57 protein-coding genes and 1 pseudogene are annotated in these 56,621 nt (G+C 68.3%); 17 read left to right on the top strand and 41 right to left on the bottom strand.

Translation table 11 applies throughout. The features are described 5' to 3' along the window. Window positions 1-128: 128 nt before the first annotated feature. The 4 genes from M7H19_RS01925 to M7H19_RS01910 form a co-directional block, all read right to left on the bottom strand. Window positions 129-1,256, bottom strand: coding sequence for a potassium channel family protein (locus M7H19_RS01925; RefSeq protein ID WP_298176282.1), 1,128 nt, complete (start codon window positions 1,254-1,256; stop codon window positions 129-131). Window positions 1,257-1,319: 63 nt separating this feature from the next. Next, entirely contained in the window at window positions 1,320-4,547 is a 3,228-nt protein-coding gene (locus M7H19_RS01920; RefSeq protein ID WP_298176414.1) for an ATP-dependent DNA helicase, read from the bottom strand. 71 nt (window positions 4,548-4,618) lie between these two features. Continuing rightward, window positions 4,619-7,837, bottom strand: coding sequence for an ATP-dependent DNA helicase (locus M7H19_RS01915; protein ID WP_298176280.1), 3,219 nt, complete (start codon window positions 7,835-7,837; stop codon window positions 4,619-4,621). A 224-nt stretch (window positions 7,838-8,061) separates the two neighbouring features. Continuing rightward, a complete protein-coding gene (locus M7H19_RS01910; protein ID WP_298176278.1) occupies window positions 8,062-8,805 on the bottom strand; it encodes a glycerophosphodiester phosphodiesterase family protein in 744 nt (247 codons plus the stop codon). Between the two features lie 131 nt (window positions 8,806-8,936). Between M7H19_RS01910 and M7H19_RS01905 the strand changes: the two genes are divergently transcribed. Together M7H19_RS01905 and M7H19_RS01900 are read left to right on the top strand one after the other, a co-directional pair. Further along, on the top strand, window positions 8,937-9,227 hold the full coding sequence (locus tag M7H19_RS01905) for an MGMT family protein (protein WP_298176276.1): 291 nt from the start codon (window positions 8,937-8,939) through the stop codon (window positions 9,225-9,227). A gap of 37 nt (window positions 9,228-9,264) precedes the next feature. Continuing rightward, a complete protein-coding gene (locus tag M7H19_RS01900) occupies window positions 9,265-10,119 on the top strand; it encodes a siderophore-interacting protein (protein ID WP_298176273.1) in 855 nt (284 codons plus the stop codon). Window positions 10,120-10,296: 177 nt separating this feature from the next. On the opposite strand, the gene M7H19_RS01895 is transcribed toward M7H19_RS01900, so the two are convergent. The 5 genes from M7H19_RS01895 to M7H19_RS01875 form a co-directional block, all read right to left on the bottom strand. Next, a complete protein-coding gene (locus M7H19_RS01895) occupies window positions 10,297-11,235 on the bottom strand; it encodes an esterase family protein (RefSeq protein ID WP_298176270.1) in 939 nt (312 codons plus the stop codon). A 408-nt stretch (window positions 11,236-11,643) separates the two neighbouring features. Next, a complete protein-coding gene (locus M7H19_RS01890; RefSeq protein WP_298176267.1) occupies window positions 11,644-12,444 on the bottom strand; it encodes a TIGR02569 family protein in 801 nt (266 codons plus the stop codon). 110 nt (window positions 12,445-12,554) lie between these two features. Continuing rightward, window positions 12,555-13,751 carry an adenylyltransferase/sulfurtransferase MoeZ gene (gene moeZ, locus M7H19_RS01885; RefSeq protein WP_298176265.1) on the bottom strand — a complete coding sequence of 399 codons (1,197 nt, stop codon included), beginning with the start codon at window positions 13,749-13,751 and terminating at the stop codon, window positions 12,555-12,557. Between the two features lie 156 nt (window positions 13,752-13,907). After that, complete coding sequence (locus tag M7H19_RS01880; protein WP_298176263.1) at window positions 13,908-14,963, bottom strand: DUF3152 domain-containing protein; 1,056 nt, start codon at window positions 14,961-14,963, stop codon at window positions 13,908-13,910. A 140-nt stretch (window positions 14,964-15,103) separates the two neighbouring features. Continuing rightward, window positions 15,104-16,147, bottom strand: coding sequence for an alpha/beta fold hydrolase (locus M7H19_RS01875; RefSeq protein WP_298176260.1), 1,044 nt, complete (start codon window positions 16,145-16,147; stop codon window positions 15,104-15,106). Between the two features lie 87 nt (window positions 16,148-16,234). Here M7H19_RS01875 and M7H19_RS01870 point away from each other — a divergent pair, with 87 nt between their 5' ends. Beyond that, on the top strand, window positions 16,235-16,900 hold the full coding sequence (locus tag M7H19_RS01870) for a TetR/AcrR family transcriptional regulator (protein WP_298176257.1): 666 nt from the start codon (window positions 16,235-16,237) through the stop codon (window positions 16,898-16,900). A 114-nt stretch (window positions 16,901-17,014) separates the two neighbouring features. On the opposite strand, the pseudogene M7H19_RS01865 reads toward M7H19_RS01870, so the two are convergent. Continuing rightward, window positions 17,015-17,212, bottom strand: a pseudogene (locus tag M7H19_RS01865) (alpha/beta fold hydrolase); the annotation flags it as partial. A 29-nt stretch (window positions 17,213-17,241) separates the two neighbouring features. Then, window positions 17,242-18,147 carry a diiron oxygenase gene (locus M7H19_RS01860; RefSeq protein ID WP_298176254.1) on the bottom strand — a complete coding sequence of 302 codons (906 nt, stop codon included), beginning with the start codon at window positions 18,145-18,147 and terminating at the stop codon, window positions 17,242-17,244. Between the two features lie 57 nt (window positions 18,148-18,204). Between M7H19_RS01860 and M7H19_RS01855 the strand changes: the two genes are divergently transcribed. Together M7H19_RS01855 and M7H19_RS01850 are read left to right on the top strand one after the other, a co-directional pair. Next, on the top strand, window positions 18,205-18,981 hold the full coding sequence (locus M7H19_RS01855; RefSeq protein ID WP_298176252.1) for a TetR/AcrR family transcriptional regulator: 777 nt from the start codon (window positions 18,205-18,207) through the stop codon (window positions 18,979-18,981). Beyond that, window positions 18,978-19,310, top strand: coding sequence for a DUF4873 domain-containing protein (locus M7H19_RS01850; RefSeq protein WP_298176249.1), 333 nt, complete (start codon window positions 18,978-18,980; stop codon window positions 19,308-19,310). Before M7H19_RS01855 ends, M7H19_RS01850 begins: the two co-directional genes overlap by 4 nt. 101 nt (window positions 19,311-19,411) lie before the next feature. On the opposite strand, the gene M7H19_RS01845 is transcribed toward M7H19_RS01850, so the two are convergent. Both M7H19_RS01845 and M7H19_RS01840 read right to left on the bottom strand, forming a co-directional pair. After that, window positions 19,412-19,642, bottom strand: a complete 231-nt coding sequence (locus tag M7H19_RS01845; protein WP_298176246.1) for a DUF3107 domain-containing protein — start codon at window positions 19,640-19,642, stop codon at window positions 19,412-19,414. Between the two features lie 41 nt (window positions 19,643-19,683). Then, complete coding sequence (locus tag M7H19_RS01840; protein ID WP_298176243.1) at window positions 19,684-20,352, bottom strand: ferritin-like fold-containing protein; 669 nt, start codon at window positions 20,350-20,352, stop codon at window positions 19,684-19,686. Between the two features lie 373 nt (window positions 20,353-20,725). On the opposite strand from M7H19_RS01840, the gene M7H19_RS01835 reads away from it, so the two are divergent. Genes M7H19_RS01835 through M7H19_RS01825 form a run of 3 tightly spaced genes read left to right on the top strand, consistent with a single transcriptional unit; the run spans window position 20,726 to window position 24,674 of the window. After that, window positions 20,726-22,345 (top strand): DEAD/DEAH box helicase, encoded by a 1,620-nt coding sequence (locus M7H19_RS01835; RefSeq protein ID WP_298176411.1) that lies wholly within the window; start codon window positions 20,726-20,728, stop codon window positions 22,343-22,345. Window positions 22,346-22,350: 5 nt separating this feature from the next. After that, window positions 22,351-23,784: a PQQ-binding-like beta-propeller repeat protein gene (locus M7H19_RS01830; protein ID WP_298176241.1), complete on the top strand. Its 1,434-nt coding sequence runs from the start codon at window positions 22,351-22,353 to the stop codon at window positions 23,782-23,784. Further along, the gene (locus M7H19_RS01825) at window positions 23,781-24,674 is read left to right on the top strand and encodes an alpha/beta hydrolase (protein ID WP_298176238.1); all 894 of its coding nucleotides are present in this window, start codon (window positions 23,781-23,783) and stop codon (window positions 24,672-24,674) included. The genes M7H19_RS01830 and M7H19_RS01825 overlap by 4 nt, the downstream gene beginning before the upstream one ends. Window positions 24,675-24,710: 36 nt before the next feature. On the opposite strand, the gene M7H19_RS01820 is transcribed toward M7H19_RS01825, so the two are convergent. The 6 genes from M7H19_RS01820 to M7H19_RS01795 are packed head-to-tail and all read right to left on the bottom strand — an operon-like array spanning window position 24,711 to window position 28,215. Then, window positions 24,711-25,043: a hypothetical protein gene (locus M7H19_RS01820; protein WP_298176236.1), complete on the bottom strand. Its 333-nt coding sequence runs from the start codon at window positions 25,041-25,043 to the stop codon at window positions 24,711-24,713. Between the two features lie 22 nt (window positions 25,044-25,065). Continuing rightward, complete coding sequence (locus M7H19_RS01815; protein ID WP_298176233.1) at window positions 25,066-25,926, bottom strand: PD-(D/E)XK nuclease family protein; 861 nt, start codon at window positions 25,924-25,926, stop codon at window positions 25,066-25,068. 1 nt (window position 25,927) lies between these two features. Next, the gene (locus M7H19_RS01810; protein ID WP_298176230.1) at window positions 25,928-26,551 is read right to left on the bottom strand and encodes a MarC family protein; all 624 of its coding nucleotides are present in this window, start codon (window positions 26,549-26,551) and stop codon (window positions 25,928-25,930) included. Next, window positions 26,548-27,435 carry a PHP domain-containing protein gene (locus M7H19_RS01805; RefSeq protein WP_298176409.1) on the bottom strand — a complete coding sequence of 296 codons (888 nt, stop codon included), beginning with the start codon at window positions 27,433-27,435 and terminating at the stop codon, window positions 26,548-26,550. The genes M7H19_RS01810 and M7H19_RS01805 overlap by 4 nt, the downstream gene beginning before the upstream one ends. Before the next feature lie 25 nt (window positions 27,436-27,460). Then, window positions 27,461-28,024 carry a PH domain-containing protein gene (locus M7H19_RS01800; RefSeq protein ID WP_298176228.1) on the bottom strand — a complete coding sequence of 188 codons (564 nt, stop codon included), beginning with the start codon at window positions 28,022-28,024 and terminating at the stop codon, window positions 27,461-27,463. A gap of 20 nt (window positions 28,025-28,044) precedes the next feature. Next, window positions 28,045-28,215 (bottom strand): hypothetical protein, encoded by a 171-nt coding sequence (locus M7H19_RS01795; protein WP_298176425.1) that lies wholly within the window; start codon window positions 28,213-28,215, stop codon window positions 28,045-28,047. Between the two features lie 150 nt (window positions 28,216-28,365). Here M7H19_RS01795 and M7H19_RS01790 point away from each other — a divergent pair, with 150 nt between their 5' ends. Next, window positions 28,366-28,812, top strand: a complete 447-nt coding sequence (locus tag M7H19_RS01790) for an NUDIX domain-containing protein (RefSeq protein WP_298176225.1) — start codon at window positions 28,366-28,368, stop codon at window positions 28,810-28,812. Window positions 28,813-28,958: 146 nt separating this feature from the next. On the opposite strand, the gene M7H19_RS01785 is transcribed toward M7H19_RS01790, so the two are convergent. Continuing rightward, the gene (locus tag M7H19_RS01785) at window positions 28,959-30,068 is read right to left on the bottom strand and encodes a DUF2332 domain-containing protein (protein ID WP_298176222.1); all 1,110 of its coding nucleotides are present in this window, start codon (window positions 30,066-30,068) and stop codon (window positions 28,959-28,961) included. A 456-nt stretch (window positions 30,069-30,524) separates the two neighbouring features. On the opposite strand from M7H19_RS01785, the gene M7H19_RS01780 reads away from it, so the two are divergent. Then, window positions 30,525-31,616, top strand: a complete 1,092-nt coding sequence (locus tag M7H19_RS01780; protein ID WP_298176220.1) for a magnesium and cobalt transport protein CorA — start codon at window positions 30,525-30,527, stop codon at window positions 31,614-31,616. Window positions 31,617-31,835: 219 nt separating this feature from the next. Here M7H19_RS01780 and ugpC read toward each other — a convergent pair whose 3' ends face one another. The 5 genes from ugpC to M7H19_RS01755 form a co-directional block, all read right to left on the bottom strand. Next, window positions 31,836-33,017: a sn-glycerol-3-phosphate ABC transporter ATP-binding protein UgpC gene (ugpC, locus tag M7H19_RS01775; protein WP_298176219.1), complete on the bottom strand. Its 1,182-nt coding sequence runs from the start codon at window positions 33,015-33,017 to the stop codon at window positions 31,836-31,838. Window positions 33,018-33,020: 3 nt separating this feature from the next. Next, window positions 33,021-33,869, bottom strand: a complete 849-nt coding sequence (locus M7H19_RS01770; protein ID WP_298176217.1) for a carbohydrate ABC transporter permease — start codon at window positions 33,867-33,869, stop codon at window positions 33,021-33,023. Continuing rightward, window positions 33,869-34,834 carry a sugar ABC transporter permease gene (locus tag M7H19_RS01765; RefSeq protein WP_298176214.1) on the bottom strand — a complete coding sequence of 322 codons (966 nt, stop codon included), beginning with the start codon at window positions 34,832-34,834 and terminating at the stop codon, window positions 33,869-33,871. Before M7H19_RS01765 ends, M7H19_RS01770 begins: the two co-directional genes overlap by 1 nt. After that, the gene (locus M7H19_RS01760; protein ID WP_298176211.1) at window positions 34,831-36,156 is read right to left on the bottom strand and encodes an ABC transporter substrate-binding protein; all 1,326 of its coding nucleotides are present in this window, start codon (window positions 36,154-36,156) and stop codon (window positions 34,831-34,833) included. The genes M7H19_RS01765 and M7H19_RS01760 overlap by 4 nt, the downstream gene beginning before the upstream one ends. Before the next feature lie 177 nt (window positions 36,157-36,333). Then, window positions 36,334-36,855 (bottom strand): general stress protein, encoded by a 522-nt coding sequence (locus tag M7H19_RS01755; protein ID WP_298176406.1) that lies wholly within the window; start codon window positions 36,853-36,855, stop codon window positions 36,334-36,336. 425 nt (window positions 36,856-37,280) lie between these two features. Here M7H19_RS01755 and M7H19_RS01750 point away from each other — a divergent pair, with 425 nt between their 5' ends. After that, entirely contained in the window at window positions 37,281-38,426 is a 1,146-nt protein-coding gene (locus M7H19_RS01750) for an Mrp/NBP35 family ATP-binding protein (protein ID WP_298176403.1), read from the top strand. A gap of 20 nt (window positions 38,427-38,446) precedes the next feature. On the opposite strand, the gene tatB is transcribed toward M7H19_RS01750, so the two are convergent. The 4 genes from tatB to sigE all read right to left on the bottom strand — a co-directional run bounded on the left by tatB (window position 38,447) and on the right by sigE (window position 42,069). Next, entirely contained in the window at window positions 38,447-38,860 is a 414-nt protein-coding gene (gene tatB / locus M7H19_RS01745) for a Sec-independent protein translocase protein TatB (RefSeq protein WP_298176208.1), read from the bottom strand. 46 nt (window positions 38,861-38,906) lie between these two features. Beyond that, window positions 38,907-40,463 (bottom strand): trypsin-like peptidase domain-containing protein, encoded by a 1,557-nt coding sequence (locus M7H19_RS01740; RefSeq protein WP_298176206.1) that lies wholly within the window; start codon window positions 40,461-40,463, stop codon window positions 38,907-38,909. Between the two features lie 95 nt (window positions 40,464-40,558). Beyond that, entirely contained in the window at window positions 40,559-41,479 is a 921-nt protein-coding gene (locus M7H19_RS01735) for a zf-HC2 domain-containing protein (protein WP_298176204.1), read from the bottom strand. Beyond that, window positions 41,476-42,069 (bottom strand): RNA polymerase sigma factor SigE, encoded by a 594-nt coding sequence (gene sigE / locus M7H19_RS01730; RefSeq protein ID WP_298176202.1) that lies wholly within the window; start codon window positions 42,067-42,069, stop codon window positions 41,476-41,478. The genes M7H19_RS01735 and sigE overlap by 4 nt, the downstream gene beginning before the upstream one ends. Before the next feature lie 326 nt (window positions 42,070-42,395). Here sigE and M7H19_RS01725 point away from each other — a divergent pair, with 326 nt between their 5' ends. Then, window positions 42,396-43,055, top strand: coding sequence for an O-methyltransferase (locus M7H19_RS01725; protein ID WP_298176199.1), 660 nt, complete (start codon window positions 42,396-42,398; stop codon window positions 43,053-43,055). 192 nt (window positions 43,056-43,247) lie between these two features. On the opposite strand, the gene M7H19_RS01720 is transcribed toward M7H19_RS01725, so the two are convergent. Next, window positions 43,248-44,474 carry an MFS transporter gene (locus M7H19_RS01720; protein WP_298176197.1) on the bottom strand — a complete coding sequence of 409 codons (1,227 nt, stop codon included), beginning with the start codon at window positions 44,472-44,474 and terminating at the stop codon, window positions 43,248-43,250. Window positions 44,475-44,538: 64 nt separating this feature from the next. On the opposite strand from M7H19_RS01720, the gene M7H19_RS01715 reads away from it, so the two are divergent. Beyond that, window positions 44,539-45,456 carry a LysR family transcriptional regulator gene (locus tag M7H19_RS01715; protein ID WP_298176195.1) on the top strand — a complete coding sequence of 306 codons (918 nt, stop codon included), beginning with the start codon at window positions 44,539-44,541 and terminating at the stop codon, window positions 45,454-45,456. On the opposite strand, the gene M7H19_RS01710 is transcribed toward M7H19_RS01715, so the two are convergent. Together M7H19_RS01710 and M7H19_RS01705 are read right to left on the bottom strand one after the other, a co-directional pair. Continuing rightward, complete coding sequence (locus M7H19_RS01710; RefSeq protein ID WP_298176193.1) at window positions 45,447-46,913, bottom strand: leucyl aminopeptidase family protein; 1,467 nt, start codon at window positions 46,911-46,913, stop codon at window positions 45,447-45,449. The two genes, M7H19_RS01715 and M7H19_RS01710, sit on opposite strands and share 10 nt — an antisense overlap. A gap of 72 nt (window positions 46,914-46,985) precedes the next feature. Next, a complete protein-coding gene (locus M7H19_RS01705; protein ID WP_012796138.1) occupies window positions 46,986-47,153 on the bottom strand; it encodes a DUF3117 domain-containing protein in 168 nt (55 codons plus the stop codon). Window positions 47,154-47,340: 187 nt separating this feature from the next. Between M7H19_RS01705 and M7H19_RS01700 the strand changes: the two genes are divergently transcribed. Next, window positions 47,341-48,180 (top strand): enoyl-CoA hydratase-related protein, encoded by an 840-nt coding sequence (locus tag M7H19_RS01700; protein ID WP_298176181.1) that lies wholly within the window; start codon window positions 47,341-47,343, stop codon window positions 48,178-48,180. 1 nt (window position 48,181) lies between these two features. Here M7H19_RS01700 and M7H19_RS01695 read toward each other — a convergent pair whose 3' ends face one another. Genes M7H19_RS01695 through M7H19_RS01680 form a run of 4 tightly spaced genes read right to left on the bottom strand, consistent with a single transcriptional unit; the run spans window position 48,182 to window position 50,470 of the window. Further along, complete coding sequence (locus tag M7H19_RS01695) at window positions 48,182-48,766, bottom strand: DNA-3-methyladenine glycosylase I (RefSeq protein ID WP_298176179.1); 585 nt, start codon at window positions 48,764-48,766, stop codon at window positions 48,182-48,184. Beyond that, window positions 48,763-49,215, bottom strand: coding sequence for an SRPBCC family protein (locus M7H19_RS01690; protein WP_298176176.1), 453 nt, complete (start codon window positions 49,213-49,215; stop codon window positions 48,763-48,765). Before M7H19_RS01690 ends, M7H19_RS01695 begins: the two co-directional genes overlap by 4 nt. Continuing rightward, on the bottom strand, window positions 49,208-49,522 hold the full coding sequence (locus tag M7H19_RS01685; RefSeq protein ID WP_298176173.1) for a DivIVA domain-containing protein: 315 nt from the start codon (window positions 49,520-49,522) through the stop codon (window positions 49,208-49,210). The genes M7H19_RS01690 and M7H19_RS01685 overlap by 8 nt, the downstream gene beginning before the upstream one ends. Before the next feature lie 27 nt (window positions 49,523-49,549). Then, complete coding sequence (locus M7H19_RS01680; protein ID WP_298176170.1) at window positions 49,550-50,470, bottom strand: glucosyl-3-phosphoglycerate synthase; 921 nt, start codon at window positions 50,468-50,470, stop codon at window positions 49,550-49,552. A 47-nt stretch (window positions 50,471-50,517) separates the two neighbouring features. On the opposite strand from M7H19_RS01680, the gene M7H19_RS01675 reads away from it, so the two are divergent. After that, on the top strand, window positions 50,518-51,192 hold the full coding sequence (locus M7H19_RS01675; protein WP_298176168.1) for a lysophospholipid acyltransferase family protein: 675 nt from the start codon (window positions 50,518-50,520) through the stop codon (window positions 51,190-51,192). 13 nt (window positions 51,193-51,205) lie between these two features. Here M7H19_RS01675 and M7H19_RS01670 read toward each other — a convergent pair whose 3' ends face one another. The 3 genes from M7H19_RS01670 to dapE are packed head-to-tail and all read right to left on the bottom strand — an operon-like array spanning window position 51,206 to window position 53,652. Next, on the bottom strand, window positions 51,206-51,775 hold the full coding sequence (locus M7H19_RS01670) for a TIGR00730 family Rossman fold protein (RefSeq protein ID WP_298176165.1): 570 nt from the start codon (window positions 51,773-51,775) through the stop codon (window positions 51,206-51,208). A 1-nt stretch (window position 51,776) separates the two neighbouring features. Further along, complete coding sequence (locus M7H19_RS01665; RefSeq protein ID WP_298176163.1) at window positions 51,777-52,559, bottom strand: TIGR00730 family Rossman fold protein; 783 nt, start codon at window positions 52,557-52,559, stop codon at window positions 51,777-51,779. 16 nt (window positions 52,560-52,575) lie between these two features. Then, entirely contained in the window at window positions 52,576-53,652 is a 1,077-nt protein-coding gene (gene dapE / locus M7H19_RS01660; RefSeq protein ID WP_298176161.1) for a succinyl-diaminopimelate desuccinylase, read from the bottom strand. Window positions 53,653-53,688: 36 nt separating this feature from the next. Here dapE and M7H19_RS01655 point away from each other — a divergent pair, with 36 nt between their 5' ends. Together M7H19_RS01655 and dapD are read left to right on the top strand one after the other, a co-directional pair. After that, the gene (locus tag M7H19_RS01655; RefSeq protein WP_298176158.1) at window positions 53,689-54,120 is read left to right on the top strand and encodes a hypothetical protein; all 432 of its coding nucleotides are present in this window, start codon (window positions 53,689-53,691) and stop codon (window positions 54,118-54,120) included. Between the two features lie 21 nt (window positions 54,121-54,141). Continuing rightward, window positions 54,142-55,131: a 2,3,4,5-tetrahydropyridine-2,6-dicarboxylate N-succinyltransferase gene (gene dapD / locus M7H19_RS01650; protein WP_298176155.1), complete on the top strand. Its 990-nt coding sequence runs from the start codon at window positions 54,142-54,144 to the stop codon at window positions 55,129-55,131. 119 nt (window positions 55,132-55,250) lie between these two features. Here the strand turns inward: dapD and dapC are convergent, their stop codons facing one another. Together dapC and fdxA are read right to left on the bottom strand one after the other, a co-directional pair. Then, a complete protein-coding gene (dapC, locus tag M7H19_RS01645; RefSeq protein ID WP_298176152.1) occupies window positions 55,251-56,342 on the bottom strand; it encodes a succinyldiaminopimelate transaminase in 1,092 nt (363 codons plus the stop codon). Beyond that, on the bottom strand, window positions 56,339-56,621 hold a 283-nt coding region (gene fdxA / locus M7H19_RS01640), incomplete at its 5' end, for a ferredoxin (RefSeq protein ID WP_298176150.1). The genes dapC and fdxA, both read right to left, overlap by 4 nt.

Genomic DNA, 56,621 nt, shown 5'->3' with positions numbered 1-56,621 from the left:
GACCGTCTGTCTGGGTTTCCTGGCTGCGGCACAGCTCAATAGTTCCAGAACCTCAGACGGCTGCCCACCACACGGTGGCGGCGACGACCGTCGGCACTCGTCACACCCGTGTCCTGGCGTTCCGCGGCTCACGGTGTCCCCGAAGCGGTGTCCGCCGCGCCCTTCCCCCCGTCCTCGTCCGCGGGCTTGTGCTCTGTCGGCTTCCGCACGTACAGCAGTCGGTCACCGGGCCGCAGCACCTCCGTTCCGGTCTCCCCCATGCGGTGCAACCTGCCGTCCCGGACAAACCCGAGCACGATGTCGGACAGTTCTCGCGGGGACCTACCCTCCTCGGCCGGAACCACGGAACGCTCGTCGAGCACCAGTCCCGTCTCGGGTGTCAACAGGTCCTCGACCATGTCCACCACATGCGGGGCCACCGTCGCGATACCCAGCAACCTGCCCGCGGTCTCGCTCGACACCACCACCTGGTCGGCCCCGGACTGTTTGAGCAGCCGAACGTTCTCCATCTCGCGCAAGGCCACGAGGATGCGGGCCCGCGGCGCCAGCGCCCTCGCCGTGAGCGTCACCAGCACGGCGGTGTCGTCCCGATTCGGTGCGATCACCACCGCGCGTGCCCGCTGCACGCCCGCCACCCGCAGCACATCGGAACGCGTGGCGGAACCGTGCACCGTGACCAATCCCCGCGCATTGGCGGCATGGAGCGCCGCCTTGTCGGTGTCCACCACCACGATCTGATCCGGCTTGCCGCCCTTCTCGGCCAGGAAGGCGTCCACCGCCGAACGTCCCTTCGTCCCGAAGCCGACAACGATCAGGTGATCGTGCACTGTGCGCCTCCATCTGCGGATCCGGAACGCCTGCCGGGAACGCTCGGTCAACACCTCCAGGGTCGTCCCGATCAGCACGATCAGGAACAACACCCGCAGCGGGGTGACCAGGACGATGTTGACGAGCCGGGCCGTATCACTGGCCGGTGTGATGTCGCCGTAGCCGGTCGTGGACAACGACACGGTGGCGTAGTAGAAGCAGTCGAGCAGCGAGATACCGTCGCCGTTGGCGTCCCGGTAGCCCTCGCGGTCGACGTAGACCACGAACACCACGACCAGCAACGCCGCCAACGCGAACAGCACCCTGCGGCCGATGGCCCGCCCGGGTCCGATGGCGCGCGGGGGCATGCCGACCACGCCGACGAGTTCGTATCCCGGCCGGTCGGACAGCTGCTCGTCACCGGCGCCGAAGTTCCACGACCTCACCACGGCCACCTCACCACGGCCGCCTCAGCACGGCCGCCGCCGTGCGCAACCGGATGTCCGACGCTGTCACATCCGGTCGTTTTCCCGCATCGGCACCGTTCGAAGCAGCGCGCGTAACCCATCCGCGTCGGCGAGGTCGACCGGACGCACGGTGCGGTTCGCCCGCACGTAGTGGAACGCGGCCCGCACCTTCTCCAACGGCGCACCCGTCAGACTCGCCCACGCCAACCGGTAGGCGGCCAGCTGCACCGTCAACGCGGACATCCGATCGGCGTCGGGCAGCGCACCCGTCTTCCAGTCGACCACCGTCCAACCACCGTCCGGGTCGGCGAACACGGCGTCTATGCGACCGCGCACGGTGACCCCGTCGATGGCGGTGGAGAAGGGCACCTCGACGTCATGAGGCGTGCGCCGCGCCCACGGGCTGCGCTCGAACGCCTCCTTGAGCTCGTCCAGGTCGGTGGTGTCGGCGTCCTCGACATCGAGGTCGGCCGACCCTGGCAGATCGTCGAGGTCGAACAACTTGTCGCTCGCGAACCGGCGCTCCAACCAGCCGTGGAACTCGGTGCCCCGCCGCGCGTAGGCGTTGGGAGGAAACGGCAGTGGCCTGCGCAACCTGCGCGCGAGGTCCTCCGGCTGCCCCGCGAGGTCCACGAGCTGGCTCACGGACAGTTTGCCGGGCAATTCGATCTCGGCGTGCGGCTCCCGGGTACGCGCACGTTCGGCCAACAGGACGTCGGTGTCGCTCACCCAGTTGTCGGGATCGTCCTCCTCGCCCTCCGCGCCCTCGGCGCCCTCGGCGTCGGTTCCCGCTTCCAGCTCCTCCAGGGCTTCCAGAACCAGCCGTGCCCCCTCGTCCACCGCCGAACGTCGGGGACCCAGCGGGTCGATCGGCCATTCCGCCTCCCGGGCGACACCGGCCAACGGGTTGTCTCCCGGGTCGTCCTGCCAGTGCTCCACCACGCCGACGTCGGGATCGGCACGCACCTGCTCGACCACCTCGGTGAGGAACGGCGACGGCATCTTGGGTTCCGTGGCATTCGGGTCACCCCAGCGGTATCCGGAGACGAGCAGGCAGTGTTCGGAACGGGTCAGCGCCACGTAACACAGCCTGCGTTCCTCCTCGGCGTGCCGTTGCCTGAAGCTTTCCTCGTGGTCGGCCAACGCCTCCTCGACCTGCTTGCGGTCCTCACCACCGTGGAGAGCGAGCCGCGGCAGATCCTGTGCATCCCCCCGCAGCGCGGCGGGCAGCTCGGTGACCGTCTTCAACCACGACGACGTCTTGCGTTCGTTGGGGAACGTCTTGTCCACCAGGTGCGGCACGGCCACGATGCGCCACTCCAGGCCCTTGGCGGAGTGCACGGTGAGCACCTGCACCCGGTCGGGGACGACCTCCACCTCGCCGGGTTCGAGTCCGTCCTCGGCCCGAGTAGCGGCAGCAAGGTAGTCGACGAACGACAGCAGCGTGGCCGTCGGGGAGTTCTCGGCGTAGTCGTTGACCACGTCGGCGAACGCGTCGAGGTGCGCTCGCCCCACCGCGCCCGGCCTGGCCAGCGCCTCCACATCCAGCAACATGGTGCGCTCGACGTCGGCGACCAGCTCGGGCAACGGCTGATCCATCCGGCGGCGCAGCGTCCCGAGTTCCTGGCTCAACCGCCGGATGCGGGCGTAGCCCTCCTCGGAGTAGCGGGAGGGGTCACCGGGGTCGTCGAGCGCGTCCACGAGCCCGGCCTGCTCGGCGCGTTCGGCCACCATGACGTCGTCGGCGGCCGACAGTTCTCCCGCCCGGCGCCACAACGCACCCAGATCGGCGGCGCCCAACCGCCAACGCGCACCCGTCAGCAACCGCGCCGCGGCCGTGCCCGACAGCGGTTCGGCCAGCACCCGCAGAGTGGCCACGAGATCGGCGACCTCCGGCTCGTCGAGCAGTCCGCCGAGCCCCACGACCTCCACCGGCAACCCGCGTTCCCGGAGCGCGGCGGCGATGGGTGCCATGTCAGCCCGCCTGCGCACGAGCACGGCGGCGGTCGGCGCGGTTCCGGTGGCGTCCCGCTCGGCGAACCAGCGTTCGGCGATGCGGTCGGCGACCCATTCACGCTCACTCGCCACATCCGGCAACAGAGCCACGCGGATGTCGGCGGGACCGGCGTCGTCGCGCGCCCGGAGCTCTCGCACGCCGAGCCCTTTCGCGCGCAGCGGCTCGGCGACGACGTTGGCGAGGGTGAGCACCTCGGGCGGGTTGCGGAAACTCGTCAACATGCCGTACTCACGCGCCGGTACCGGCCGGCCGGTGTCCGCGTCGACGCGCGGGAAGTCGGTGGTGAACCTCGGCAGATTGGCCGCACTCGCGCCACGCCAGCCGTAGATCGCCTGAGCCGAGTCCCCCACCGCGGTGACCGGCACGGGATCGGCACCGCCGAACAGGGCCCGCAGCAGCACCCGCTGGGCGTGCCCGGTGTCCTGGTACTCGTCCAACAACACGGCGCCGTAGCGGGCCCGTTCGGCGGCCACCACATCGGGCTGGGTCTCGGCGAGCCGCGCCGCCAGGGACATCTGGTCGGCGAAGTCCAGCGCTCCCTCGGCCCGCTTCCGCTGTTCGTAGGCCCTCACCAGCGGCAACAGCTGCAGTCGCAGACGTTGCGCGGCCACGGTGTCGAGCAGTTCCTTCTTCGGTTTGGCCCGCTGGCCCTTCGCCCGCGGCGCGTTCTCCACCAGCCCGCAGAACCACTCCGTGTACTCGTGCAGCTGCTCCGGCGTCACCAGGTGCTCACCCAGCTCGCCCGCCAACGCCAGGACGTGTTCGGTGACCGTCATGGGTGCCTTGTCGGTGTCGAGGTCGGCGTCCCACGACGACACCACTCGATACGCGAGCTGCCACGACGCGGTCTCGGACAGGATGCGCGCCCCCGGCTGCACCGGCAACCGCAGCCCGTGCTCGGACAACAACCGCCCCGCGTAAGCGTGGTAGGTGAGCACGGTCGGTTCGCCCGAGGCGACCGCGAGCCTGCGTTGCCCGCTCGAGTCCACATCGTCCAACAGCCCGGACCCCGCCAACCTGCGCAGACGTGCGCGCACCCGATCGGCGAGCTGGCGCGCGGCCTTGCGGGTGAAAGTCAACCCGAGCACACGTTCGGGCGTGACCAGCCCGTTGGCCACCAACCACACCACACGCGCGGCCATCGTCTCGGTCTTACCCGCGCCCGCTCCCGCGACCACGAGCGCGGGTTCCGGTGGAGCGGCCACCACAGCGGCTTGCTCGGGTGTGGGCGTGGGCAGCCCCAACGCCTCGGCGATGTCTGCCGGGGAGACCGTCCTCGCCGTACTCGCAGCACTCGCCGCCGTACTCGCCGACTCCTGAACCCCGGTCACGGTCCCGTCACCTGCCTGCCCTCGGGGCGCAGCGGACACGCCGACCGACAGGGGCACCGGGAACAGTCCACGTTCTCCCGCACCGGGTACGTCGGCCCGGCCGTGTCGACTGCGGCCTTGCGCACCTCGTTCAGCCACCGCCGTGCCGCCTCGTCGTCCAATGCGGGCTGTTCCCGCACGGTGGCGCCGGTCTTGGTGTTGGGCTTGCCGACGTACAGCAGCCGCGCCCCACCGGTTCGTCCCTCGTGACCGGCGAGAGCGCCGAGCAGGGTGGCGAGTTGGTAGGCCGCCAGTTGCGGGTGCTCCGCCGCGACGTCCTTGCTGACGGGACTCTTGCCCGTCTTCAGGTCGATGACCACGGGCCTGCCCTCCGCGTCGAGTTCCAGGCGGTCGATTCGGCCCGTCAACGCCACGGTCGGCTCCCCCTCGGCGGCGGGCAGGACCACGCGCATGTCCTGCTCCACGGCGTACTGGGTGAGCTCGGACCGGCTCTGCCGCAGCCACGTCAGGAAGCTGCGCACCATGCCCTCCACCCGAGTGCGTTCCTTACGGGAGAACCACGGCGCTCCGGCGTCCACTTTGGCCCATGCCTCGTCGAGTTCCTTCCACAGGGTCTGTTCGTCGGCTCCCTCGGCCGCGGCCTGGGCCAGGGCGTGCACCAACGTCCCAGTGACGGCCGAGAGCTGCGCGGGATCGGTTCCGCCGTGTCGTTCCAGAAGCCACCGCAGAGGACATTTCACCAGCGTGTCCACAACAGACGGTGAGACGCGAATGGTCTCGTCGGCCTCCCGCAGCGGTCGATCGCTGGAGCTGCCCACGAGCCCGTACCACTGGGCCGGATGCGCGCCCGGCACGCCGTCTTTCGCCAACCGCGCGAGCTGCCGCGCGGCGAGCCCCCGACGACGCGGGTCCAGCTCGGCGTCCGTGACCGCGGCGCGGAGCTCACCCACCAGCTCCGCCAGCGTCAGACCTCGCTCCCTCGGAGCCGAACGCACCTCGGAACCGGCCTCACGCGCGCTCTCGACACCGTCGTCGACCAGGTCGTCGAAGAACCGCGAAGGCTGTTCGTCCTCCCCCTGGACCGCGCTGACCAGCAGCGTATGCCGGGCCCGACTCGCGGCGACGTAGAACAACCGCCGCTCCTCGGCCAACAGCGGTGCCGTGGCGGACACGGTCGACATGGCCTCCGAGTCCACACCGGACAGAAGGTCGACGAGGCGTTCGACACCGAGCACCGAACCCCGTAACCGCAGGTCGGGCCACATGCCCTCCTGCAACCCCAACACCGCCACCACCGACCACTCCCGGCCGGCGGCGGCATGGACGGTCAGCAGCGACACACCCGTACCCCGGATGGCGACCGGCGCGAGGCTGTCACCCGCGATGTGCTGGGACGACAGGTACTCGACGAAGCCGAGCACACTGGCCCTCGGCAACCTGTCGACGTAGCGGCGCGCCGCGTCGAACAACGCCACCACGGCATCGAGGTCCTGGTCGGCGCGGGCGCCCAGACTCCCGCCCCTGGCCGCCTGCGTCACGAGTCGCTCCTGCAACCCGCTGGCCTCCCACACCCGCCACAGCACGTCCTCGACCCCGGCACCGGAACGCACCGCCTCCCGGGCCGTGGCGAGCAGCCGACCCACCCTGCGCACGGGCGCCGCCTCCGCGTCGGCGAGGCCCGCCAGCACATCGCCGTCGCGCAACGCCTCCACCAACAACTCGTCACTCGATCGTTCTCCGCCCGCCACGAGCTCCAACCGGCGCAGCCCACGACGCAACCTGCGCAGGGCGAGCGGGTCGGCGCCCCCGAGCGGCGACGACAGCAGCATCTCCGCCGTCTCGGCGTCGAGCACTCCGGGATCAGCGGCCGCCCACAACACCGTCAGCAGCGGCCGCACACCCGGCTGGCGCGCCAGCGGCAGCTCCTCGGTGACCGTGGCGACGGGAATCCCGGCCAGCATCAGCGCCCGCTGCAGCACCGGCAACGACTGCGACACCGACCGCATCAGCACAGCCATCTGCGACCACGGCACACCTTCGAGCAGGTGGGCGCGGCGCAATTGGTCGGCGATCCACGCCGCCTCGGCCGCCGGGGTCGGCGACAACCTCGTGCGCACCTTCCCCTCGCGTCCCCGGGCCGGGGCGGGCGCCGAGACACGGTGGGCGAACGTCCCGGGCAGGGTCGCCGCGATCCGTCCCACGGCCTCGTGCACGACGGGCCCGAGCCGGTGGGACCGAGACAGAACGACGGTGCGGTCTCCGTCCGGGTCGGCGTCGGCGAACAACCCTGGGTCGGCACCTCGGAAGGAGAACACGGCCTGGTCCGGATCGCCGGCGAGCACGGCGTCGGAGGCCGTGTCCGCCAACAGCCGCACCAGGCGGTACTGCAGCGGGTCGAGGTGTTGTGCGTCGTCCACGAACAGGTGCCGCACACGGCCTCGTTCCCCGGCGAGCAGCTCGGGGTCCCCCTCCAGTTCCACGAGCGCGCTGGCGACCAGCTCGGCGGCGTCGAGCGCGGGCGCTCCCGGCTCCCCGACCGCGTTCCCTCCCATGCCCTGCAACAGGGTGACTTCCTCGTACTGGCTCCAGAAACGGCCCGCGGCCACCCACTCGTCCCGGCCCTGTCGGTGCCCCAATTTGATGAGGTCCTCGGGACCGAGTCCCCGTTCGGCGGCACGTAACAGCAGGTCGCGGAGCTCCTCCGCGAATCCGGGGATAGCCAGCGCCGGTCGCAGTGGTTCGGGCCAATCCGGCGCACCGCGTTCGAGGTCGCCCGCGAGCAGTTCGCGCACCACGACGTCCTGTTCGGGCCCCGACAGCAGGCGCGGAGCGGGCCTGCCGTCGCGCGCGGCCTGCCGTCGCAGGACCGCGAAGGCGTAGGAGTGCACGGTACGGACGAGGGGTTCGCGCACCGTGCGGACCTCGCCCGCGCGCTTGCCGCCGTGGCCGGTGAGTCTTCTGGTGATGTCCGCGCGCAGGGCGTCCGCCGCCTGACGGGACGCCGTGAGCACGAGCACGCTCTCCTCCTCGGCGCCTTCGGCGATCCGAGCGGCGGCCGTGGCGGCGAGCAGCGTGGTCTTCCCCGTGCCCGGCGCGCCGAGCACACGCACGAATCCGCGTGGTTCAGCCAACAACCACCGGGCGCCGTCGTCCCACGTCTGTGGTGGAACCGGCTGCTCCGGGGTCCGCACGAGTCGTGCCTGAAGTCCGCTCACGATCCGATGGAATCATGCCGACCCGGCGGATCCGCGCAACCTGGCCGCGAGTGTTGCGCACCCCCGCAATCGTGTCCGCAGTCTGCGTAGCCGTGTCCGCAACCTGCGTAGTCGTGTCCGCAGTTCCCGTAGTCCTCAGGCCCGCCGAACGCCGTGAAGGCGCCGCGACGAGCCCTGAGCCGCCCGTCCGCGTGCCGGAAGTCACCCGAGACGAGGACCACGCCTTACACCGATACGCGTGGCCGCACGCCTTCGAAGATCACATTCGCGCCGTACCGGAGGGCGCTGTCACACTGCCGCTCCGTCCGCACTGTCCACAACAGTAGCGGGACCCCGAGCTTCCGACGCCACCACGACACGACGCCGCTCGGCATCGACTCGACGTCGAACGCCAGGAAGTGCGGCCGGGTGACGGCGTTGAGAACCATGCTGCGCAACAACACCTTCTGCGCCCACGGCATCTTCTGCTCTACAAAGGACTCAGCGATCTGGCCGCGCAACACGTGGGGTTGCTCCCGCCGGAACCATCCCACCACCCGCGGATCGAACGACTGCACCGCCACGGGCCCTGAGTAGTCACGCAACAACGCCGTCACGGCGAGGCCGACCCGTGCCGCGGGAGTGCCCGGCTTGATCTCGATCAGCACCGGTGCCCGCCCGGCCACGAGGTCGAGGACGTCGTCGAGCAAGGGAACGGTGGCATCGGTGCCGAGAAGTGGCAGGCGTGCCATCTCCCTCGCGGCCATCGTGGCGATACGACCATCCGTCCCGGTCATCCGCACGAGATCGGCGTCGTGCATGACGATCAATCTGCCGTCCGAGGACGTGTGGACGTCCAACTCGATGCCGTAACCAGCGTCCAGCGCCGCCTCGAACGCCGGCATGCTGTTCTCCGGACGGCGTTCGTCGTGTAGTCCTCGGTGCGCGATCGGGGTGGTCAGCAGCCAATCGCCGTTCGTTCCGTCCACTTGTCCGCCTTCCCGTGGTCCGGGCCAACATAACTAAAGGCCGAAACCTCGGACGGCGGCTGTCGGAGGGGCCGGAGGGGTCAGAGGGGTCGGAGGGTTACTGTCGTCGCGCTCACCCGAACGGGAAGGTCATGGACGAGGAACTGCACGAACGAATCCGCGACGTGGTGGCGTCGGTGCCGGAGGGCACTGTGGCGACCTACGGCGACGTGGCGGCGGTCGCCGGTGCGACCACGCCGAGGCTGGTGGGCAGGGTGTTGGCGGAGGACGGCCACGACCTGCCGTGGCATCGGGTTCTGCGGGCCGACGGCACGCCCGCGCCGCACCTGGCGAGGGAGCAGCTCGCGCGGCTGCGGGCCGAGGGGGTGCTTGCCGACGGGCGTCGGGTCGACCTCGGGAGATTCCGCTGGCGCCCTTCATAGGGTTTCGCTATTGGCCCCCATAGGTTAGCCTAGCCTAATGACCACCGAGGCGACTCGGCCACGCCTGGCCTACCTGAGCGCGCACGTGCGTCACGTGCGCAGGCTTACTCCCCGACTGGTGCGTGTCACGTTCGCGGGCGCCGATCTTCACGAGTTCGTGGACTCAGCCCCCGATCAGTACGTCAAGGTGTTCTTCCCCGTACCCGGCACACGTACACCGCAGCTTCCTCCGCCGCTGACGGACGACGGGATGTCCTGGTACCGGCAGTACCTGAACATGCCCGACGACGTGCGGCCCTCGATGCGGACGTACACGGTCCGGGCCAGCAGACCCCACGTGGGCGAGCTCGACATCGACTTCCTGCTGCACGACAACGCGGGCCCCGGGTCCCGTTGGGCCGCGTCGGCCGAGCCCGGCGACGAGGTCGCGCTGCTCGGCCCCTACGGGCTGTACGACGTGCCGGCCGGGACGTCGTGGCAGCTTCTCGTCGGCGACGAGTCGGCCGTGCCCGCCATCGCCGCGATCTGCGAACAACTACCCGCCTCCGCCGTCGTGACCGTCTTCGTGGAGGTCGCCGATTCCACCGACGAGATCCCGCTGAGGCGACCCGGCGGCGAACACGTCGACGTGCGGTGGGTGCATCGTGGCGACGCGCTCGTGGGTGAGGCCGTGTTGGCCGCCGTGCGGGAGGCGACGTTGCCCGAGGGCGAGCCGTACGCGTGGATCTCCGGCGAAGCCGACCTGGTCAAGCGCATCCGCCGCCATCTCGTGCGCGAACGCGGTGTCGACAAGCGCCACATCACGTTCACCGGCTATTGGCGTCGGGGACGCAGCGAAGAGGCCGCGGGCCGAGAGCAGCTACTCGAGTACGATCGCGCCACCGCGCGGTAGTGGGCACCGGCCGACGCACCCGTGTCCCTGGAGCCGGCCGGGTCTCGCAACGGTTGTCTCCGCGCCCACCGCGAACGGACCTCGCCCGTCGCCGTGCCGCTTTTGTCGGGCTCGTCTCGCCGGGCGGCTCCGGTCTTTACAAGCCACCCGGCGAACCGTCTTCTTCGGACCGCGCCCTCAGGCGGCTTTACGCAACCGCGCGATGACGCCGTTGATGTCCGCTTCGAGCAGGTGCGGTCGCACGAAGTGGCCGCCCGGCTCCTCGTGCGCTTCGTAGGGGATCCCGGCCGCGTCGAGACCGGCACGGAACTCGCGCTGGCCGACGAGCACCTGCCACTCGGTGACCATGTCGACGATGTTGAGGAACTCCGGGCTGTCACCCGCGGCCAGGAAAACCCGCTTGTGCCGGTAGCTTTCGATACGCTCCACCGGGTTGTCGGCGGTGACCTTGGCCTCGTCCCACAACGGTGCGCCGTACACCGTGCCGCCGCCGAGTTCGGCCACGGCGGCCGACGCGTTGATGTAGTGCCCCAAGAGGCCGCCCTCGCGCCGGAGGCTGGCCGGACCCGAATGCGAGCTGACCGACGCGAAATGGCCGTAGTACTTCGCCGCGTACTTGAGTGCGCCGAAGCCGCCCATGGAGAAGCCCGACACAGCGCGCCCGTCGTACTCGGCGTAGGTCCGGAAGTTGGCGTCGACCCACGGCAGCAGCTGGTGGATGTGGAATTTCTCCCAGTTACGCGGCCCCACATTGGTGGAGGCCGGGTTGGAGTACCACCCCGCCCCTCCGCCGTCCGGCATGACGACGATGAGTGGCTTGCCGGCGGTCATGGCGCGGATGCCGAGCCTGTCGAACTCGATGAAGTCCTGAAGGCCGCCATGAAGCAGGTACAACACCGGGTATCGGCGGCCGCTGGTGTGGTAGTCGTCGGGCAGCAGGACGTTGACACCGGGATTCCACCCGATCTCCGGGGTCTGAAACCGGTAGTACCACATGCGCGGGTCGTCGGTGTTCTGCTCGACGATCGTGAGGACCGCCGCGTGTGCCGCGGGCGCGGCGAAGGTCGCTCCCCCGAGCGCGACGGCGGCGGTGAGGCCACCGGCCGTTTTCAGCATGCTCCTTCGATTCAGACGACGATCACGCATGGGCGAGGCTCCTGGTTTATCCGCTATCGGGTTGTGTGTCCGGTGGGAATTTGCCACCACTCGCCCCGCTGCGGTAGTCCGTCGCCTGACTTCACCGTCTTTCGTATGTGGTCGAAGCCGCCGGATGGCCGATGAGGTTGCGCCGGCCGCATCCGGTAGAAAGTCTGGTCACGCGATCGCCCCGTGACGGGAGCACGAGAACTCGACCAGGACGGAAACAAGTACACAAAGGACCGTCGCTGGGTATGGACCGCATCGGCGCGGACTTCGACGCACTCCGATTCGGAAGAGTTCTCGGGAAGGATTCGAGCGACCAGGTCACGCTCGACCGCACTCGATGACACCGCCGCGCGTCACGGACGGTCGGCCTCGGTGGGCCTACAACAGTTCGGTGACCTCGCTCGCGGCTCGACGCAGGCCGTCGAGCGAGGTGACCCCGGCGTCCGGGTGCAACGCGTGCCAGGCGAGTCGGAACAAAGTGGCCCGCAACAGCAACTGCGGCCACACGGGCAGGTGCGACCAGCGGCGCAGCAGGGCGCCGTCGGCACCGCCCCACGCCACCGCGTCCACCGCGGCCACGGCCGCGCCCCATTCGGCGGGCCGGAAATGTGGAATGAACCCCACCAGTCCCGGCGGCTCATCACCGTCGAACAGCAACGTGCCGAACAATTCGGCGTGCACGAGCTGGTCCGGGGCCGAGATCGGGCGGCGCGAGAGCGCGAGGATCTCGAACAATCGGCCGCCCTTGACCTCGTCCAGGTCGTGGTGTTCCTCGCCCCACGCGAGCCGCTCGGCGACGGCGAAGGCGTCTCGACGGGCGTCCAGGAACTCCGGGCGAGGAAGGTGCGCGGTCGCCTGATGCAGCTTCACGGCCGTGAGCACGGTGTCGTCCGGTCGGTGTTCCACCGAACCGGAGACGTGGCGTCTGGCCCGCCATCCGGCGACCACCCACCGGCCGTCACTGGCCCCGATCGGCCGCGCTATCCGCAGGTCGGGAATGTCCAAAGCGGCCATCGTGCGACTCAGCCACGCAGCCTGCGCGCGATCGCGCACCGGCTCCAGCACCACGTCCCCGAAGCGCCAACCCGATCCGTCGGCGCTGGGTTCGACATCGTCGGTGTCGAAGGTGTTCAGCCCGAATGCCCGACGAACGTGTTCCGGCGGTGGTCCCTGGCTCACGTCGCGCACGGTACCTCACGCCGACCGTATTTGTAGCCCGCTTCGTGGCCCGCTCGGCCGTGTCCACGGTCTTCGCGGGGACTTCGCGCGGCTTCGCGGGCCCGGGGGCTTCAGTACGTCGGCAAGCTCGGGTCCATCTGCCGGGCCCAGGCGAGGACTCCGCCACCGAGGTGCGTGGCGTCACGGAAGCCCGCCTTGTGCAGTGCCGCCAACGCCTCGGCCGAACGCGCGCCGGACTTGCAGTGCAGCACGATGGGTTTGTCTTGCGGCAGTTCTGCCAACGCCTCGCCCGAGAGGATCCGGTCCTTCGGGATCAGCTTGGCGCCCTTGATGTTGACGATCTCGTACTCGTGCGGTTCGCGGACGTCGATGAGTTCGAAGTCCTCGCCCGCGTCGAACTTCGCCTTCAGCTCGTTCGGCGTGATCGTGTGATCGGACGCCGCCTGCTGCGCCTCGTCGGACACCACACCGCAGAACGCCTCGTAGTCGATCAGCTCGGTGATCTTCGGCGTCTCCGGGTCCTTGCGGATCTTGACCTCGCGATACTTCATCTCCAGCGCGTCGTACGTGACGAGCCTGCCCAGCAGCGGCTCGCCGATGCCGGTGATGAGCTTGACCGCCTCGGTCACCATGATCGAACCGATGGACGCGCACAGGATGCCGAGCACGCCGCCCTCGGCGCACGACGGCACCATCCCGGGTGGCGGCGGTTCGGGGTAGAGGTCCCGGTAGTTGAGGCCCTGACCGTTGGGCGCGTCCTCCCAGAACACGCTCACCTGGCCCTCGAACCGGAAGATCGAACCCCACACGTACGGCTTGCCGAGCAGCACGGCCGCGTCGTTCACAAGATAACGGGTGGCGAAGTTGTCGGTGCCGTCGAGGATCAGATCGTACCCGCGGAAGACGTCGAGTGCGTTGTCCCGCGTCAGTTGCTCTTGGTGGATGACGAAGTTGACGAGCGGGTTGATCTCGGCGACCGATTCCTTGGCCGACACGGCCTTGGGCTTGCCGAGGTCGGACACACCGTGGATCACTTGACGCTGCAGGTTCGATTCGTCGACCACGTCGAAGTCGATGACGCCGAGCGTGCCGACTCCGGCCGCGGCCAGGTACAACAGTGCGGGACTGCCGAGCCCTCCGGCGCCGATGACCAGGACCTTGGCGTTCTTCAGCCGCTTCTGCCCGTCCATGCCGACGTCGGGGATGATGAGGTGACGGCTGTAGCGCTCGACCTCTTCCTTGGTGAGTTCGGCGGCCGGCTCGACGAGCGGCGGCAGAGTGGCCTTCCCGCCCTCTGTACCTGACATCAGTCCTCCATCTCGCGCGTGTCGCGGTCTCACCATCTATAACCGCACGAGCTCCCCCGATCTTCCCGCGTCCACATCGTGGACGGGCGTGACAGGGATGAAGGTCCGCCGCTATCGGGTCGGTCGCCGTCGGGCACCGCCGGCCGCCGCAGGTCGTCAGTCGTCGCTGTCGGGCTGGGGGTTGGGCCAGGGATTGGGGCGACACACCTTGCCGTCGGCGGGCACGGTACCGACGTCACCGCCGTGGTCGTCGTTGAGCATCGCGACGTAGTCGTTGGCGACACCGAACGTCTGCTGCATCATCACGGGCGCGAGCGCACCGTCCTCCGGGCAGCCGACGTGGCCGCTGCCCAGCGCGTGTCCGACCTCGTGGTTGATGACGTACTGCCGGTAGCTGCCTAGGTCTCCGTTGAACGCCATGGCGCCGCGCACCCAGCGGGCCAGGTTGATGACGACGCGGGAACCGTCGGGTGTGGCCAATCGGCACGACGACTCGTACCCGATCGCGGTGCCACACAGCTTGCCCGAGGTCTCGGGCGAGGCGAGGCTGACTTGGAAGTCCGGATCGGGATGGGTCTCGTCCACCCGTTTGAGGGATACGTCACCGGTGCCGACCCAGCTGCGCTTGTCGGACAGGGTGCTTTCGACGGCAGCGGCGAAGCTGTCGTCACCGGCGTAACTGGCCGGGTCGAGCCCGTCCTCGACCTCGACGGTGTAGGTCCACAACGGTCCGGAGTCACCGGCCTGTTTGCCGCTTCCCTCCCCCAACGGCACCACATGCCAGGTGCCCTCTCCGGTTTGGGAGTAGTCACCGCCTTCGGGCAGTTTCGCGGTCGGGATGTCGAGGTCGACGGGTTCGGCCGGGACCTCGGTGGCCACCGGATCGGGTCGCTCGTCGGCACTGTCGCTCGGCGCGTCATCGGCTGCGATGTCGCTGTCGTCCGCACCGGATCCGCGCGTGGTGTCGAACACGACGAGCACGGTGACGACGAGCAGGATGGGCACGAGATAGGCGCGCCAACCGAAGGTCGCGGTGAGTTTCCTCAGACCGGTGGCCTTGGACTGACGCGCTTTCGTGTTCTCGGCGGGCCGCCAGGACGCCCGTAGAGGCTCGGCCGAGCGGCGTCTACGGTCGGCTCGGGACTCCTCCTCGTCGTCCGATAGCGGTTCGTTGTTCTCGCCACGGGCAGCAGCAGGGTCGAGACCGGACATCGCAACGTCCCGGTCTTCTTTTCGTGCTCCTTCTGTTACCCGATCCACGACTCTCAGAGTGCCACATCAGCTCGATCGGGTCCGCTTGTACCTCGACACATTCGACCTATCACGTGTCACCCGAACGGACTAGCAAACACTCACCAGCGTCCCTCCTCGACGCTCTCCCACATACCGAGCACGGCCTTGGCCACGGTCGTGGGTCGCTCCATCTGCGCCACGTGCCCCGTTCTGGGGAGCACGAACAACCGCGCACATGGGATGAGGCGAGCGGTTCGGGGAGCCCGGCGCACGGAGATGACCCGATCGTGGGTGCCCCAGACCACGAGAGTCGGGGCGCTGATCCGTGGCGCCACCGACCACAACGACTCGTCGCCCCGGGCGAACCAGGTGCGGAAGATCTCCAGTGTGCTGAGCGCCATGGCACGTTGGGCCCAGACGTGAGCGGCGCGCGCACCGTGTTCCTCGACGAACTCGTCGAAGCGACGGTCGGGCACCGACGCCGGATCGGCGAAACAGAGCCGGAGGACCTGCTCGGCCCGTTCCCGTGGGGTCATCGCCGCCAGGGTTCGCCGGACCCGCTTACCGATCACCGGCAGGTACGCCAGCGGAAGCCGGGGTTCCGCCAACCTGCGCGGGTCCGGCCGCCGGTCGGGCACCGCGGGCGAGATGAGCGTCAAGGTGCGCACGAGTTCGGGCCTGCGTGCGGCGACGAGCATCGCCACCGCGCCCCCCATCGAGTTACCGAGCAGGTGCACAGGGGCCTCGGTGTGCTCGTCCAGGTAACCGGCCAGCACCTCGGCGTGCGAGGAGAGGCTGAACGAGAATCCGTCCCGCGGCTCGGAGAGCCCGAATCCGGGGAGGTCCGGCGCGTGTCCGGCCGCGTGCGGGGCGAGCAACCTGCCGAGATCCGTCCAGTTCGTGGCGGAACCGCCGAGGCCGTGCACGTACACGGCCGAGGCGGAGCGAATCCGCGTCTCGTCGGCGCCGTCCGTGAGGCGCTCCGTGTGACGGACGTGGAGTGTGAGGTCCCCGACCCGACGCCGCTCCCCCGGCCAGGGTCCGGCGGTCAGGTCCAGTTCCGGCAGAGGCGTGCTCGACAGCGGTACGTGCGTGAGTGGCGGACGGGAGGTCGGGAGAGCCGGTGTCGAGCTGTCGGGTGAACTGTTCAATGTCTCGGGCACGGTTCCAGCATGCCCGACACGTAGCGTTTGGCATGCAGTACATACCCACGAGTAGTGTGCGGTGGGAAGTATGACCGGAGGGCGGGGATGATGGACACGGAGCAGGCGCAACCACAGCTTTCGAGCCAGGACGGCGACTCGGCACCGCTTGGCCGTGGGGTACGACTCCCCCGGACCGAGCGCCGCGCGCAGCTGCTGGCGGCCGCGCAGGAAGTGTTCGCGGCCAACGGCTACCACGCGGCGGCCATGGACGACATCGCCGAGCGCGCCGGTGTCAGCAAGCCCGTGCTCTACCAGCACTTCCCCGGCAAGCTCGACCTCTACATCGCCCTGCTGGAAAGTCATGTCGACACCCTGGTGTCGACCGTGCAACAGGCACTGGGGTCCACGACGGACAACAAGCAGCGGGTGAAGAACGCGGTGGGCGCGTTCTTCGAGTTCGTCAACAACGACGCGGGCGCGTTCCGCATGGTGTTCGAGTCCGACCTGCGAGGGGAGCCCGCGGTGCAGGAGGCCGTGGACCGGGCGACCTCGGCCAGCGTCGACGCGATCACCGAGACGATCACCGCGGACGCGGGACTCGACGAGGAGAAGGCTCGGTTGCTGGCCGTGGGGCTGGTGGGAATGAGCCAGGTCAGCGCGAGGTTCTGGCTGGCCAACAGCTCGATGCCGTTGGAGGAGGCCGTGGCGCTGACCTCGACCTTGGCGTGGCGCGGGATCGGCGCGGGCTTCCCGCTGTCCGGCAGGGACTGACCGGACAGCGGGTCGACGGTCGTTTCCCGGCTACCCGGTCACTACCCGGTCACACCGCCGTGAGCGGCACAGAGCGGTGATGTGTTCGGCCACGTCGTGTGCGCGCTCCTGCGGCAACATGTGTCCCGCGTCCGGGTACAGCACCAGTCGGCCGGTTCCCAGTTCGTCGGCGAGGCGGTCGATGGTCGCCGTCCCGCGTTCGGCTGGTGCCGATTCACCGTGCCCGCGCAGGTCGTAGCGCACACGGCGCACGTCTTTCGGGAGCAGGTCGACGACGCGGTCCCAGGTCCGACGATCCTGTGTCCACCCGTGGCCGTCCCCTGTGACGAACCAGTGCATGCTCACTTGTCCGCAAGCAGGAACGACCGGCGCCACCACGGCATTCCGGGCCCTCCGACCAACCCGACCTCGTCGAGGAAACCCATGATCCGCTCCCCGAAGTAGCGGATGGTCCCCTGCCAGTGCGGGTTGTTCATGGCCGCCCGGTAGCCCTCCTTCGGGCTGATGCCGACGGCCTTGTAGACGGCCGGGTTCACGAGGCTGCGGGTGACCTCGTGGGAGACCACGGCGAGCAGCCACTGCTGGTAGGCCCGCTCGGGTCCGCGCAGCTTCGCCACGCCCCGCCGCACCTCTTCACGCGCGAAGGTGACGTGCCGCGCCTCCTCCAGTACGTGGATGCGGTTGACCATACGCACGAGCGGCTGAATCTGCGGGTCGTTCATCTGCTCGCGCTGCAACCGGTCGAGGATCTCCTCCGCGACGAGGATCGCCCCGTACATGGCCGGGCCGTAGGCGAGGACGTTCAGCAACTTGCCCATCTGCCTGCGCCAGGCGACCGGCCCGTAGTGCGGGCAGCCGAGGCGATCGCTGAAGCGGGCGAACATGGTGGAGTGCCGGCATTCGTCGGCGATCTCGGTGAGCGCGTACTGGGCGAAGCCGGTAGTGGGGTCGGTGTTGTAGACCTCCTTGAGCAGCATCTGCATCAGCAGCACCTCGAACCAGATGCCGTTGGTGGCGATGCTGGCGGCTTCGTGCTTACCGAGCTCGATGCGCTGTTCCGGCGTCAGCCGCTCCCAGAGCGCGGTGCCGTAGAGGGAGGTGCGTTCCTCGGGGATGTAGCGCTTGCCCTCGACGAGAGGCGCGTCCCAGTCGATGTCGATCTCGGGATCGTAGAACTTGTTGGCCGACGACCTCAGCAGCCGTTGCGCGGTCTTTTCGCGGGTCGCCTCTGTCACGGCACGCGTCATCGCGGCCCACCACCTTCCACGTTTATGTAACCATTGGTAACAGTTACTTCTGGTAGCATGGACAACATGCCCGAGCGTGTCAACAGCTCCAGCAGGCCCAGGCGGTTTTCCGAGGAGAAACCCACCGGAGACGCCCGGCGCGATCGCTGGCGCAAACATCGGATCGCACGGCGAGCCGAGTTCGTGGAAGCCGCTCTGAAAGCGCTCGACGAACACGGTCCCGACATGGGGATGGAGGAGCTGGCCACCGCCGCGGGCGTGACCAAACCGGTGTTGTACCGGCACTTCGCCGACAAGGCCGACCTGTACCTGGCACTCGGCGAACGAGGCACGGAGATCCTCTTCGAACGGCTCCTTCCCGCCATCAACGCCGAGCTCGCCCCCGTGCCCCGTATCCGCATGGCACTCACCGCGTTCTTCTCGGTGATCGAGGAACACCCGAACCTGTACCGGCTGCTGGCACGCAAGTCGGTCGGCGGAAAACCGGTGGGCGCCGACGTGGTCGCCGAGGACAAACAACTCATCGCCACGGCGCTGACCGCGCTGCTCGGCGACTACATGCGCATGCTCAACATGGACTCCGGTGCGGCCGAGCCGTGGGCCCACGGCATCGTCGGCATGGTGCAGAACACCGGCGAATGGTGGCTGGACAAGCGCACCATGAGCCGCGACAGCGTCGTGGAGTACCTGACCCAAATCATCTGGGCGGCCATCGACGGACTGACCCGCCAGCACGGGATCGTGTTGGACCCGAACAAACCGCTGGAAGCCAACAAAGTCGTCACCTTAAAACCCGGCCCCTTCGAGTACGAGCAGACGGGAGAGACATCGTGAGCGCACACGACCATGACGAGGACGGTTACGCGGGCGCGGCCACGCTGGTACTCGGCGAGACCGAGCTGCCCATCGAGGTGGAACTGCGCGGGTACTTCCAGCCCATCGACGGCTACTACCACTGGTACGGCCGCATCAAGGCCGACTCCGCATTGTCCGAATTGGCCGGCGGCAAGAAACACAAGGTCGAGATCCGTACCCCCGAAGGCAGCGCCCACGGCGAGATCTCCGACCCCGACCCGTGGGACCGCTACCGGATCATGGGCGTGAGCACGCCGCCTTTCGCGGTGCCCACGTCGTTGGAGGAACTGGAGTCCGCGGAAGGCTAGTACCGGCCACCCGGCACCCCGGGTCCACAGTCCACCTACGAAACGGGCCACCCCACCTGCTCAGGTGGGGTGGCCCGAAAGCTTCGAACACTCGCGCGCCGTCAGGAGCCGACTGCGAAACCGACCCTGCGGACATCGGACGGCGCGATCTCGACATAGGCGATCCGAGCGGCGGGCACGAGGAAGGTACGGCCTTTTTCGTCGTTGAGCCGCAGCAGACCGTTATCGGCGCCCAGGGCCTCGGCGACCTGCTTCTCCACCTCTTCCTGCGAGGAGTTGCTGGCCACCACGAGTTCCCGCGGCGCGTCCTTGATGCCGATCTTGACTTCCACGTGCGACCTCCGCCTGAGTCGTGTCTGTCGTCGGTTCCAGGCTAGCCGAGACCGAGCTTCTGCATCCGTTTGGTGTGCCGCTGCTGCAGCCGACGGAACAACGCGGCGATGCCCGACAGGTCACCGCTGCCGGCCACGATGAGTTCGGCCAGCCCGTCTCGTTCGGCGACGATGTACTGGGCCTGGGTCAACGCCTCGCCGAGCAGGCGCCGACTCCACAGGGCCAGCCGGTCCCGCGTCGGCTTGTCGTTCTCGATCGCCGTCGCGACCTCACGCTGGGCGAAGGCGGAGTAACCGGTGTCGGCGAGCACGGTGAACACGAGCTCCCGAGTCCGCTCGTCGAGCACCCCGGCGAGCTCGCGGTAGAGGTCGGCGGCGAGGTTGTCCACCACATACGCCTTGACGAGCGATTCCAACCACATCCTGGGCGTGGTGGACTCCTGGAACGCGTCGATGTGCCGAATGAAGGGCCGCATCGCGTCCTCAACCGAGACCCCGTGATCCGCGAGGTACCGCTCCAACAGCCCGTAATGCCCCATCTCGGCGGCCGCCATCGACGCCAGCGCGGCGCGGCTGGCCAGCGTGGGTGCCGTGCGGGCGTCCTCGGCGAGCCTGTCGAACGCCGACAACTCGCTGTAAGCGAGCACGCCGAGCAGGTCGACGACCCCCGTGCCGATGTTCTCGGTGTCCCCTGCCTGCGCGTCAGTCACGCGACAACAGTAGTTCAGCCCGCGACGAGACCAACAACACGCCGCCCGACCGCCACGATGCCGGGAACACGGGAAGGGAGGGGCTAGACTCTGCGTTGGTAGTGAAGTAGCCCTTGTGTAGTGCACGACGTCGAGACGGTGCGCGTGGGCGCTCGGTACGGCCTCGGTGAACAAGAGGGAAATCGGCCGCCGGTGCCGATCTTTCAGCGCTGTCTTCCGTCGCACTTCACTACGAATTGACAATGTGCGTGCACGCCTCCAGCGGCGTCCCATCCCGTTTCGTGTGACACGCCGCGAAGCGAACGCTTCGGCGTGGTGGTCGAATGCCGCAACTACCCGGCCGTGCGCGCTGGTATGAGAGAGGCGATTCGACATCGACCCGAACAACCACACAGCCGAACCCATTGCCGGCAAACCGGACAACCCCACATTCGCCGACCTCGGCGTACATCCCGAGATCGTCCGCGCGCTCGCGGACTCCGGTATCGAGCGCACCTTCGACATCCAGGCCCTGACGCTTCCCCTCGCGTTGCGCGGTGAGGACGTCATCGGGCAAGCCAGGACCGGAACGGGTAAGACGCTCGGCTTCGGTGTGCCACTCCTGCAGCGACTCACCACCCCGGGCGACGGCACGCCCCAGGCACTCGTCGTGGTTCCCACCAGGGAACTGTGCGTGCAGGTAAGCCAGGACCTCGCGAAGGCGGGCAAGCACCTCGGCATACGGATCACGTCCATCTACGGCGGTCGCCCCTACGAGTCGCAGATCCAGTCCCTCCGCGAAGGCGTGGACGTGGTCATCGGCACGCCGGGCCGTCTGTTGGACCTCGCCGAACAGCGCAATCTCGTGCTCGGCAAGGTGTCCACCCTGGTGCTCGACGAGGCCGACGAGATGCTCGACCTCGGGTTTCTGCCCGACATCGAGCGCATCCTGCGGATGGTGCCCGAGAAGCGGCAGACGATGCTGTTCTCGGCGACCATGCCCGGCCCGATCCTCACGCTCGCGAGGACGTTCCTGCACCAGCCCACCCACATCCGGGCCGAGGACAACGAAGCCAGCTCGATCCACGAGCAGACCACCCAGTTCGTGTATCGGGCGCACTCGCTCGACAAGCCGGAGCTGATCGCGAAGGTGCTCCAGGCCGAGAGCCGCGGGCTGACGATGATCTTCACGCGGACCAAGCGCACGACACAGAAGGTGGCCGACGACCTCACTGAACGCGGGTTCGCCGCCGCCGCCGTCCACGGCGACCTGGGCCAGGGCGCCCGGGAGCAGGCGCTGCGGGCGTTCCGCTCCGGCAAGGTGGACATCCTGGTGGCCACCGACGTCGCCGCGCGCGGCATCGACGTCGACGGCGTCACCCACGTCATCAACTACCAGACCCCCGACGACGAGAAGACCTACGTGCACCGCATCGGCCGCACGGGCCGCGCGGGCAGGACCGGTGTGGCGATCACGCTCGTGGACTGGGATGAGGTGCCGCGCTGGAAATTGATCTCGGACGAGCTCGGGCTCGACATGCCCGACCCGGTGGAGACGTACTCCACGTCGAATCACCTGTTCACCGATCTCGGTATCCCCGAGGACGCCACCGGTCGGCTACCGCTGTCGAAGCGCACCCGCGCGGGTCTCGACGCCGAGGACGAGGAGGACTTCGGTGACAAGCGGCGGCGAGGCCGGACGGACGCCGCCCGTAAACGCCCGCGTCGTCAGCGCAGGCGGACCCGGAGTGGCCGCGAGGTCACGGCTACGACGGCACAGGCGGACTCGCCCGAGCAGTCCGACGAGGCCGCCGGCACCACCCGTCCGCGCAGGCGCAGGACACGGGGTGGCGTCTCCCACACTCCCACCGCCGAACACGCCGCGCCCGCGGACAAGGAGGAGTCGGCGCACGGAGACGGCGGTGAGCGACCGACCCAGCGTCGGCGGCGCAGGCGTCGGGTGAGCTCCGCGGGCCCCGCCAACACGGCCGAAACAGCGGCGGGGGCAGACTAGGGCGCGTGAGCACCCCGCCCGATCGGCCCAGCGAGCGGCCCAGCGAGCACAGCCCCGCAGCGCCCGCGCATCCGCCGGGAACCGAGGATGTGCTCGCGTCCACGGACGTCCGTCCCGGCGGCGAGGTCGGCGAGGTCGACAACGGCGACAACGGCGGCAACGACGGCGGCGACACCGACGCCAGCACCGACGCCGACGCTGCCGAGCAGCCGCCCGCCGAGCGGCCCTCGCGCCGTTCCCCCTGGAATCGCCCTCGCGACCGGGTTCTCGCCGTGGCCCTGGCCGTGGTGTGCATCGCCGCGGGCGTGGTGGTCTGGCTGAACAGCGACAGCCGCGCGACCGAGCAACACACGACGTCGGTGCCGCCGCCACGACTGGCTACGCCGGAGGCCGTGCCGGGCAGCCTCGCGGAACGGTGGCGCTCCCCCAGCGAGGCCACGCCCGAACCGGTCGCCGAAGGCGGGTTCGTGGTCACCGGCTCCGATGGCACGGTCGCGGGCCGCGACCCGCTGACCGGCGAGGTCCGGTGGAGCTATTCCCGGGACCTGGCGTTGTGCACGGTCGCGGGCGCCTGGTCGAAGGCGGTGGCCGTCTACCGCAAGAGTCTCGGCTGTAGCGAGGTCACGCAGCTCGACCCCCGTACGGGGCACAGAACGGCCCAGCGCAACGGCGACGCCGAAGCACCCACTCGGCTCGTCGTGGACGATGCACACGTGACCACCACCGGCGAACGGCTGCTCAACACCTGGCGCAGCGACCTGGTGCGGACCATGGAGTACGGCCGAGTCCCCGCGCCGGAGAACCCGGAACGACAACCGCGAACGGGGTGCCGGTACTCGAACGTGGCCGCCGGGGCCGACAACGTCGGCGTGATCGAGCACTGCCCCGAGGAGACAGGGGCGCGCCTGACCGTCCTGAAGGCCGCGGGCGAGGAAGCCGACGAGCCCGAACAGGTGTTCAGCGCGCTACTGCCGGAGATGTCCGCCCAGCTCGTGGCCATGTCGGAGGAACGAGTGGCCGTCGCGTTGCCGAAGCGACGCCGGTTGCTCGTGTTCGACTACGAGGGCAGGCAACAGGACGTTCATGACCTCGCCGTGCCCACGGACGAGCTCGCCGCCGTCCCGGAGTCGGGCGTGGTGCCCACCTCGACCGGCCGCGAGAACGTGTACTGGTTCACCGGTTCGCGCACCGTGGCGCTGTCGGCGGACGAGCTGCGACCGCGTTGGACCGCCGAGAACACCCTCGGCCCGGGTACGGTGTTCGCCGGGGAGTACGTCGTGCCCATCCCCGGTGGGCTCGCGGTACTCGACGAGCGCACCGGCGCCACGACCCGAACGGTGGCCGTGGATCGCCGAGGCCACGACGGGCCGGTCGAGCTGGAGGCGACGGGCCCGGTTCTGCTCGAACAACGTGGACGGACGCTAGTAGCACTGAGATGAGTTTCGAACGGATGCACGGATTTTCTCAGTTGAGTCCGCACGGGGCCGCCCGCGTGGAACTACCCGGCACGCACGGTCCCATCGCCGCGCTGGAGGGTCCGCGTCCCAACGACCCCATCGCCACGGCGGTTCTCGTTCCCGGCTACACCGGTTCCAAGGAGGATTTCGCTCCGCTGCTGGACGGCATCGCCGAAGCGGCGATCCTTCCGGTGGCGATCGATCTCCCCGGCCAGCACGAGTCCTCCGGTCCCGACGACGAGTCGGCCTACGGCCCGGCGCAGTTGGGCAAGGTCGTGGCCGAGCTGGTGACCGGCCTGGCCACGGAACGTCCGGTGCTGTTGCTGGGCCACTCCTACGGTGGTCTAGTCGCGCGCGCCACCGTGCTGGCGGGTGCGCCGGTCGCGGGGCTGACCCTGTTGTGCAGTGGCCCCGCCGCCCTCCCACCCGGGCCCCGGCACACGGCCTTGGACAGCGGGGAGGAGCTGCTGCGCTCCCAGGGTGTGGAGGCCTGCTATGCCGTGCGGAAACAGCTGGACACACAACTGTCCCCGCACCGTTTCACCGCTTCACCCGAATTGGACGCATTCCTACGGGAACGGTTCGTGGCGACCGAGGCGGCGTGTCTGTTGGGCATGGCCGACGGCCTACGGCACGAACCCGACCTCGTCCCCGACCTGGCGGACGCACTGCGCGAACACGACATACCGGCCGCGGTGGTGGCGGGCGAGCACGACAACGCCTGGAGCGTGCCGAGCCAGCGGGACATGGCGCAGCGGCTCGGCGTGGAGTTCGTCACCATCCCCGGCGCGGCGCACTCCCCGAACACGGAGGCCCCGGACGCGCTGCTGCGGGAACTCCTGCCCCGCTGGCACTCCTGGTTGGGCGAGTAGTGAGAAAACGGTGAGGCGAGGGACGGCGCCGCTGCCTCACGACCACCAGAACAACCACAACATCATCGCGGTCACCACCACGACGGCCGCTCCGGCCGCTCCCGCGCGTACACCACTGCTCCGCTCGGCCCGGTACTGTGCCGCTCCCGCGAGCGCCACACCGATGAGGTGCCCCACGATGGAGTACGCGCCCGGACCCTCACCGTCGTTCGTCCACGCCAGAACCTGCGCGCCCAACAGCACGAGGAGCACCAGCACCCATCCGGCCACACAGGAGCCGGTGATGCCGCGCCATACGGGTATCCGCGCCCGTACCGGTTCCGGAGACGATGTCGGCACGGTCAACTCCACCGTTTCCGGCTCTGCCATGTGTCTCTTCCGCCAATCGTTGTCACGTCGTCGGTGCCAGCAAGTCCCACGGGCGTGCCGCCGGCGCCGCTTGCTGCCCCTCGGGGCAGCTGGAACGCAACTCGCACCAGGCGCACCGAGGCGCGGGCCGCGCGGGAAAGAGCCGATCGGGATCGTCCCCTCGGCCAAGCCTGTCGGCCGCGGTGTGCGACGCGGTGGCGGTCTCCTCCGCCCTTCTCACGTGTTCGGTCAAGTCGGCGTCGGTGTGTTCGGCGACGGCGACGGTGGCTGTGGGTAGATGGTGTAGTTCCACGCGCGAACAAGGTTTACGCAGGGTTCGCGCCGCCGCGGCGGCGTACAGCGCCAGAGCGCGGGACCGCCGCGCATGCGTGTCGCTCGGTGGGGTCCGGCCCGTCTTGTAGTCGACCACGACCAGCTCGCCGTCGCGATCGTCGATGCGGTCGGCACGGCCCTCGACGATCAGCGACGGTGACGCCGGGTCACTGCCGACCGTGGCCGACACCCACCGCTCCACCCCGACCGGATCGACATCGGCGCCGTGCTGTTCCACGTAGTCGGCGACCCAGCGACGGGCGGCCTCGGCGTACCGGGCCACCTGCACGGCGTCGGCGAATCCCCCGCTGCGCCAATGCCGGCTCACCAGCGTCTCGGCCCGCTCGGGAGTGCGCTTCGAGACCGGGAGCGTGAACAACTCCCTCAACGCGTTGTGGACCACCGCGCCCAGCGTGGTGTGCGCCCACGGCCCCGTGCGCGGTGGCGCGGGCCGATCGAGGTAGGTCAGGCGGAAACGGCGGGGACAGTCGTCGTAAAGCGACAGCCGGGCCGGCGTCACCTTGATCAGCGGCCGGGGCTCGATACCGAAGTCGAATCCGAGCTGCTCCATGTCACGCCCCCTCGATGAACCCGCGGACGGAGTCGGCCACCAGATCCACGGCGATCGCGGCCAGCAACAGACCGGCGATCTTGGCCAGCAGCGTGATGCCGCTCTCGCGCACCACCTTGATCAACACACCGGAGAACCGCATACAGGCCCACAGCACCAGGTGCACGACCACGATGGCGGCTCCCAGCGCCGTGTACCCGTCGAGAGCCCCTTCCGTCTGCCGGACGAACACGATCGTCGCCGCGATCGCCCCCGGCCCCGCCAGCAGAGGCGTGCCCAACGGGACCAGAGCCACGTTGACGTCCTCGGCCGCCTCAGGCTGCGAACTCCCCCGGCCGGTCAGCAGGTCGAGCGCCACGAGCAGCAACAGCAACCCGCCCGCGCCCTGCAGCGCGTGGATACCGATGCCCAGGTAGGCCAGGATGAACTCCCCGGCCACCGCGAACAAGGTGACGACCAGGAACGACACCAGGACCGATTGCCGAGCGGCCTTCGCTCTCGCGGCGGGCGACTTCCGCCCGACCAGGCTGAGGAACACCGGAACGGTGCCGGGCGGATCCATGATCACCAGCAGGGTGATCGAGGCTTCCAGGAACAGCGTCGTGTCGAACACCGCGGCCGTCACGGAACCGCCCTGCGTACGCCGGTCCGCAACGACGCGCCACCCGCACGCTCCAGCAGCGCCTCGAACTGTTCCGGGTCCGTGGTCTCCTGCCCGATGGAGATCGTCTTGTTCGTGCCGTGGTAGTCACTGGAACCGGTGCGGATCAGACCGAGTTCGTCGGCCAGCGACCGCAGCCGTTCCCGTGCCGAGAGGTCGTGTTCGGGGTGGTCGACCTCCACTCCGGCGAGGCCACGTTCGGCGAGCGCGGCGATCGTCTCCTCCGACAGCGCCGGTCCGCGCGAGGCCGCGAACGGATGCGCCAGCACCGTCACCCCACCCGCCTCGGCGATCATGTCGACAGCCGTTTCGACGGGCGTGTCCGTCCTCGGCACGTAGTAACCGCGTCCGGAGCCGAGGAAGCGGTCGAACGCCTCGTTCACGGTTTCGACCACACCGGCCCGCACCAGCGCCCGCGCCAGGTGCGGCCTACCGGCGGGCGCGTCGGGCGCCAACCCGGCCAGTATCTCGTCGGCATCGACCGGCAGACCGTCCGCGGCCATCCGGTCGGCCATCGCCCGCAACCTCTCCCGCCGCTCCTGTCGGAGGCGGCGCTGCTCCGCCACCAGAGCGGGAGCGGCCGGGTCGAACAGGTAGGCCAGCACGTGGACGGACACCTTCCATCCGTCGGCGGACACCGCCTCGCACGACAGCTCGGCGCCCGGCACCAGACTCAGGCCCGGCGGCAACGCCTCGGTGGCCTCCGCCCATCCCGCGGTGGTGTCGTGGTCGGTCAGGGCGAGGACATCGAGGCCGGACTCGGCCGCCAGACGGACGAGTTCCGTAGGACTGTCGGTGCCATCGGAGACGGCCGAGTGGGTATGCAGGTCGATGCGCACATCCACTATTGTCCAGCGCACACGTCCGTGTGTGTCAGCCGGCCACCTTGCCTCGGCGGCGAGCCGCACGCTGAGCCTTGATCATCGAGAACCGCTCGGCCTTCTTCTGCTTGTCGCCGAAGACGAGTTCGGAGATCGTGTCGTAGAACTCCTCGGGTTTCGGCAGGTACTCGATGCGGTTCAGTGCCTGGATCTGACCCGCCGACTCGACGATCATGGTCCCGTAACCGAGGATGCGACCGAGGAACGGGCGTTCGTAGGTCAGGTCGGTGACCTTCGTGATCGGCATCATCAGCACCTGCGTGGTCCAGACGCCCTTGGTCATCACGAACCGTTTGTCCGTGACGACGAGGCGCTCGACCCACCACTCGATCACCTGATAGGCGAAGCGCAGCACGAGGAACAGCGCGGCGTACCAGAGGACGTTCTGCAGTAGCCACATGGCCGGCGGCAGGATGTACGAGATCATCACGCACACGGCGATCAGGGCGACGGCTTCGAACGTCTGCCAGATAAGACAGGACCAGTGCCGCCGGACCCTGATCACCCGGCGCTCGGTGTCGAGCAGGTACTCGTCTGGATCGCGAGGCGCGAACATGGCCGCAGCCTACCCGTCGATCAGCTGAAAACGTTGCTGACGAACGTGATCACCGCTTCGGCGGCATCGCGCAGCGCGGTGATGATGCTGTCAACGAACCCCGCTGCCTCCGTTGGTCGGGCGATCACGAAGAAGAGGACCAACGCGACACCGGCGAACGTCGCAAGCTTTTTCGCGTTCACGGCGATCAATCCCGTCTCTCGAAGTGCAGACCTGTACACGGCTTGGTGCCACTAAGTTTGTACCTCACTGCGCTCCGTTACGGCAGCAAAGTCCTGCGCTTGGGTCAGCCTTCTGCAAAGATAATTATCTTTGACTACGTACCGTAACCGTACTGAGTGATGTGCAACACTCGGCGTGTACGTCGAACGACGGGAGGACAGACCTTGGCGGCCACCGTGCGCTGTGTCGGTGGGATCGTATTCGACTCGACGGGCCGACTGCTGCTCATCCGGCGAGGCCGCCCTCCGGGGAAAGGACTGTGGTCTCTACCTGGCGGTCGAGTGGAATCCGGCGAAAGCGACATAGCCGCCGTCGTCAGGGAACTCCGCGAGGAAACCGGCCTCACGGTACGGCCGCTCACCCTCGCAGGCACCCTCACCCGAGGGCAGTACGAGATCCACGACTACACGTGCACGGTCGAAGGTGGACAGCTGCACCCCGGCGACGACGCCGACGATGCCCGATGGGTGAATTCGGCCGAATTCACGAACCTGGACGAGTCGGGCCACCTCACCGAGGACCTCGCCGAGACCCTCCGAGGTTGGAACGCGCTACCTCGCAACTGAGCGCCGCTGGAAACCTCCGAAGCTCACTTGAACCCCTGAGTCCCTCCTGAGTTCCCTCTGAGGCCGCCTGAGACCGTCTGAGGTCCTTCAGAAACGGCCGGAGCCGTCGAAAACCCGGCGAAGGTCACGCCGCAGGCGCTCGACGATCACCGTGCCGACCACGTCATGCGCTGGCCGTGCGGCACCGCCGTGGCCTCGAACTCGGCGCTCATCCGCCGCCCGTCGAACGAGACCACACTCAACGTGGACCGTCCCGTCGTGGCATAGGCGAGTTCGTCGCGACCGGGCAGCACATGGTTCAGTCCTGCCTCGTAGTTCTCCATCGCCACCCACCACAGCGGACGATGTCCAGCGAGCTCCCGCAGCGCCGCCACAAAGTCCTCCCGGCGTGGTTCCGACAAATAGGGCAAGGTGTGGCTGGTGTAGACCACGAGGGGCAACTCCTCCGGCACGCGCGCGGCCGCGGTCGCCAGGTCGTCCACGGCGTCACCGGTCACCAACTCCGGACGCCACCGGCTCTGCGCGGCGGCCGCGGTACGCAGCAGCCGGACCCGGTCCGGTTGATCGGCCCACACGCAGGCTTCCAACCACGCCAGCTCGTCCTCGTCGGAGGCGTCGACCGGTGAGCGGTCCAGCCCCACGCGGGCCTTCACCGCCATCTTCTTCGGCAGGGTCGGGAACTTCGCCCCCTCACTCACCGACAGCGCGCAGTGCAGTCCCACCGCGGCCTTCGCAGGCCCCGCCGATACCTGCTCGCCACCGTCGCACTGATAGCGATAGGCGAAGGTGTCCATGCCCAGCAGCAACCCGGCACTGCACCCCACCTCGAGCAGACCGATCGGGCCGCGCACCCGCTTGGCCACCGAAGCGACGGCGGGGAACAGCACGGCCGCCCTGTTCACCTCGTTGGTCTGAGTGAACCGGGTGGTGACGAGCTCACGCATCGACTCGGCACGATCGAGGACGAACTCTCGGAACAACGGCCACGTCTGCGTGTCCGGCCCGTCCAGACCACCCAACGACGGGTAGTACCGCGACAGCGGATGGATCGGCTCCGCCTGGAGCAAGCGATGCGCGGCCGCCAGCAACAGCGTCGGTTGCGCGTCGTTTCCGGAGGCGGCCGCCAACAGCGAGGCCACGTCGTCGTCGGCAGCGGCCTGCGCCGCCAGATGTTCGTACAGAGGCGAAGCCCCCGTCGCTTCGTAGTCGGCGAACCGACGCAGCCGTTCGCGGATCGTTTCCAGACTCGAAGTCATGTCCGTCCTTGAGGCGAGGCGCGCAAATGTCATCACGTCATCCACGTCATCCCCGCCGCTGCAGCGACGAAGCGGACGTAGACAGGCTCCACCGTAACCGTTGATCGCGCCCCGACGCGTGTGTCGTTCACTCGTCACACATGACGCTTTTCACCCGCGTCGCACCGCCCTGCGCCGACGGCGAACCGCTGTAAGAGGTATCCTCGTCTGTTGGCGCGGTGGGATCTCTGGCGAAGAACGATCGGCCTACCCGCGCGGGGTCCGTCCGTCGACTCCGAGGAGGTGAGGACGCAATGAGCAGTGGCGATAGTCCGCTCCCTAGTACTGCCGGCGTTCCTGCCTTCGGGGCCGACGTGATGCCGCCGCGGTAGAACACGTCCGAGCGCCGCACGCCCAGGCGGGATCGCCGGCATGTGCCTGTCGTCCTAGTCCGCGACGTCACAGCCAGGAGATTCCATGTCCGCCATTCCTTCCCTCGGTAACCTGCGCACCCGGGCTCACGGTCGCGCCTTCCACAACGGCCGCCGCGCGCCGCAGGAAACACGAACCTCCGCCTGTGTCGTCGACTGCGGTGTCTACGTCGACGGTGTGCGACTTCCCGGCGAGTGGTCCCACACCGACGCCATCGCCGAGGTCCGCAAACGCGGTGAGGGTTTCGTGTGGATCGGCCTGCACGAACCCGACGAGAAGCAGATCCAAGGCATCGCCGACACGTTCGGCCTGCACGAACTCGCCGTCGAGGACGCCGTGCACGCGCACCAGCGGCCGAAGCTGGAACGCTACGACGACACGCTGTTCATGGTGTTCCGCACCATCCGCTACGTCGAACACGACTCGCCCACCACCGCCAACGAGATCGTCGAGTCCGGCGAGTTGATGGCGTTCCTCGGCTCCGACTTCATCATCACCGTGCGCCACGGAAACCATGCCGGGCTGACCCACCTGCGCAGGGAGCTCGACGCGGACCCAGAGCGTCTCGCCCCCGGGCCGGCGGCGGTGCTGCACGCCATCGCCGACCACGTGGTCGACCACTTCCTCGTCGTCACCGAGCGCATCGAGGACGACATCGACGAGATGGAGACCGAGGTCTTCGCGCCCCGCACACGCATCACCTCGGAACAGATCTACCTGTTCAAACGCGAAGTGCTGGAACTCCGCCGAGCCGTACTGCCCCTGGCCCGGCCGTTGCGCAGGCTCTCCGAGGGCTACACCTGGCTCATTCCCGACGAGATCCGGTCGTACTTCCGCAACGTGCACGACCACGTCACGACCGTGTCCGACCGGGTGGCGGCCTTCGACGAACTGCTGACCACGCTGGTGGACGCCACCCTCGGAAAGCTCACCCTGCAGTTGAACTCGGACATGCGCAAGATCACGGCGTGGGCCGCGATCATCGCCGTGCCCACCGCCATCGCTGGTATCTACGGCATGAACTTCGACTACATGCCCGAACTGAGTTTCAAGTACGGCTACCCGATCACTCTCGGAGTGATCCTCGCTCTCTGTCTGTTGCTTTACCGGATATTCCGGAAGAACCGCTGGCTCTAATCCCTGTCTTCACCGCGTGGCTAGGAGGACGTCATGCTCCGCATGCTCACCAATCTGAAGTTCTGGGCGCTGGTCGGCGCACTCACCTGGCTGGTCGTGGTCGTCGCCATCATCGCGCTGAATCCCGAGTACGCATTCCACGGAGGGTGAGAGAAAATCGTGCAGCCGTGTCCGCAGCCTGCGTAGCCGTGTTCGCAGGCTGCGGACACGCATACGGCGTCATCCCTCGTAAGTGAGGTTCTTACCCGAGTCCGGGTCGAACAGCTGGATCTTGTCCACGTCGAACCACACCTGCGCCCGGCCGCCCTCGCGGACCTCCGATGCCGCGGAAAGCCGGGTCACGATGGCGGAACCCGCGTCGGGGACGCCGGAGGCACCGGAGTCGGCCGCGAGCTCGGTGAGCCCGGCGGTCGTGATCGGCTCGGAGTCCCTGGTGAGGTAGGCGTACTTCTCCGAACCCATCGATTCCAGCACGTCCACCGTGGCGTCGAACGTGGCACCGCCACGGCGATGTCCTTCCTCGACGAGCGAGGCGTCCTCGAAATGTTCGGGGCGGATTCCCATGATGACCTCGCGTGGGGCGTTCGCCCGCTCGGCCAACCTGCGCACCCGGTCGGACAGCTCGACGGTACCCAACGCACTGCTGAGCGCCCCGTTCTCGAGTGTGGCGGGCACGAAGTTCATCGACGGCGAGCCGATGAACCCGGCCACGAACAGGTTGACCGGGTGGTCGTAGAGAAACTGCGGTGAGCCGATCTGCTGCACCACGCCACTGCGCAACACCACGACCCGATCGCCCAACGTCATCGCCTCGACCTGGTCGTGGGTCACGTAGATCGTCGTGGTGCCCAGCTTCTTCTGCAGCCTCGACACCGACGTGCGCATCTGCCCCCGCAGCTTCGCGTCCAAGTTGGACAAAGGCTCGTCCATGAGGAAAGCCTTGGGGTTACGCACGATGGCACGCCCCATCGCCACCCGCTGCCGCTGCCCACCGGACAGATTGGACGGTTTACGGTCCAGATGCTGGGTGAGGTCGAGGATGCGCGCGGCCTCCTCCACCTTCTGCTTCACGGTGGCCTCGTCCACCTTGGCCAGACGCAACGGGAACGCCATGTTCTCCCGCACGCTCATGTGCGGGTAGAGCGCATAGGACTGGAACACCATGGCGATGTCGCGGTCCTTCGGCGTCTTCTCGTTGGCGCGTTCGCCGTCGATCCGCAGCTCGCCGGAGGTGATGTCCTCCAGCCCCGCGATCATGTTCAACGCCGTCGACTTACCGCAGCCCGACGGGCCGACGAGGATCACGAACTCCCCGTCCTCGATGTGGATGTCCATTTCCGACACGGCGAGGGCTCCGTCGGGGAACCGCTTGGTCACCTTGTCGAGCACGATCTCAGCCATTGTCTAACCCTTCACCGCACCGGAGGTCAGCCCCGCGACGATGCGTCGTTGGAAGAACAACACGAACAGAATGATCGGAATGGTGATCACCACCGCTGCCGCCGAAATGGTTCCGGTCGGGTCCTCGAACTGCGAGGCACCGGTGAAGAACGACAGTGCGGCGGGCACCGTCCGCGACGCCTCCGTGGACGTCAGCGAGATGGCGAACAGGAAGTCGTTCCAGCAGAAGATGAACACCAGGATCGCCGAGGTGAACACGCCCGGTGCGGCCAGCGGCGCGATCACCTTGCGGAACGCCTGACCCGGCGTGGCGCCGTCCATCTTCGCCGCCTTCTCCAACTCCCACGGGATCTCGCGGAAGAACGCCGACAGCGTGTAGATCGCCAGCGGCAACGCGAACGTGATGTACGGCAGGATCAGCCCCGGCCACGTGTCGAACAGCCCGAGTTCCCGTTCGATGTTGAACAGCGGGGTCACCAGGGAGATCTGCGGGAACATGGCGATCAGCAACGACACTCCGACAAGCAGTTTCTTGCCGGGGAAATCGAGCCTGGCCACCGCGTACGCCGCCATCATGCCGAGGACAACGGCGATCGCCGTCGCGATGAGCGCGATACCGATCGAGTTGATCAACGGTCGGATGAACTCATCGGTCGCGAAGATCTCCTTGTAGTTGTCGAGCGTCCATTCCCGCGGAATGAAGTTGCCGTCGGCCAACGTCTCCTTCGTCTTGAACGACAGGGAGACGATCCACAGCACCGGCACGAGTGCGTAGACCACCACGATGATGTCGACCAAGGCCCACCGCGCCTTACGTGCGGCGGTGGACGTGCCCAGACCGGACACAGCCATCAGCGCTCCCCCTCCCGGTCACTGCCCGGTGCGGCCGTACCGAACACCTTGATGAAGATGAACGCGATGATCGCCACCGCGATGAAGATCAACACGGCCATCGTGGAGCCGATGCCGAGGTTGAGCCCCTTCATCAGGTTGTTGTAGGTCTGCATCGACACCGAGGAGGTGTCGTTGGCGCCGTTCGTCAACACGAAGATGTTGTCGAACACGCGGAACGCGTCCAGGGTGCGAAACAGCAAGGCCACGAGGATGGCCGGCTTCATCACCGGCAGCATCACCTTGGTGAACCGCTGCCACGCGTTCGCCCCGTCCATCGACGCCGCCTTGAGCAGGTCGTCTGGCACCAGCGCCAGACCCGCCATGAGCAGCAAAGCCATGAACGGCGTCGTCTTCCACACCTCGGCCAGAATGATGATCGCCAGCGACGGGCCCTGTTCGGTCAGTGGTGCGCCGTCCGGCGCCAGCGCATTGGCGAGGTATCCGGTCCCCGGTGTCCACGCGTAGAACCAGGAGAACGCCGCCACCACCGTGACGATGCCGTACGGAATCAGTGTCACCGTGCGCACCAGGCCGCGGCCGACCAACGTACGGTGCATGATCAAAGCCAGCGCCATGCCGAGCACGAACTCGATGGCCACCGACACCACGGTGATGAGCATGGTGACGCCGAACGCCGTCCACCAGTACGAGTTGGTGAGTACAGCGGCGTAGTTGTCGAACCAGACGAACTCCCGATCGTCCGGGAATCGGAGGTCGTAGCGCTGCAGTGACAACCAGATCGAGTACAGGATCGGATAGCCGGTGACGGCCAGCATCACGATCGCAGCGGGAGCCACCAGCAACAGGCCGAGCCTGCGTTCCGCACGCTTGCCCTCGCTCATCGGGGCCTTGCCGCGCTTGCCCGTCTCGGCCTTCGTCGCCGGTCCGGCGGTGGCCGTCGGGCTCGCTGCCGTGTCGCTCATGGGATCACGCCCTTCGAGCTCAGCGCTTCGTCGAGCTGCTCGCGTAGTTCGAGCGCGGTCTGCTCGGGGTCGATCTCCCCGGGCGGCGAGAGCACCTTGGCCATCACGATGGACAGGTTCTGGTAGGCCGGAGTCAGCGGTCGCACGGCCGCGTCCTTCAGCTCGTCCCGAATCGCGTCCTTCATCGGGTACTTCATTTCCATCGTCGGGTTGTCGTCGGGATCCGCCGGCTTCGACGGGTCGAGCGGCGTGGTGTCGTCGTAGACCGACTCGATGGTGGGCGGGACACCGTCCATCAACGCCGAGAATTTCTGGTTCTCCGCGCTACGCAGGCACAGCGCGGCCTCGAACGCCTCCGGCTTGTGCTGGGAGCTGGAGCTGACCGCGAGGTCGTAGCCGCCGATGGTGCTGCGTCCGGAGTCCTCATCGCCCACCCCCGGATAGGGGGCCCACTTCATGTGCTGCAGCTCTTCGGGCTTCTCCGCCGCGTAGGAGGCGTAGACGAACGGCCAGTTCAACTGGAACGCGGCATTGCCCTGCTGGAACGTGAGCCGGACCTCGTCCTCCTGCTGGTTGGTCAGCGACGGGTCGGTGAGCCCGGTGGAGCTGACCTCCTTCATGATCTCCAACGCCCGGACCGCGCCTTCGTCGACGACCACCGATTCGCCGTCCTCGGACAGGATGCGGCCACCCGCCGACTCGGTGATCGAGTTGTACACCACGACAAGGCCCTCGTACTGGGCGCCGGTGAACACGATCTCGTGCGGTTTGCCCTGCTCGCGCAGCTGTCGCGAGGCCTCCATCATCTCCTCCCACGTGCGGGGAGGCTCCGGGGTGATCCGGTCGTCGTACCAGAGCAGCTGCACGTTGGTGTTCTTCGGCGCGGCATACAGCTTGCCGTCCCACTGCGCCGTCTTCAGCGGACCCGGCAGGACGTCTCGTTCGGCCTCGGCCTTGTTCTCGCCGGTCCACTCCTCGACCCAGCCGGCCTCGGCGAACTCGGGCACCCAGGTGACGTCGAGCCCGAGGACGTCCATCGACGTGTCGCCCGCCGCGAGCCTGCGGACCATCTGTTCACGTTGGCCGTCGGCGTCCCGAGGGAGCTTGTGATAGACGATTTCGTAGCGGCCGTTCGCCTGTGTGTTGCAGTTGTCGACAACTGTTTGAAAGTTGTCCTCGGGGGCGTAGTAGACGTTGATCTGCATCCCGTCGTCCGCCCCGCAGGCAGCCAGCGCCGAGCCCGTTACGACGGTGACACCGAGTATCGCCGCCACACGATTGGGTGAACGCCGTAGTCGCCGCCGCGCAGCGACCTTCACCATGAGGTCTCCTCCCCACCGCACCCGGGTGGGTGAGTCCACCCACCCCGTTACGCATGGACGTTGCTGTCACAGGGCAGGCAGTACACCTGTGACCGGTGCCATAAACCTAGGGCTACCGATCACCCGGCGCAAGTACTCACGGTAACTATCAAGAGACAAGGACCGACTAAAGTTCGGTCAATTGTGTGACCCCATGGCCAGCCGGGCCAACAGATTGCGTCCCTGCTCCGCGTTTCGCGGCTGGCAGAGCACGTCGTAACGACCCGCGACCAACTGACTCGCCGACGAGAAATCGCGCCGCCCGCGCGTGGAGGCATAGCTCATCGCGGCGAACGCCGCGCCGAACACGACACCGGCGACCAGACCCACCAACACAGGCGCGTACGACATGCCCTGTGCACTGCTGAACATCCCCAGAAGCAGACCGACGAAGAGACCGAACCAGGCACCCGATAACGCGCCGGTGCCCAAAACTCGGCCCCACGACAACTTGCCGATGACCCGCTCCACCAACATCAGGTCCACGCCCACGATGGTCACGTCCTGGACCTGGAACTCATTGTCAGCGAGGTAGTCGACGGCGCGCTGGGCCTCCTCGTAGGTGGCGTAGGACCCGATCGGCCAACCGGACGGCGGCGTGGGAAGACGCGGCAGCCCCGGCGCCTGTCGACCCGACGAGAATGGACCGGTCACGATCATCACCCATGTTCTGCTCTGGTTGCGCTCACCGGCCTCCACCGGCGTGTGTACCCATGATCTCACGCTTCGCACACGGCGGAAACCGGGTGAACGGGACACGCCGGATCCGGCTTGTGACCTCCCCACACCGTGCCCGCCCCCGGCGCGACCGAAACCGCCCGCCATTTCTCGATTCCCACCCGAACCAGAGGCCGGGCAGCGCGTAGAGGCCCCAAAGAAGGCACAGGGGCCACGGAGGACGCAGAGGACATGGAAGACACGGAGGACACGGATACCGCCGAGGCCGGCATTCGAGTATGTCGCCGGTCACAAATGCTTGCACCGGCCGCCACGACGCGGACGGCAGGGCAGGCGAAGCGCTACCAGCACGTAGCATGAGGAGCGCAACGCAACTCATCAGCGACGAGAAGGTCGGTGCCGCAGCAGTGACCACCACTCAAGAGACTCCCAGCGTCGAGGACGTGCGCACCGCGCTGAACTCCGTCCACGACCCGGAGATCCACAAGCCGATCACCGAACTGGGCATGGTGAAGGACATCTCCGTCGGCGACGACGGAATCGTCACCGTCGCCATCTACCTCACCGTGGCCGGCTGTCCCCTCAAGGACACCATCACGCGCGACACCACGGCCGCCGTTTCGAAACTGCCCGGCGTGCGCGACGTGCGTGTCGAGCTCGACGTGATGAGCGACGAACAACGCACCGAGCTGCGCAAGAAACTGCGTGGCGACGTCGAGGAGCCAGTGATCCCGTTCGCACAGCCCGGCTCGCTCACCCGGGTGTACTGCGTGGCGTCCGGCAAGGGCGGCGTCGGCAAGTCCAGCGTCACCGTTAACCTCGCCGCCGCCATGGCACGTAAGGGTCTGTCGGTGGGTGTCGTGGACGCCGACATCTACGGCCACTCCATCCCCCGCATGCTCGGGGCCAGCGGCAAGCCCACCAAGGTCGAAAAGATGATCATGCCGCCCCAGGCGCACGGCGTGAAGGTCATCTCCATCGGCATGTTCACCCCCGGCAACACGCCCGTGGTGTGGCGTGGGCCGATGCTGCACCGCGCCCTGCAACAGTTCCTCGCCGACGTCTTCTGGGGCGACCTCGACATCCTGCTGCTCGACCTGCCACCCGGCACCGGTGACATCGCCATCTCGGTGGCCCAGCTGATCCCCAACGCCGAGATCCTCGTGGTGACGACGCCGCAACAGGCCGCGGCGGAAGTCGCCGAACGCGCGGGTGCCATCGCCCTGCAGACACGGCAGCGCGTCGCCGGCGTCATCGAGAACATGTCCTGGTTCGAGACGCCCGACGGCTCGCGCATGGACATCTTCGGTTCCGGCGGAGGTCAGGCCGTCGCCGAGTCGCTGTCCAAGTCCGTGGGCGCCGAAGTGCCTCTGCTGGGGCAGGTACCACTCGATCCGAAGCTGCGGGAACAAGGTGATGCGGGCACGCCGATCGTTCTCGCCGATCCCGACTCCCAGGCGAGCCAGGTACTCACCAGCGCCGCTGAAAAGCTGTCCGTCCGCGCCAGGGGCCTGGCGGGCATGATGCTCAACGTCACTCCGGCGGGACGCTGACGTCACCGGCGGGAAGCCGTTTAGGTGGCGTCCGGATCCACCGGCGGCTTCTCGCCCGGCTTCAGCGGTTCCGTCTGCGGGGACACGGGCGAATGACCACCGTTTCGTGAAGCGCCGTTCGTGGCGCTGCCGGTGCCGTTGATGTTGTCCAGCCCCAGGGGATCCGGATCACCGTCGAACAGGTGCTTCGTCACGGCCTGTTTCGGGTCGAGGTTGCGAAGATTCCGCAGCTCCTCGACGGGCTTGCGGAACTCCTCGAAATCCGTGCCCACTTCTTCACGCAGCTGCTGCCGAGCTCCCGTCGCGAAGTCCCTGACCTTGCGCACGGTCCTTCCGAGCCAGGCGGCGGCCTCGGGTAGCCGTTCCGGCCCGAGGATGAACAGGCCGGCGACGATCAGGATCAGGATCTCACTCCAGCCGATATTGTCGAACACGCGCCCAACCTCCGCCTCGGAACACGATGCGGTGAAAGCGTACCCGTCAATCCGAGCCTAGGGTCACCTCAACAGTCAGCTGACGCCCGTCCCGCACCACGCGCACGGGCACGGATTGGCCGATGTCGTGCTCCCGCACGGCCACGGTGAGCTCGGCGGCGTTCCGCACCCGCCGCTCGCCCACCTGAACGATCACGTCGCCTTCCTTGATGCCCGCCTGCGCCGCAGGACCGCCCGAGACGACGTTCTGCACCTGAGCGCCCCGCGACGTGTTGGCCGCCACGGAAGCGGCGTTCACCCCGAGGGAGGCGTGCTTGACGGAACCGTCACGCACGAGCGACTCGCTGATCTTGATCGCCTGGTTGGCCGGGATCGCGAACCCGAGCCCGATGCTGCCGCCCTCCCCCGAACTGCCCACGGTGCGGATCATGGAGTTGATCCCCACGAGAGCGCCCGTGGCGTCGACGAGCGCCCCACCGGAGTTACCCGGGTTGATGGCCGCGTCGGTCTGGATGGCGTCGTAGGTCACCGGGGGGTCCCCGTTCTCCCCCGGAGCGGTCACCGGACGGTTGAGAGCACTGACGATGCCCTCGGTGACCGTGTTCTCCAAACCGAAGGGAGAACCGATGGCCATGACCTGGTCGCCGGGTGCGAGCGAATCGGAGTCACCGATCTCGATGACGACGGGGTCTTCCACACTGACCTTGAGTACGGCGAGATCGGTCTTCGGGTCGCTACCGACGACCTGGCCGCTCGTACGGGTACCGTCGATGAACACCACGGTGACCTTGGCGTTGCCGTCCCGCATCGCGTGGGACACCACGTGGTGGTTCGTGAGGATGTATCCCTCGGGATCGATGACCACACCGGAGCCGACACCGCCGGATTGGCCTGCCTCGACCTCGATGGACACCACGGCGGGCGCCACCTTCTGCGCGATCGCCGCGACCGAGCCCGCCGGCCGTTCTTTGGCGGCTTCGGCTTCCGCGAAGTTCAACTCCCCGGTGAGCGAGTTGCCCGCTGAGGAGATCGCCCATCCGACCACACCGCCCCCGGTCCCGATCAGCAGCGCTATGGCCCCGAGCAACGCCAGCGCGGTCGGTTTGACACGGCGGCCGAACAGCAATTCGGGCAGGCTCAGCAGCGGGCCGGTGGGGCGTTCGATGTCGTCGGCGGCGCGTTCTTGGCCCCGCAGGGCGGGCGTGCCCAACACGGCAGGGGAATTCGGGTCGCGCCACGGGTCCGATTCCGACGTCCACAGCGGCTTCTCGTCGCCTCCACCGGAGCCGTCACCGTTGTCGGAAGCAGCGGAGTCATCGGAGCGCACGTCACCGGCCGGGCGCTGCAGCACCACGTTCTCCTCACCCGGCTGCCGTCCGAAGGCCTCCGCAAGGGCAGGCGGAGGCGGACCGGGCTGGGACGACACCGGACGCGCGCTGGTGTCCGGCCGGTGAAGCAGGTCGAACGACCCCTCCACGCCTTGGGGCCTGCCGAACACAGCCGCCGATTCGGGATCCACCGGCGGACGTGTGACCGGGCGTGGCCGAAGCCGGTGCTCCTGTTGCCCGGGCTCCTCCTGGTTCGGCGTGGCTGGTTCGTTCATTCTTCCCCGGTTGGACTGCGGTGATCACTGAGATCGCTCGGCGTGTGACCCTACGCCAAGCTTCCCACAGACATGTTGCCCGCAGTTCGGTGAAGTCAGCGTGGGGCACCCACAGGCGTTGTCACAGCGCCTGTCACAGCGCCCGCGGTGGCCGGCGCGGCGACATCGGCCGAGGAAGACTCCGGGGACGCCGACACGGTCACACTGATGCTGGGTTCAGTGGAAGTGACCTTCGTTCCCGCTACGCCGAAGCGCTCGGACGGATCCGTGGGTTCGGAGGTCCGAGACGGGGAAGAAGACGTAGAAGACACAGAGGACGAGGAAGACATAGACGACGAGGAAGACACGGAAGGCTGGGAAGAACCGGACGGCCCGGGTGTTTCCGTTCCGGCTCCGTTGGCCTGCGCGGTGTCGTGGCCGCCGTGGCCGCCGAACTTCGCCGGCAGCACGTCGGTACGAGGCGTAGCACTGGAGTCGACGTCGGTGTCCCTCGTGCCGTCTTCGGTCACGTTCGTGGTGACGACCAGCGCGAGCGCGCTGAGCACCAGGCCGGAGACGACGACACCGGCTCCCTGCGTCGCCCTCTTCCTCACCCCGCCCAGACGCGGACCGTTACCGAGGACGGTGGGAGACGTGCCAAGAGGCGCCGACGTGCCGAGCGCACCTGAGGGAAGGCTGTCGCGCAGTCCCGCGACCTGGTCGGGCCGCTGCACGGCCACGATCTGCCCGTCCGGACCGATGGCGAGGTTGTCGGGACCGGGCGGCAGATCAGCGGTCTGAGGTATTCGCTGAAGGCTCGCCAGGAAGCCCGCCGAGATCGATGGTGTCTGCGCCTGCCGCACGGCGGTGCTGGCCGCGCGCTGGGCGGCGACCTCGGCGGAACAACGGGGGCAGTGGGCAAGGTGGGCCGCTGCGCGCTCCTGAGCGCCCAGCGACAACTCCTGGTCCACGAAAGCCACCACGGCATCGGGAAGAAGATGCGATTCGGGCAACCCCCGTCCCTTGCCAACCGTCATACCTGTGCCTCCTGTTTGAGCGCACGACGGCGCTCGAGAGAAGACTTCAACGCCTGTCGACCACGGTGGATCCGGCTGCGAACAGTGCCGAGCTTAACGCCGAGCGTCGCACCGATCTCCTCGTAGGACAGACCTTCCACGTCACACAGCACCACAGCCGCCTTGAACTCGGGAGGCAGCTCGTCGAGAGCGGCCTGCAGATCGGGGTCCAGATGTGTGTCTGAGTACACCTGCTCGGGACTCGGACCGTCACCGACGATGCGGTCGGTGTCCTCGGGAAGACCCTCCATCCGAACCCGGGAACGACGCCTCGCCATGTCGAGGAACAGGTTCGTCGTGATGCGGTGTAGCCAGCCCTCGAACGTTCCTGGTTTGTAGGACGCAAGCGAACGGAACACCCGGATGAACGTTTCCTGGGTGAGGTCTTCGGCGTCGTGGGCGTTACCGGTCAAGCGGTAAGCGAGCCGGTACACGCGATCGGCGTGTTGCCGCACGACCTCGTCCCAAGTCGGCGGCGTCCACGTGGCATCGTCGTCGACCAACACCGGAGCGGTCTGCATGCTGTCGTGTGGCAGCTGAGGCACCTCCATCGGTCCGTCCCCTTCACTAATCCACCAACGTGGCGGATGCGACGGGAGTTCCCGTCCTCTCGATATCTCAGTGTTACCCGGCTTCCTGTGGTTGTAGTGAAGTCCGTCTGAGAGCAGCCTGAGAAACGCGACGCCCTACCCGCCGCCCCATCAAGACCCGCTCCGACCAGCGTAAACGCGTTTTCCCCACATCGATCCCACCGCCACGCGGAGAGTGGATTCGGCCACGACGACCGCGAGGCGTCTCCGGTGGAAGCGAGACGAAAAGCACCCCGTGAGGACGTACTGGCCGAGTTCACCGACCGTGCCGCGCTAATCTCTGGCGCGTGAACTCCGAGACGCACATCACCGGTTGGGTCGATCTCGGCGAATTCATCGAGGCGTACCTTCCCGAGGACGATGTCCTGGCCTCGGCACGTCTTCGCGCGGAACAGCTCGGCTGCCCACCGGTGTCGTGTGCCACGGGTTCGCTGCTCAGCTTCCTGGCAGCGTCGTTACAAGCCCGGGCAGTCGTCGAGATCGGAACCGGCGCGGGTGTCAGCGGCCTGTACCTACTCCGGGGGATGGCCGGTGACGGCGTGCTGACCTCGATCGACATCGAGCCGGAATTCCACCGCAGCGCGCGCCAGTCGTTCCTCGCCGCCGGATACCCGACAGGGCGCACGCGCCTGATCATGGGTAGGGCGATGGACGTGTTGTCGCGGCTCACCACCGGTGGATACGACATGGTGTTCGCCGACGCCTCGCGCGTGGAGTACCCCGGTTACTTCGAACTCGGGGTGCAGCTGCTCCGTCCCGGTGGTGTGATCGCGTTCCACAACGTGCTGGCCGCGGGCCAGATCGCCGACCCGACGCGGCGGGAGCCGGAGCTGCTCGCGCTGCGAGACGTGGCACGAGCGGTGCGGGAGGACAAGCGCCTGGTGCCCACCCTGTTGCCCATGGGCAACGGCCTGCTGGTCGCGGCGGTCGCGACCACCGAGGACTGACGTGACACGGTGAGCTGAAACAACCGGAACAGCCGCGCCGACCTGGTGTGACGGGTGCGGAGACGGCTTCGAAGCGGCGGAGAGCCGCGAGACCGGAGAGGCCGGAGAGAGCAGGGAGAACGCTGTGTGCATCGGCATGCCGCTACCGTAACCCGCTTTTCGAACATATGTTCGTACACGTTCCGGTGAACCTCAGACGGACTCGGGCGCACTCCGCCGCGCCAGCAGCGACACACCCGCAGCCGCGCAGCCGAGCCACACCGCGACGGTGCCGACGAGCCACGCCCAACCCGCGTGCCCGTAGACGACGCTGCCCACCGTGCCACCGACACTGCTGCCCAGGTAGTACGCCAACGTGTACAGACCGGACGCCGACGCGCGGGCGCTCGTCGGCGCCTCGGCCGCGGCCCACCCGTTGGCGACGGCATGCGCCGCGAAGAAGCCACCGGTGAACACCACGAAGCCCACGATGACGACGGCGAGCGAACTCGCCACCGTGGCAGCCGCGCCCACGGCGGTCAGCGCGAGCGACATGAGCAGGCAGCGCATCCTGCCGAACCGCGCCACCAACCTGCCCGCCGTGGCCGACGACACCGAGCCCATCGCGTAGCAGAGGAACACGAGCGAGGCGACAGCGGGACTGAGGTTGAGCGGCTCTCCGGTGAGCCGGAAACCCGCCGCGTTGTACAGCGCCACGAACGATCCCATCGCCAGCAGCGCCACACCGTACTGCGCCCACAGCACGGGTCTGCGCAGGCCGATACGGAACCCGGACAACACGGCGCGCAGCTGCGCCCCGAGCGGCTCCGACCGCTTGTCCCGGTCCCGCCGCGGCGACCGTGGGAGAACGGCCACGGTGAGCAGGGCGCACAGCAGTCCGATGCCGCCGACCACGGCGAGAGCGCCGTGCCAGCCGAGTGGTTCGGTCACGCCCCCTGCGACGAGTCGGCCGAGCATGCCGCCCACGGTGTTGCCGGCGACCATGGCTCCGACCGCGCCGGCCACGCCCGCACGTCCCAGCAGTTCGGTGAGGTAGGCGGCCGCCACACCCGGGAATCCGGCGATGGCGACGCCCTGCAACACACGCAGGACGAGCAGCACCTCGTACGAAGGAGCGAGCGGCAACAGCAGTCCCAGCAGGGCCGAGGCCAGGACGGACACGACGATGACCGGTCGTTTGCCGACGATCTCCGACAGCGCGGCGATGGGCACCACCGCCGCGGCGAGGCCACCCGTACCCATCGACACGGCCAACGAAGCGGCACCGGGATCGAGACCGAACTCGGCCGCGAGCTGCGGCAACAGGGGTTGCGGCGCATACAGCAACGAGAACGAACAGATGCCGGCGGCGGCCACCGCCACCGTGACCCGGCGGGCACTCACGGCCCGACCCGCGGAATCCTGCGCAGCCACACCCACGTTCTCCGACGGTAAGCGCCGCTAATCAATACTTCCAATACTGCGCGCAAGCACAATCGATACCGTGACGAATGAATTCGACGATGTCCGACTCACGATGGATCTCGCACCCGCCGCCGCGTTGCTGAGCGTGCTGAAGAACACTTCCAACCTCACCCGAGCGGCGGCCGAACTCGGCATCCCTCAGCCGACCGCGAGTCGCCGTCTCGCCGCGCTCAGCGAACGCGTGGGAGTACCGCTCACCGTTCCCCAGGGACGCGGTATCCGCCTCACCCGGGTAGGTCGGCTACTCGCCGACGCCGCCGAACGGGCTGTCGACATCCTGGAGCACGGCGTCCGTCAGGTCCGCGAGGAAATCGATCCCGAAGCCGGTCACGTGGTGCTGGGCTTTTTGCACCTACTCGGCCGATCCCTGGTGCCCGGCCTGCTCCGCGACTTCCGCATCGAGCATCCCCGAACCCGGTTCGGCCTCGCCCAAGGGTCCTGGCGGAACATCGTGGACGGCCTCGTCTCCGGGGAGCTCGACCTGGCACTGGTCGCACCACCGCCCCGCGCAGAGGGCCTGGAATCCGTGGTGCTCACCGAGCAGGAACTGTTCGTGGCCGTGCCCACGGACCACCGTCTTGCCGGTCGCCCCAGCGTGCGCCTGACCGAACTGGCCGACGAAGTGTTCGTGCTGCTCGAACACGGTTACGGGCTGCGGCAGATCACCGACGCTCTCTGCGCGAAAGCCGGCTTCACACCGACCGTGGCGTTCGAAGGCCAGGAATCCGACACGGTACGCGGGCTGGTCGCGGCAGGACTCGGTGTGGCGCTCCTACCCGCGTTCGAACCCCACCCGCCGCCGGGGGTCGCCGAAATCAGGCTCGACCCGCCCGTGACCCGGAAGATCGGTCTGGCCTGGTCCACCGATCGGCCGCTGTCCCCCGCCGCCGCGACGTTCCGCAAGTTCATTCGCGACCACTCGCGGGATCAGGCGTAGGACTCGACGAACCGCACGAGAGTGCGTGCGGCGAAGCCCGTGCCGCCGGGCACGACCTCGGCGTAGGTGCTCTCGGCCCTGGCCGGTCCCGCGATGTCCAGGTGCGCCCACGGCAGGCCGTCCGTGAACTCACGCAGGAACAGCGCGGCCGTGATACCGCCCGGGCCGGGCGGTCCCTGACGGATGTCGGCGATGCCGTCGCGAACGGCGTCGACGTACTCGTCCGACAGCGGCATCCGCCACCACTGCTCGCCCACCTCGGCGCCGGCTTCTAAAAGACGCTCGGCGAGCTCGTCGTCGGTGGCGAACAAGCCGCCCGTACGCACTCCCAGCGCCACCTTCATCGCACCCGTGAGCGTGGCCACGTCGACCACCACGTCGGGGCGGAAGGTCTCGACTCCGTAGGCGAGGGCGTCGGCGAGCGCCATCCTGCCCTCGGCGTCGGTGTTGTCGATCTTCGTGGTGCGCCCGCCATAGTGCCGCACCACGTCACCGGGCCGATACGCCGAGCCGGAGATCGCGTTCTCGGCCGCGGGCACCAGGCCGGTGACCCGCACGTTCGGTTTCAGCGCGGCGATCGCTCGCATCGCCGCGACGACAGCACCGCCACCGGACATGTCGGTGCGCATGAGGTGCATGCCCGCAGCGGGCTTCACCGAGATGCCGCCCGTGTCGAACGTGATGCCCTTACCCACGAGCAGCAGATGCGCAGCGGCGCCTCGCGGCCGGTACGACAACTCGATCAGCCGCGGCGGGTGGGCCGAACCACCGCCGACGGCGAGTATGCCGCCGAACCGCCGTTCGGCCAGCCACTCGTCGTCGCGCACGGTCACCGACAGGCCTGGCACGTCGGCGACCCGCTGGGCCGTGTTCGCCAGCCACGCCGGGTTCTTCACGTTCGACGGCGTGTTGGCCAGGTCACGCGCCAATGCCGTGGCCCGGGCCAACTCGCCGGCTCGGGCTACCATCGCAGCGCACTCGTCGACGGAGCCCTCCGACACCACCAGCCGCACCCTGCGCACCCGCACAGGCCCGTCCGAGCCGGTCACTCGGTAGCGGTAGCCACCGAGCATCGCGCCCGTCGTGAACGCGGCGTACTCGCCGGCACCCGTCTGCTCCGCGGGGCGCACCTGCACCAGCACCGGCGGACGACCACCCGAATCGGCTTCGGCGTCGGCATAGGCGTGCGCGGCTCGGACGAATGCCGCACCGGCCTCGCGGTAATGCCGTCGATCGCCCGAGCCGATACCGACGAGCCACTTCGGGCCGTCCTCACCCGGCAGGACCCGGACCTCACCGGCCTTGCCGTTGAACCCCAAGTCGGCAGGCACCTCGACGTGTGGTGTGTCGTCCCCCTCCGTGACGAGCACCGCGACCGGCGCGCCCCGTCGGGCACGGTCGGCCACCTCCACGTCGATCAGCCTCGTGGGGACGGACGGGACCGGCGAGCGCGCCATACGATCTCCAGGCACAACAGGTCAGGCCAGGCCGAACCTGTGTCGGCACCGGCACGAGGAATGGATCAGTTTTCAGCTGGTGGCCTGCTGAAGGGCCGCACCGAGGTCCTTGGCCTCCTCCATCGTCAGTTCGACGACGAGTCGCCCGCCGCCCTCGAGCGGTACGCGCATCACGAGGCCCCGCCCCTCCTTGGTCACTTCAAGGGGCCCATCTCCGGTTCGGGGCTTCATGGCCGCCATAGCGTGCTCCCTCCGTCTGAATCAGCGCGCCCGGTTCGGGCTCGCCAAAGCAACCGCGTCGTGACCATTGTCCCCCATGAGGAGTCGGCCGCGAACGTGGACCGATCTTAGCGGCGACGGATCGTTGCTGGTATGCGCGCCGCAGGCCTGTCAGACTCGCCGATCGAGGACAACAACGGAGGATTCGGTGACCGCACACGAGAGCACAGAGGCGAAAAAGAACGGCAACCCGGACTCCACCGGCGAGGTGCTGTTGACAAGCGACGCCGACGGCGTACGCACCCTCACACTCAATCGGCCCCGCGCGTACAACTCACTGACGGTGGAGCTGAAGGAACGGCTGCTCACGGCCCTGAAGGAGGCGGCGGAGGACGACACGGTCAGGGCTGTCGTACTCACCGGTGCGGGCAAGGCGTTCTGCGCGGGCCAGGACCTCAAGGAGCACATCGGGATGCTGCGCTCCGGCGATCCGGCCCCGTTGAACACGGTGTCGCAGCACTACAACCCGATCGTGACCGCGATCGTGGACATGCCGAAACCGGTGATCGCGGCGGTGAACGGCTCGGCCGCCGGGGCCGGAGCCGCCTTCGCCTACGCCTGCGACCTGCGCATCGCGGCGGCTTCGGCCAGTTTCAACATGGCTTTCGCCGGGGTGGGGCTGGGCCCGGATTCGGGCGCGTCGTGGACACTGCAACGGCTCGTCGGATACGGCAAGGCCGTGGAGTTGATGATGCTGGGCCACAAGGTGGACAGCACGGAAGCGCTACGTCTCGGATTGGTGGGCGAGGTGGTTCCCGACGACGAGTTCGCCGACCGGGTGCGTACCGTCGCCGCCACACTCGCCGCGGGCCCCACCAGGGCATACGCGAAGATCAAGAGCACGGTGGCGCGGGCTGCCGAGTGCTCGCTGGCCGAGGCGTTGGCCGCCGAGGACGCGGCTCAGACGGAACTCGGCGGCACCACCGATCACAGCGAGGCCGTCGAGGCGTTCGTGGAGAAGCGCCGACCGAATTTCACCGGAAAGTAGGTCACCCGACTCGGTCGCCCGCGCGGAAACAGCCCTGCACGTGGTCGTCCACCATGCCCGTGGCCTGCATCATCGCGTAGCAGGTCGTCGGACCGACGAAGACGAAACCACGCTTCTTCAAAGCCGTGGCCAGCGCCTTCGACTCCGGTGTCGTGGCGGGCACATCGGCCATCGTGCGGGGCCTCCGCCGCACGCCCGGTTCGGGGGCGAACGACCACAGCAGGTCGTCCAACGGCACGTCCAACTCCGCGACGGCCCTGGCGTTGGTGATCGTGGCGAGGATCTTCGCCCGATTCCGCACGATGGACGCATCGGCCAGCAGTAGAGCGACGTCGTTGGTATCGAAGGCGGCGACCCTTTCGGGGTCGAACCCGGCGAAGGCGCGCCGGAAGTCGTCGCGTTTGCGCAGGATGGTCAGCCACGACAGGCCGGACTGGAACACCTCCAACGACAACCGTTCGAACAGCGCGGCCTCACCCCGCAGCGGCACACCCCACTCCTCGTCGTGGTAGGCCACGTAGTCGGGCGCGGTGTTGCCCCAGGCGCACCGAAAAACGCCGTCGGGACCGAGAAGTTCCGGGTTCACTGGCCCACCGTGTAGTTCTCGGCGAACCGCGCGAACGTCCGCAACGAGCGGCGCAGAGCCAGCGCGAACGCCGGACGCACCAGCCCCCAACCCAACCTGCCCACCGGGCCGAACGGAGGGGTGAAGTCCTCCGACCACACGAACACGCTGCGCTGCGGCCCTTTCGCCTGGACGTGGAAGGTGCCCGTTCCCCGGACGATCAGCCCCAGGTGCCGCACCGTGCACCGCACCGGCGGCTCCCAGTTCGTGATCTCCATGGTGTCGGTGACGCCCACCCCGAAGGCACCGGTGAACGCCTCCAGCCGCGACCCGACACTGCGCCCGTTGCCCGAGATCACCCGCACCGTGGTGGCGGGGATCCACTCACGCTGCCGTTCCCAGTCGGTCAGCGCCAACCACGTCGTACCCGCGGGCGCGGCGATCTCCACCGACGCCGTGAGATCACTCACGGCTCACCCCACAACTCCCGCGTTCGGCCTCCAACTCCGCCACCCGGGCGCGCAACAGGTCGATCTCCGCGCCGAGCCGGGACATCACCCAGTCGACCTCCGACATCTTGTAGCCACGGAGGACGACCTGGTACTTGACGCCTTCCACATCCTTGCCCGTGATGTCCTCGGCGGGCAGGCGGGTGGGCGAACTACCGGGTGCGAGCGGGGCGAGCTCCTCCCCTCTGCCGAAGACCAGCGACGCCAGCAGGAACACCACGGCCGCTACCAGCAGCATCACGAGAAGGTAGATCAGGGCGGTGGTCACTCCACGATCGTGACATACCCGCCGAACTCACGTGTGCTTCGCCAGCACCTGTCGCAGCGGCGGACGATCGGTGAGCGGAACCGGACTGACATCCGGGATCCACTCACCCGCGACCTGCACGAACTGGGTGAGCTCCGGCGCTCCGGGCGCCTCCACTCCGCAACGTGCCAAGGCGGTGCCGAGAATCTCGCGGGCCATGACACCGAGCTGCGCCAACGAACGATTGCGGTGCTTGCGCACCCCAAGATTCACCTGTGCCAGCGCGTCGAGCCCGCAGGTGGCTTCGGCGTCGAGCAGCAGGCCTATCTCCACTCCGTAGCCACAGGAAAACGGCAGCGCCTCCAACAGCCGCCGGGTGGCCGCGTACTCCCCTCCCAACGGCTGCACCAGCCCGGACAACGATGGCCGCAGCGCGGCCAACAACGGCCGGGCCAGCAACTCGGTGACCCGTCCGCCTCCGGTGGTGAGTTCGTCGTCCTCCAACCGCAGCGGCCTGCGGTAGAAACCCTTCACCAGCTCGACGCCGGGCTCGCACAACAACGGGCCGAGCAGCGCGGGCACGAAACCCGGGTCGGGATCGACCAAGTCGGAGTCGAGGAACACGACCAGATCACCCGTCGTGGCCGCCAACGACCGCCACAGCGCCTCGCCCTTGCCCGGCAACGGCGGGAAGTCGGTGAGCACCTCCTCGCGGCGGACGGCGGTCGCGCCCGCTCGCGTCGCGGTGGCCACCGTGTCGTCACTCGACCCGGAGTCCAACACCACGAGCTCGTCCACCAGGGTGCCCACCAAAGGACGCACAGAGGCCACCACGGCTCCCACCGTGGCCTCCTCGTTCAGCGCGGGCAGCACCACCGACACCGTCCGCCCCCGCTTGGCCGCCACCAGTTCCGGCACACTCCACTGCGGAGATTGCCAGGTGCGGCGACGGAACCAGCGCTCATCCATGAATAGCGATCGTGCCATCCTGGAAAGGACAGTCACCGGGAGGGAACGTGTTGCAACCGCTGATCCGAGGTGTACTCGCGCCGACGGCCAAGCTGGTCTATCGGCCCGACGTGCAGGGGCTGGAGAACGTGCCGCTCGACGGCCCGGTGATCCTGGCTCCCAACCATCGATCGGCTATCGACACCGCGGTCATCGCGCTCGTGGCGCCCCGGCCGGTCCGGTTCCTCGGCAAGGCCGAGTACTTCACGGGCACGGGATTGAAGGGCCGGTTCGTGGCCTCGTTCCTGTCCGCGCTCGGATACCTTCCCGTCGAACGTGGCAACGCCATGGCCGGTCTCGCCGCGCTGAAAGCAGCGCGCGAGGTGCTGGAGGCCGGTGAGACGTTCGCGATCTACCCGGAGGGCACGCGTTCACTCGACGGTCGTCTGTACCGCGGGCACACCGGTGTCGGCACGCTCGCGCTGGAGACCCGGGCGACCGTGGTTCCCGTGGCGCTGCACGGCACCGAGAAACTGCTGCCGGTGGGCAAGAAGATCCCCCGGCCGGCGAAGGTGAGCGTGCGGTTCGGAGAGCCGCTCGACTTCTCCCGCTACGACGGCCTCGGCTCCTCACCGGCGATCCGGCGCGCGGTGACCGACGAGATCATGTACGCGATCATGGAGCTGTCCGGTCAGGAGTACGTGGACAGCTACCACAAGCGGCCGCAGGCCGACGCCGCCTGACCGCCGGGCGGCGTCAACCCGCCCACTTGTCGACCGGCGTGTAGGTGTGCCGGGAGAAGACGCCGAGAACGGCGTGCGGGTCCGCGTCGACCGTGACGAGGTCGCGGCTGGCCTCGCCCAAGAACCCTTCGGTCACCATGTGATCGAGGAACTCGACCATCTTGGTGTAGTAGCCGCCCACGTCGAGCAGGCCCACCGGTTTGGCGTGCAGGCCGAGCTGCGCCCAGGTCCACACCTCGAACAGCTCCTCCAACGTGCCCGCCCCACCGGGCAGCGCGAGAAAGGCGTCGGACAGCCGGGCCATCGTGGCCTTGCGTTCGTGCATGTCCTCCACCACGTGGAGCTCGGTGAGGCCGTGGTGCGCGATCTCGGCACGCATCAGGTGTTTCGGGATCACTCCGATGACCTCGCCGCCCGCCTCCAGTGTCGCGTCGGCCACGACACCCATGAGGCCGACCTGCCCGCCGCCGTAGACGACGCCGATTCCGCGTTCGGCCAACAACCTGCCCACGGCGGTGGCCGCGTCGGCGTAACCGGGGTCCTTACCCGACGACGAGCCGCAGAAGACGCAGATCCGCTCCATTTCAGTGGGTTTCCTCCCAAGCCTTGTAGGCCTTCTTCACCACGTTCACCGCGTCGTCGATGTCGTCGGTGACATGCAGCAGCTGAAGGTCCCGTTCGCTGATCTTGCCTTCCCCGAGCACGGTGTCCCGCACCCATTCGTACAGCCCACCCCAGTACTTGGAGCCGAACAGCACCACCGGGAACTTGGTGACCTTCTTGGTCTGCACCAACGTCAACGCCTCGAACAGCTCGTCGAGCGTGCCGAACCCGCCGGGGAGACAGATGAACGCCTGCGAGTACTTGATGAACATCGTCTTCCGCGTGAAGAAGTAGCGGAAGTTCACCCCGAGATCCACCCACGAGTTCAGGCCCTGCTCGAACGGCAGCTCGATGCCGAGGCCGACGGACAGGCCACCGGCCTCGGACGCGCCTCTGTTCGCGGCCTCCATCACACCGGGACCACCGCCGGTGATCACGGCGAACCCGACTTCGGCCAACGCCGCGCCGATCTCGCGACCGAGCTGGTACTCGGGATGGTCGCGAGGCGTGCGGGCCGACCCGAACACGGTCACCGCGCGCGGTATCTCAGCCAGCGCGCCGAATCCCTCGACGAACTCGGCTTGGATACGCAGCACCCGCCACGGGTCGGTGTGCACCCAGTCGGACGGTCCGCGGGAGTCGAGCAGCCGCTGGTCCGTGGTGGTGTTCTCCGCCTGACTACTCCGGCGCAGGACGACGGGACCACGACGCCGTTCAGGCGGGCTGTCATCGCCGTTGTTGATGTTGCGCGTCACCTCGGTCACAACGGCCAGCGTAGATTCATCCGCTCAACAATGAGTGGAGCACCTCGGCGACACGGCGAATATCCGCGACCGGAACGTGCTCCTGCTGGGTGTGGGCCAGGGTCGGATCGCCGGGCCCGAAGTTGACGGCGGGCATGCCAAGCGCGGCGAAACGGGCCACATCGGTCCACCCGAGTTTGGCGGCCACCCGCCCACCCGCGGCGTCGACGAGTTCCGCCGCCGCCGGTTCCGACAGGCCCGGCAGCGCGCCCGGTGAACAGTCGACGACGGTGAGTTCGTAGCCGTCGAAAACCTCCCGCAGGTGCGCCTCGGCCCGCTCGGGGGTGACGTCGGGCGCGAAACGGTGGTTCACGGCCAGCACGGCGGAGTCGGGCACGACGTTGCCCGCCACCCCGCCCTCGATCCGCACCGCCTGCAGCCCTTCCCGGTAGGTGAGGCCGTCGATCTCCACGACCCGGGCCTCGTACTCCGCGAGACGGCGCAGCGGTTCACCCAACGCGTGGATGGCGTTGGAACCCATCCACGCCCGAGCGGTGTGGGCGCGGACACCGTCCACGCGCAGCTCGACCCGCATGGTGCCCTGGCAGCCGGCCTCGATCACCGCGTTCGACGGCTCGCCCACGACGGCGAGATCCCCGCGCAGCCACTCGGGCAGTTCGCGTTCGATCCGGCCCAGTCCGTTGCGAGCGGCCTCGACCTCCTCGCAGTCGTAGAACACGAAGGTGACGTCGTGCCGCGGTTCCGGCAGCGTCGCCGCGAGGTGCAGGAACACGGCGTCGCCACCCTTCATGTCGACGCTGCCGAGGCCGTGCAGAACCTCGTCGTCCCCCGAACCGGTACGCCTGGAGGGCAAGTTGTCGTTGACGGGCACGGTGTCGAGGTGCCCGGCGAACACGATCCGCGACGGCCTGCCCAGGTCGGTCCTGGCCAACACGGCGTCGCCGTTACGCACCACCTCCAGATGCGGGGCCTGTGTACGCAGCGCGGCCTCCACGGCGTCGGCGATGGTGGCCTCGGCGCCGGACACGCTTTCGATGTCCACGAGCGCGGCGGTGAGATCGACGGGATCGGAACGCAGGTCGAGCGAGGGCATGCTCGCACCGTAACGCGCGCTGCGTACGGTGGACACGTGCGTACCCGAGCCTGTGCCGTTCTCGCCGCCGCGCTGTTCGTGCTGACCGGGTGCTCCGGAGAAGCGGGGCCGACCCCGAAGGGAGCGCCGGATCCCGGTCCCGGCGCCCTGGCCCGGAAGATAGAGATCCTGCGAGCCGACGACTGCCACGTCGCGCCCACCGAGGTGCGCTCGCCCGACTGCGAGAAGTACGTCACCCAGCTGGAGAACATCCCGGGCAACGCGCGCAAGTACGCGGCCGGACATCCTCGGTTGGGTGAGGCCATCGACTCGCTTGAAAGCACGGTGCGGTCCTATCGCAACAACGAATGCGCAGGTGGCGGCGACGCCGACGTGTGCGCGGCGACGCTGACGGACATGGCGTCGGCGTTGACGAACCTGCACACCGAGCTGTCCGCGCTGCCGGACGTGGCGACGCAGACAGGCTGAGCGCGGGTTACCGTAGCGGCCGTGAGCGCAGCTATTCCGAATCCCGAAACGACCGGTGCGACCGGTGTCGGCCTGGCGACCGTCACGAACGACGGCACCGTGCTCGACACGTGGTTCCCGCAGCCGAAGCTGGTCACCACAGAGTCGCGTGAGAGCGGCACCGAGAGGCTGTCCGCGGAGCAGGCCGTCGAAGCGCTCGGTGAGGCGGCGACGGCCGCGCTCGGCCCCGACGACGCGCGCGGAGTCGAGGTCGTGGCGGTACGCACGTCCATCGCGGCGTTGTCGCAGGCCCCCGCCGACGCGTACGACGTGTACCTGCGACTGCACCTGCTCTCCCACCGGCTCGTACGGCCGCACGGCCAGAACCTCGACGGGGTGTTCGGCCTGTTGTCCAACGTCGTGTGGACCAACCACGGCCCGTGCCCGGTGGAGGGCTTCGAGGTCACGCGCCTGCGGCTGCGGTCGCGCGGCCAGGTGACCGTCTACAGCATCGACAAGTTCCCCCGCATGGTGGATTACGTGATCCCGAGCGGGGTCCGTATCGGCGACCCCGACCGCGTGCGGCTCGGCGCGCACCTCGCCAGCGGCACCACCGTGATGCACGAGGGCTTCGTGAACTTCAACGCGGGCACGCTCGGCGCCTCCATGGTGGAGGGGCGGATCTCGGCGGGTGTCGTGGTCGGCGACGGCACCGACGTCGGCGGCGGCGCGTCCATCATGGGCACGTTGTCCGGTGGCGGTAAGGAGGTCATCTCGCTGGGCGAGCGGTGCCTCATCGGCGCCAACGGCGGCGTGGGAATCTCCCTCGGCGACGACACGGTGGTGGAGGCCGGCCTCTACGTCACCGCGGGCACGAAGGTGAAGTTCGAGGGCCGTACCGTCAGGGCCCGCGACATCTCGGGTATCTCCGGGGCCCTGTTCCGCCGCAACTCCACGACCGGCGAGGTCGAGGTCGTCGAACGCACCGGTGCGGGCGTCGAACTCAACGCCGCCCTGCACGCCAACGACTGAAACGGTTTCCCTCCGCGAAAACCTGTCACCCGGCGGACGAAACGGCTTCGACGACTCGAAGGGAATCCGTTTCGTCCCCGAGAACGGTCCCGGCCCGGCGTGGGAACACGCCGGGCCGGTCACTCCGTCAGACGTTCCGCCGCGGCGTTCACTCGCTCGTCGGTGGCCGTGAGAGCCACGCGGACATGGGAATGACCGCGAGGCCCGTAGAAGGTGCCCGGAGCGGCGAGGATGCCTCGCTGCGCCAGCCACGACAACGTGTCCTGCGCTGGTTCGCCGCGCGTCGCCCACAGGTACAGGCCCGCCTCGGAGTCGTCGATGCGAAAGCCCGCCTTCTCCAGTGCCGGGCGCAGCACCGCGCGACGAGCGGCGTAACGTCGCCGCTGTTCGGCCAATACCTCGTCGTCGGCCAACGCGACCTGCATGGCCTCCTGCACCGGTCTCGGCACGATCATCCCGGCGTGTTTACGCACCGCCAGCAGGTCACGTACCAGCGCGGGATCGCCCGTGACGAACCCCGCGCGATAGCCGGCCAGGTTGGCCGACTTCGACAGCGAATGCACCGCCAACAGGCCGTCGAGACTGCCGCCGTGCACGTCGGGGTGCAGGATCGACACCGGATCGGCGTCCCAGCCCAGAGCCAGATAGCACTCGTCGGACACCACCACGGTGCCGCGCTCGCGCGCCCACTCCACCACTTTGCGCAGGTGTTCCACACCCAGCACCTTCCCGGTGGGGTTGGACGGCGAGTTCAGCCACAACAAGGCGGGCCGGGCGGGACCGAGCGCGGTGAGTCCGTCGGCGCGCGCCACGGACGCACCCGCCAACAGCGCGCCCACCTCGTACGTCGGGTAGGCCAGCTCGGGGATGACGACCGTCTTCCCCACGCCGACACCGAGCAGCGTCGGCAGCCACGCCACCAGCTCCTTGGACCCGATCGTGGGCAGCACGGCGTCGGGTTCCACCCCGGTGACACCGTGGCGACGCCGCAACGCCTCGACGGCCGCCTCACGCAGGGCGGGCGTGCCGTGCGTGGCCGGGTAACCCGGGACGTCCGATACCGAAGCGAGAGCAGCCCTGATGCTGTCCGGTACCGGGTCCACCGGCGTGCCGACCGACAGGTCGACTATCCCGTCGGCGTGAGCTCGCGCAGTGGCGGCGTGGCCGGCCAGTGAGTCCCAGGGAAAGTCGGGAAGCTTCGGCCCGCTCATTCGCCCTGCGGGGGCAGGTCCTTGATCCACTGCGGGTCGTGCGCGACCTTGCCGACCTTCGCCGCCCCGCCGGGTGAACCGAGTTCGTCGAAGAAGTCGACGTTGGCCTTGGTGTAGGCGGCCCACTCGTCCGGCACGTCGTCCTCGTAGTAGATGGCCTCCACCGGACAGACCGGCTCGCAGGCTCCGCAGTCGACGCACTCATCGGGGTGGATGTAGAGCATCCGCTCGCCCTCGTAGATGCAGTCGACGGGGCACTCGTCGATGCATGACTTGTCG

This window comes from Saccharomonospora sp. (assembly GCF_027317685.1).
Taxonomy (GTDB): Bacteria; Actinomycetota; Actinomycetes; order Mycobacteriales; family Pseudonocardiaceae; genus Saccharomonospora.
The sequence above is the reverse complement of the archived record's forward strand: the minus strand, read 5'-3'. Positions and strand labels throughout refer to the sequence as shown.

Excerpts from the sequence above, each read along its gene's own strand:
- M7H19_RS01880 (WP_298176263.1), bottom strand. The coding sequence starts at position 14,963 with ATGTCCGGTCTCGACCCTGCTGCTGCCCGTGGCGAGAACAACGAACCG.
- M7H19_RS01855 (WP_298176252.1), top strand. The coding sequence starts at position 18,205 with ATGGACAACATGCCCGAGCGTGTCAACAGCTCCAGCAGGCCCAGGCGG.
- sigE (WP_298176202.1), bottom strand. The coding sequence starts at position 42,069 with ATGGAGGTGCCTCAGCTGCCACACGACAGCATGCAGACCGCTCCGGTG.
- M7H19_RS01765 (WP_298176214.1), bottom strand. The coding sequence starts at position 34,834 with ATGAGCGACACGGCAGCGAGCCCGACGGCCACCGCCGGACCGGCGACG.
- M7H19_RS01735 (WP_298176204.1), bottom strand. The coding sequence starts at position 41,479 with ATGACGGTTGGCAAGGGACGGGGGTTGCCCGAATCGCATCTTCTTCCC.
- M7H19_RS01900 (WP_298176273.1), top strand. The coding sequence starts at position 9,265 with ATGACCACCGAGGCGACTCGGCCACGCCTGGCCTACCTGAGCGCGCAC.
- moeZ (WP_298176265.1), bottom strand. The coding sequence starts at position 13,751 with ATGTCAGGTACAGAGGGCGGGAAGGCCACTCTGCCGCCGCTCGTCGAG.
- M7H19_RS01670 (WP_298176165.1), bottom strand. The coding sequence starts at position 51,775 with ATGGAGCGGATCTGCGTCTTCTGCGGCTCGTCGTCGGGTAAGGACCCC.
- M7H19_RS01755 (WP_298176406.1), bottom strand. The coding sequence starts at position 36,855 with ATGATCGTGACCGGTCCATTCTCGTCGGGTCGACAGGCGCCGGGGCTG.
- M7H19_RS01760 (WP_298176211.1), bottom strand. The coding sequence starts at position 36,156 with ATGGTGAAGGTCGCTGCGCGGCGGCGACTACGGCGTTCACCCAATCGT.
- M7H19_RS01790 (WP_298176225.1), top strand. The coding sequence starts at position 28,366 with ATGTGCAACACTCGGCGTGTACGTCGAACGACGGGAGGACAGACCTTG.
- dapE (WP_298176161.1), bottom strand. The coding sequence starts at position 53,652 with ATGCCCTCGCTCGACCTGCGTTCCGATCCCGTCGATCTCACCGCCGCG.
- M7H19_RS01870 (WP_298176257.1), top strand. The coding sequence starts at position 16,235 with ATGATGGACACGGAGCAGGCGCAACCACAGCTTTCGAGCCAGGACGGC.
- M7H19_RS01770 (WP_298176217.1), bottom strand. The coding sequence starts at position 33,869 with ATGGCTGTGTCCGGTCTGGGCACGTCCACCGCCGCACGTAAGGCGCGG.
- dapC (WP_298176152.1), bottom strand. The coding sequence starts at position 56,342 with ATGAGCGGGCCGAAGCTTCCCGACTTTCCCTGGGACTCACTGGCCGGC.
- M7H19_RS01800 (WP_298176228.1), bottom strand. The coding sequence starts at position 28,024 with ATGTTCGCGCCTCGCGATCCAGACGAGTACCTGCTCGACACCGAGCGC.
- M7H19_RS01860 (WP_298176254.1), bottom strand. The coding sequence starts at position 18,147 with ATGACGCGTGCCGTGACAGAGGCGACCCGCGAAAAGACCGCGCAACGG.
- M7H19_RS01905 (WP_298176276.1), top strand. The coding sequence starts at position 8,937 with ATGGACGAGGAACTGCACGAACGAATCCGCGACGTGGTGGCGTCGGTG.
- M7H19_RS01680 (WP_298176170.1), bottom strand. The coding sequence starts at position 50,470 with ATGGATGAGCGCTGGTTCCGTCGCCGCACCTGGCAATCTCCGCAGTGG.
- M7H19_RS01820 (WP_298176236.1), bottom strand. The coding sequence starts at position 25,043 with ATGGCAGAGCCGGAAACGGTGGAGTTGACCGTGCCGACATCGTCTCCG.
- M7H19_RS01740 (WP_298176206.1), bottom strand. The coding sequence starts at position 40,463 with ATGAACGAACCAGCCACGCCGAACCAGGAGGAGCCCGGGCAACAGGAG.
- M7H19_RS01815 (WP_298176233.1), bottom strand. The coding sequence starts at position 25,926 with ATGGAGCAGCTCGGATTCGACTTCGGTATCGAGCCCCGGCCGCTGATC.
- ugpC (WP_298176219.1), bottom strand. The coding sequence starts at position 33,017 with ATGGCTGAGATCGTGCTCGACAAGGTGACCAAGCGGTTCCCCGACGGA.
- M7H19_RS01705 (WP_012796138.1), bottom strand. The coding sequence starts at position 47,153 with ATGGCGGCCATGAAGCCCCGAACCGGAGATGGGCCCCTTGAAGTGACC.
- M7H19_RS01780 (WP_298176220.1), top strand. The coding sequence starts at position 30,525 with ATGTCCGCCATTCCTTCCCTCGGTAACCTGCGCACCCGGGCTCACGGT.
- M7H19_RS01785 (WP_298176222.1), bottom strand. The coding sequence starts at position 30,068 with ATGACTTCGAGTCTGGAAACGATCCGCGAACGGCTGCGTCGGTTCGCC.
- M7H19_RS01710 (WP_298176193.1), bottom strand. The coding sequence starts at position 46,913 with ATGGCGCGCTCGCCGGTCCCGTCCGTCCCCACGAGGCTGATCGACGTG.
- M7H19_RS01895 (WP_298176270.1), bottom strand. The coding sequence starts at position 11,235 with ATGCTGAAAACGGCCGGTGGCCTCACCGCCGCCGTCGCGCTCGGGGGA.
- M7H19_RS01825 (WP_298176238.1), top strand. The coding sequence starts at position 23,781 with ATGAGTTTCGAACGGATGCACGGATTTTCTCAGTTGAGTCCGCACGGG.